48 protein-coding genes (1 of these 48 running past the window's edge) are annotated in these 57,671 nt (G+C 40.5%); 21 read left to right on the top strand and 27 right to left on the bottom strand.

The features are described from left to right. Window positions 1-284: 284 nt before the first annotated feature. A complete protein-coding gene (locus Q0486_RS11910) occupies window positions 285-1,658 on the bottom strand; it encodes a TrpB-like pyridoxal phosphate-dependent enzyme (RefSeq protein ID WP_154042828.1) in 1,374 nt (457 codons plus the stop codon). 235 nt (window positions 1,659-1,893) lie between these two features. Between Q0486_RS11910 and Q0486_RS11915 the strand changes: the two genes are divergently transcribed. After that, complete coding sequence (locus tag Q0486_RS11915; protein ID WP_299233572.1) at window positions 1,894-3,720, top strand: potassium transporter TrkG; 1,827 nt, start codon at window positions 1,894-1,896, stop codon at window positions 3,718-3,720. Between the two features lie 23 nt (window positions 3,721-3,743). Next, the gene (locus Q0486_RS11920) at window positions 3,744-4,433 is read left to right on the top strand and encodes a TrkA family potassium uptake protein (protein WP_299233575.1); all 690 of its coding nucleotides are present in this window, start codon (window positions 3,744-3,746) and stop codon (window positions 4,431-4,433) included. An 80-nt stretch (window positions 4,434-4,513) separates the two neighbouring features. On the opposite strand, the gene mltG is transcribed toward Q0486_RS11920, so the two are convergent. Continuing rightward, the gene (gene mltG / locus Q0486_RS11925) at window positions 4,514-5,539 is read right to left on the bottom strand and encodes an endolytic transglycosylase MltG (protein WP_299233578.1); all 1,026 of its coding nucleotides are present in this window, start codon (window positions 5,537-5,539) and stop codon (window positions 4,514-4,516) included. Window positions 5,540-5,674: 135 nt separating this feature from the next. Here mltG and Q0486_RS11930 point away from each other — a divergent pair, with 135 nt between their 5' ends. Beyond that, window positions 5,675-7,210: an alpha-L-arabinofuranosidase C-terminal domain-containing protein gene (locus Q0486_RS11930; RefSeq protein ID WP_299233580.1), complete on the top strand. Its 1,536-nt coding sequence runs from the start codon at window positions 5,675-5,677 to the stop codon at window positions 7,208-7,210. 64 nt (window positions 7,211-7,274) lie between these two features. Here the strand turns inward: Q0486_RS11930 and dnaJ are convergent, their stop codons facing one another. Then, window positions 7,275-8,456, bottom strand: coding sequence for a molecular chaperone DnaJ (gene dnaJ, locus Q0486_RS11935; RefSeq protein ID WP_154042823.1), 1,182 nt, complete (start codon window positions 8,454-8,456; stop codon window positions 7,275-7,277). Window positions 8,457-8,479: 23 nt separating this feature from the next. After that, window positions 8,480-9,091: a nucleotide exchange factor GrpE gene (locus Q0486_RS11940; protein WP_287679597.1), complete on the bottom strand. Its 612-nt coding sequence runs from the start codon at window positions 9,089-9,091 to the stop codon at window positions 8,480-8,482. 286 nt (window positions 9,092-9,377) lie between these two features. On the opposite strand from Q0486_RS11940, the gene Q0486_RS11945 reads away from it, so the two are divergent. After that, window positions 9,378-10,997: an ATP-binding cassette domain-containing protein gene (locus tag Q0486_RS11945; RefSeq protein WP_299233587.1), complete on the top strand. Its 1,620-nt coding sequence runs from the start codon at window positions 9,378-9,380 to the stop codon at window positions 10,995-10,997. Here the strand turns inward: Q0486_RS11945 and cdd are convergent, their stop codons facing one another. Beyond that, window positions 10,998-11,477, bottom strand: coding sequence for a cytidine deaminase (cdd, locus tag Q0486_RS11950; RefSeq protein ID WP_299233590.1), 480 nt, complete (start codon window positions 11,475-11,477; stop codon window positions 10,998-11,000). Window positions 11,478-12,295: 818 nt separating this feature from the next. Here cdd and Q0486_RS11955 point away from each other — a divergent pair. Beyond that, the gene (locus Q0486_RS11955) at window positions 12,296-12,898 is read left to right on the top strand and encodes a hypothetical protein (protein WP_299233593.1); all 603 of its coding nucleotides are present in this window, start codon (window positions 12,296-12,298) and stop codon (window positions 12,896-12,898) included. 100 nt (window positions 12,899-12,998) lie between these two features. Here the strand turns inward: Q0486_RS11955 and Q0486_RS11960 are convergent, their stop codons facing one another. Both Q0486_RS11960 and Q0486_RS11965 read right to left on the bottom strand, forming a co-directional pair. Then, complete coding sequence (locus Q0486_RS11960) at window positions 12,999-14,540, bottom strand: sulfatase (protein ID WP_299233596.1); 1,542 nt, start codon at window positions 14,538-14,540, stop codon at window positions 12,999-13,001. A 138-nt stretch (window positions 14,541-14,678) separates the two neighbouring features. After that, window positions 14,679-15,911 (bottom strand): glycoside hydrolase family 88 protein, encoded by a 1,233-nt coding sequence (locus Q0486_RS11965; RefSeq protein WP_299233599.1) that lies wholly within the window; start codon window positions 15,909-15,911, stop codon window positions 14,679-14,681. 220 nt (window positions 15,912-16,131) lie between these two features. Between Q0486_RS11965 and Q0486_RS11970 the strand changes: the two genes are divergently transcribed. Together Q0486_RS11970 and Q0486_RS11975 are read left to right on the top strand one after the other, a co-directional pair. Continuing rightward, the gene (locus tag Q0486_RS11970; RefSeq protein ID WP_299233602.1) at window positions 16,132-18,600 is read left to right on the top strand and encodes a polysaccharide lyase family 8 super-sandwich domain-containing protein; all 2,469 of its coding nucleotides are present in this window, start codon (window positions 16,132-16,134) and stop codon (window positions 18,598-18,600) included. Between the two features lie 21 nt (window positions 18,601-18,621). Beyond that, a complete protein-coding gene (locus tag Q0486_RS11975) occupies window positions 18,622-19,899 on the top strand; it encodes a Y-family DNA polymerase (RefSeq protein WP_299233604.1) in 1,278 nt (425 codons plus the stop codon). A gap of 6 nt (window positions 19,900-19,905) precedes the next feature. Here Q0486_RS11975 and umuD read toward each other — a convergent pair whose 3' ends face one another. Continuing rightward, window positions 19,906-20,361, bottom strand: a complete 456-nt coding sequence (gene umuD, locus Q0486_RS11980; RefSeq protein ID WP_299233607.1) for a translesion error-prone DNA polymerase V autoproteolytic subunit — start codon at window positions 20,359-20,361, stop codon at window positions 19,906-19,908. A gap of 56 nt (window positions 20,362-20,417) precedes the next feature. Between umuD and Q0486_RS11985 the strand changes: the two genes are divergently transcribed. Further along, a complete protein-coding gene (locus Q0486_RS11985; protein WP_299233609.1) occupies window positions 20,418-21,506 on the top strand; it encodes an HpaII family restriction endonuclease in 1,089 nt (362 codons plus the stop codon). 55 nt (window positions 21,507-21,561) lie between these two features. On the opposite strand, the gene Q0486_RS11990 is transcribed toward Q0486_RS11985, so the two are convergent. The 4 genes from Q0486_RS11990 to thiD all read right to left on the bottom strand — a co-directional run bounded on the left by Q0486_RS11990 (window position 21,562) and on the right by thiD (window position 25,526). Further along, window positions 21,562-21,948, bottom strand: coding sequence for a hypothetical protein (locus tag Q0486_RS11990; RefSeq protein WP_299233612.1), 387 nt, complete (start codon window positions 21,946-21,948; stop codon window positions 21,562-21,564). Between the two features lie 22 nt (window positions 21,949-21,970). After that, window positions 21,971-23,671, bottom strand: coding sequence for an alpha-amylase family glycosyl hydrolase (locus tag Q0486_RS11995; RefSeq protein WP_299233615.1), 1,701 nt, complete (start codon window positions 23,669-23,671; stop codon window positions 21,971-21,973). Window positions 23,672-23,746: 75 nt separating this feature from the next. After that, window positions 23,747-24,634 carry an ACP S-malonyltransferase gene (gene fabD, locus Q0486_RS12000; protein ID WP_299233618.1) on the bottom strand — a complete coding sequence of 296 codons (888 nt, stop codon included), beginning with the start codon at window positions 24,632-24,634 and terminating at the stop codon, window positions 23,747-23,749. Between the two features lie 58 nt (window positions 24,635-24,692). After that, complete coding sequence (gene thiD / locus Q0486_RS12005) at window positions 24,693-25,526, bottom strand: bifunctional hydroxymethylpyrimidine kinase/phosphomethylpyrimidine kinase (RefSeq protein WP_299233621.1); 834 nt, start codon at window positions 25,524-25,526, stop codon at window positions 24,693-24,695. Window positions 25,527-25,696: 170 nt separating this feature from the next. Between thiD and Q0486_RS12010 the strand changes: the two genes are divergently transcribed. Further along, complete coding sequence (locus tag Q0486_RS12010; protein ID WP_299233704.1) at window positions 25,697-26,758, top strand: mannose-1-phosphate guanylyltransferase; 1,062 nt, start codon at window positions 25,697-25,699, stop codon at window positions 26,756-26,758. A gap of 103 nt (window positions 26,759-26,861) precedes the next feature. On the opposite strand, the gene tpx is transcribed toward Q0486_RS12010, so the two are convergent. Continuing rightward, window positions 26,862-27,365 (bottom strand): thiol peroxidase, encoded by a 504-nt coding sequence (gene tpx / locus Q0486_RS12015; RefSeq protein ID WP_299233624.1) that lies wholly within the window; start codon window positions 27,363-27,365, stop codon window positions 26,862-26,864. Window positions 27,366-27,466: 101 nt separating this feature from the next. Between tpx and Q0486_RS12020 the strand changes: the two genes are divergently transcribed. Together Q0486_RS12020 and Q0486_RS12025 are read left to right on the top strand one after the other, a co-directional pair. After that, complete coding sequence (locus Q0486_RS12020) at window positions 27,467-28,321, top strand: ADP-ribosylglycohydrolase family protein (RefSeq protein ID WP_299233627.1); 855 nt, start codon at window positions 27,467-27,469, stop codon at window positions 28,319-28,321. An 89-nt stretch (window positions 28,322-28,410) separates the two neighbouring features. Next, window positions 28,411-28,977, top strand: a complete 567-nt coding sequence (locus tag Q0486_RS12025; RefSeq protein WP_299233629.1) for a hypothetical protein — start codon at window positions 28,411-28,413, stop codon at window positions 28,975-28,977. Here Q0486_RS12025 and Q0486_RS12030 read toward each other — a convergent pair. Then, on the bottom strand, window positions 28,965-29,720 hold the full coding sequence (locus tag Q0486_RS12030) for an arginase family protein (RefSeq protein ID WP_299233632.1): 756 nt from the start codon (window positions 29,718-29,720) through the stop codon (window positions 28,965-28,967). The genes Q0486_RS12025 and Q0486_RS12030 overlap by 13 nt on opposite strands. A 215-nt stretch (window positions 29,721-29,935) precedes the next feature. Between Q0486_RS12030 and araJ the strand changes: the two genes are divergently transcribed. The 4 genes from araJ (at window position 29,936) to Q0486_RS12050 (ending at window position 33,276) form a co-directional block, all read left to right on the top strand. Further along, a complete protein-coding gene (araJ, locus tag Q0486_RS12035) occupies window positions 29,936-31,087 on the top strand; it encodes an MFS transporter AraJ (RefSeq protein WP_299233635.1) in 1,152 nt (383 codons plus the stop codon). A 134-nt stretch (window positions 31,088-31,221) separates the two neighbouring features. Beyond that, window positions 31,222-31,554, top strand: coding sequence for a 6-carboxytetrahydropterin synthase (locus Q0486_RS12040; RefSeq protein ID WP_299233638.1), 333 nt, complete (start codon window positions 31,222-31,224; stop codon window positions 31,552-31,554). Continuing rightward, window positions 31,541-32,086, top strand: a complete 546-nt coding sequence (locus Q0486_RS12045) for a radical SAM protein (RefSeq protein WP_299233641.1) — start codon at window positions 31,541-31,543, stop codon at window positions 32,084-32,086. Before Q0486_RS12040 ends, Q0486_RS12045 begins: the two co-directional genes overlap by 14 nt. A gap of 302 nt (window positions 32,087-32,388) precedes the next feature. Next, window positions 32,389-33,276: a glucosaminidase domain-containing protein gene (locus Q0486_RS12050; RefSeq protein WP_299233643.1), complete on the top strand. Its 888-nt coding sequence runs from the start codon at window positions 32,389-32,391 to the stop codon at window positions 33,274-33,276. A 123-nt stretch (window positions 33,277-33,399) separates the two neighbouring features. On the opposite strand, the gene rlmH is transcribed toward Q0486_RS12050, so the two are convergent. Beyond that, window positions 33,400-33,873 (bottom strand): 23S rRNA (pseudouridine(1915)-N(3))-methyltransferase RlmH, encoded by a 474-nt coding sequence (rlmH, locus tag Q0486_RS12055; protein ID WP_154042590.1) that lies wholly within the window; start codon window positions 33,871-33,873, stop codon window positions 33,400-33,402. Window positions 33,874-34,034: 161 nt separating this feature from the next. Here rlmH and nadC point away from each other — a divergent pair, with 161 nt between their 5' ends. Next, window positions 34,035-34,889, top strand: coding sequence for a carboxylating nicotinate-nucleotide diphosphorylase (nadC, locus tag Q0486_RS12060; RefSeq protein ID WP_235328938.1), 855 nt, complete (start codon window positions 34,035-34,037; stop codon window positions 34,887-34,889). A 2-nt stretch (window positions 34,890-34,891) separates the two neighbouring features. Further along, window positions 34,892-35,500 (top strand): DUF4923 family protein, encoded by a 609-nt coding sequence (locus Q0486_RS12065; protein ID WP_299233651.1) that lies wholly within the window; start codon window positions 34,892-34,894, stop codon window positions 35,498-35,500. A gap of 85 nt (window positions 35,501-35,585) precedes the next feature. Here Q0486_RS12065 and lgt read toward each other — a convergent pair whose 3' ends face one another. From lgt to dnaN, 7 genes are read right to left on the bottom strand one after another with little or no spacing between them, the layout of a single operon-like run. Next, complete coding sequence (lgt, locus tag Q0486_RS12070) at window positions 35,586-36,410, bottom strand: prolipoprotein diacylglyceryl transferase (protein ID WP_299233653.1); 825 nt, start codon at window positions 36,408-36,410, stop codon at window positions 35,586-35,588. A gap of 13 nt (window positions 36,411-36,423) precedes the next feature. Then, window positions 36,424-38,124, bottom strand: coding sequence for a serine protease (locus tag Q0486_RS12075; protein ID WP_299233656.1), 1,701 nt, complete (start codon window positions 38,122-38,124; stop codon window positions 36,424-36,426). Window positions 38,125-38,141: 17 nt separating this feature from the next. Then, window positions 38,142-38,894: a 23S rRNA (guanosine(2251)-2'-O)-methyltransferase RlmB gene (rlmB, locus tag Q0486_RS12080; RefSeq protein WP_299233659.1), complete on the bottom strand. Its 753-nt coding sequence runs from the start codon at window positions 38,892-38,894 to the stop codon at window positions 38,142-38,144. 32 nt (window positions 38,895-38,926) lie between these two features. Continuing rightward, on the bottom strand, window positions 38,927-40,588 hold the full coding sequence (gene recN / locus Q0486_RS12085) for a DNA repair protein RecN (RefSeq protein WP_299233661.1): 1,662 nt from the start codon (window positions 40,586-40,588) through the stop codon (window positions 38,927-38,929). Between the two features lie 2 nt (window positions 40,589-40,590). Then, complete coding sequence (coaBC, locus tag Q0486_RS12090) at window positions 40,591-41,781, bottom strand: bifunctional phosphopantothenoylcysteine decarboxylase/phosphopantothenate--cysteine ligase CoaBC (protein ID WP_299233708.1); 1,191 nt, start codon at window positions 41,779-41,781, stop codon at window positions 40,591-40,593. Window positions 41,782-41,791: 10 nt separating this feature from the next. Then, window positions 41,792-42,568 (bottom strand): 3'-5' exonuclease, encoded by a 777-nt coding sequence (locus Q0486_RS12095; protein ID WP_154042597.1) that lies wholly within the window; start codon window positions 42,566-42,568, stop codon window positions 41,792-41,794. Between the two features lie 10 nt (window positions 42,569-42,578). Then, a complete protein-coding gene (gene dnaN, locus Q0486_RS12100) occupies window positions 42,579-43,703 on the bottom strand; it encodes a DNA polymerase III subunit beta (protein ID WP_299233665.1) in 1,125 nt (374 codons plus the stop codon). A gap of 221 nt (window positions 43,704-43,924) precedes the next feature. Here dnaN and Q0486_RS12105 point away from each other — a divergent pair, with 221 nt between their 5' ends. Next, window positions 43,925-44,311 carry a DUF3127 domain-containing protein gene (locus tag Q0486_RS12105; protein WP_235338117.1) on the top strand — a complete coding sequence of 129 codons (387 nt, stop codon included), beginning with the start codon at window positions 43,925-43,927 and terminating at the stop codon, window positions 44,309-44,311. An 87-nt stretch (window positions 44,312-44,398) separates the two neighbouring features. Here Q0486_RS12105 and rho read toward each other — a convergent pair whose 3' ends face one another. Continuing rightward, window positions 44,399-46,477 (bottom strand): transcription termination factor Rho, encoded by a 2,079-nt coding sequence (rho, locus tag Q0486_RS12110; RefSeq protein WP_299233673.1) that lies wholly within the window; start codon window positions 46,475-46,477, stop codon window positions 44,399-44,401. Window positions 46,478-46,803: 326 nt separating this feature from the next. On the opposite strand from rho, the gene Q0486_RS12115 reads away from it, so the two are divergent. Beyond that, window positions 46,804-47,181 (top strand): RidA family protein, encoded by a 378-nt coding sequence (locus Q0486_RS12115; protein WP_299233676.1) that lies wholly within the window; start codon window positions 46,804-46,806, stop codon window positions 47,179-47,181. An 84-nt stretch (window positions 47,182-47,265) separates the two neighbouring features. On the opposite strand, the gene Q0486_RS12120 is transcribed toward Q0486_RS12115, so the two are convergent. Next, the gene (locus tag Q0486_RS12120; protein ID WP_299233679.1) at window positions 47,266-49,839 is read right to left on the bottom strand and encodes an ATP-dependent Clp protease ATP-binding subunit; all 2,574 of its coding nucleotides are present in this window, start codon (window positions 49,837-49,839) and stop codon (window positions 47,266-47,268) included. 278 nt (window positions 49,840-50,117) lie between these two features. Here Q0486_RS12120 and gyrA point away from each other — a divergent pair, with 278 nt between their 5' ends. Both gyrA and Q0486_RS12130 read left to right on the top strand, forming a co-directional pair. Next, on the top strand, window positions 50,118-52,658 hold the full coding sequence (gene gyrA / locus Q0486_RS12125; RefSeq protein WP_299233682.1) for a DNA gyrase subunit A: 2,541 nt from the start codon (window positions 50,118-50,120) through the stop codon (window positions 52,656-52,658). A gap of 21 nt (window positions 52,659-52,679) precedes the next feature. After that, a complete protein-coding gene (locus Q0486_RS12130; protein ID WP_299233685.1) occupies window positions 52,680-53,897 on the top strand; it encodes a hypothetical protein in 1,218 nt (405 codons plus the stop codon). A 60-nt stretch (window positions 53,898-53,957) separates the two neighbouring features. Here Q0486_RS12130 and Q0486_RS12135 read toward each other — a convergent pair whose 3' ends face one another. The 3 genes in view from Q0486_RS12135 to Q0486_RS12145 are tightly spaced (at most 33 nt apart) and all read right to left on the bottom strand, a layout consistent with a single transcriptional unit that may run on beyond the window. After that, on the bottom strand, window positions 53,958-56,549 hold the full coding sequence (locus tag Q0486_RS12135; RefSeq protein WP_299233688.1) for a TonB-dependent receptor: 2,592 nt from the start codon (window positions 56,547-56,549) through the stop codon (window positions 53,958-53,960). A 33-nt stretch (window positions 56,550-56,582) separates the two neighbouring features. Next, window positions 56,583-57,569 (bottom strand): FecR family protein, encoded by a 987-nt coding sequence (locus Q0486_RS12140; RefSeq protein ID WP_299233698.1) that lies wholly within the window; start codon window positions 57,567-57,569, stop codon window positions 56,583-56,585. A gap of 2 nt (window positions 57,570-57,571) precedes the next feature. Continuing rightward, window positions 57,572-57,671, bottom strand: the end of a protein-coding gene (locus Q0486_RS12145) for an RNA polymerase sigma-70 factor (protein WP_299233700.1). It continues 464 nt past the right edge of the window; 100 of the gene's 564 nt are visible here — the last part of the coding sequence; its start codon lies beyond the right edge, outside the window; it ends in the stop codon at window positions 57,572-57,574.

Below are 57,671 nucleotides of genomic sequence, written 5' to 3' on the forward strand. Positions count from 1 at the left end.
CCTTTCAAGAATGAAAATCTTGCGTCCTAACCGATAGACGAACGGGCCATCCTATGTTCCGGAATATCCGGTTTTTTTATTGCCTCGGTGATGATTTCCGATTGCGGGTGCAAAGGTACGAATATTTTTTAAATATGCAAACTTTTCGACGTAAAAACAGTTCAAAAAAGATAAAGTCTGATATTACTTCATTTATAGAAATTGAAGATAACATCAGACTTTATTAATTAACATTCTTATTTTAAGGATGTTGTATTAATTATTATATGCTTTGTGTGTATTCCTTATTTCTGTCCAAGATTTTTTACTTCTTCCAGATTTTTTTCTATTTCCTCTTCACTAAGCTCGTAGTTTGTAAGGTTGCCGGACAAGTATTGGTCGTATGCACTCATGTCAATAAGTCCATGTCCTGACAGATTGAACAGAATTACTTTCTCCTCGCCTGTTTCAATACATTTCTTGGCTTCATTGATTGTAGCTGCTATTGCATGGCATGATTCCGGAGCAGGAATGATACCTTCGGCTTTTGCAAACATTATACCGGCATCGAATGTGTCAAGTTGTTTCACATCTACAGCTTCCATTAATCCGTCTTTCAGAAGTTGTGACACGATAACCCCTGCACCATGGTATCTCAAACCTCCTGCATGAATATTGGCAGGTGCGAAGTTATGTCCCAAAGTGTACATTGGCAGGAGAGGAGTGTATCCGGCTTCGTCTCCGAAATCGTATTCAAACTTACCTCTTGTCAGTTTAGGGCAGGATGCTGGTTCTGCTGCTATATATCTTGTCTTTTTGCCTTCCAGGATAGTGTGGCGCATAAATGGGAAACAGATACCGCCGAAATTTGAACCACCGCCAAAGCATCCGATAATTATATCAGGATATTCTCCTGCCATTTCCATCTGTTTTTCGGCTTCCAGTCCGATGACGGTCTGATGCAGTGTAACGTGGCTTAATACCGACCCAAGAGTGTATTTACAGTTAGGAGTTGTTCTTGCCAGCTCTATAGCCTCTGAGATGGCTGTTCCCAGTGATCCCTGATGATTTGGATATTTTGTAAGGATATCTTTTCCTGCACGTGTTGACATAGAAGGCGAAGGAGTGACCTGTGCGCCGAAAGTCTGCATTATGCTTCGTCTGTAAGGTTTCTGTTCGTAGCTGATTTTTACCTGATAAACCGCAGCTTCAAGTCCGAACACGCGGGCAGCATATGACAGGGCAGCTCCCCATTGTCCTGCTCCGGTTTCGGTAGTGATGTTTGTCACACCTTCCTTCTTGCAGTAATATGCCTGTGCCAGTGCCGAATTAAGTTTATGAGAACCAATCGGGCTTACGCTTTCATTTTTGAAATATATGTGTGCCGGTGTTCCCAAAGCTTTTTCCAGACCGTATGCTCTTACAAGTGGGGTGCTTCTGTAGTATTTATACATTTCTCTAACTTCTTCCGGAATTTCTATCCATGCGTCAGTCTGGTTCAGCTCCTGATGGCACAGTTCTTTTGCAAAGATAGGGTAAAGATCTTCTGCTTTCAACGGTTCTTTTGTAGCAGGATTGAGTGGCGGCATTGGCTTGTTCTTCATGTCCGCCTGAATATTATACCAGTGTGTAGGTATCTCGTTTTCCTTTAGGAAAAATCTTTTCTGTTTCTCGCTCATGGCTATTTATTTTAAAGTTCTGCTCAAAAATAGACAAAAAAGTTTATTTAACAAAGAAATACTCGATTATTTGATACTAAAAATTAAATATAGATAGAATAATGTAAGGAAAAATCTGTTTAATAATTGCGTTTTGTGCTAATTGAGTGGTAAACTCAACTTTTTGTATGCTATTGGCTGTTTCACCATTTTTTTTCCGTAAGTTTGCATATATCTTTTTAAAGTTAAAAAGAATATGGATAATTGGGAACGTTTAATATTATATAGAAAGAAGCTTGTATTGCCCCGCATTTATCAGGTGGTTGACTGGTTTTCATGGCTAGCATGTTTTGCTGCTGTTTTATTCATAGCTTCTATAGTATATCGTTACGGTTTTACGGTTACTGAAAATGTACATTCCGTACTTCACACTGTTTCAAACTCCGTTTGGATTGTTTTTCTGGTCAATACAGCATTAAGTCATCTGTTTTCAAACGATGAAGGCAATAAGTTCACAGTGTGGACCTGGTTACTTGATATAGGTCTTTATCTTACACTGTTGCCTGTTGTTTTTCATCTGCCGGAACCTGGTAATGCGGCATATTGGATATGGATATTCTTCAATAGCAGTTATTACAAGGGTGCTGTTCTTCTGCTTATGTCCTTTACGTTGCTGTCCGGTTTTTTTGTCCGGCTTTTGGGACGAAAAACAAATCCTTCACTTATTCTGGCATCAAGTTTTTTTATAATAATAATTGTCGGAGCCGGACTTCTGATGCTTCCAAGAGCTACGTATAATGGCATATCGTGGATAGATGCGTTGTTTATCTCCACCAGTGCAACGTGTGTAACCGGACTTGTATCTGTCGATATACCTTCCACATTTACCATGGAAGGTCAGATTATAATAATGCTGCTTATTCAAATAGGTGGTTTGGGAGTGATGACTATAACCAGCTTCTTCGCCATGTTCTTTATGGGGAATACGTCGCTTTACAACCAGTTGGCTGTAGGCGATATGATAAGTACCAATTCATTGAACTCATTATTATCTACATTATTATATATATTGGGATTTACTCTTGCCATTGAGGGAATAGGTATGTTTCTGATATGGATTGACATACACGGAACCATTGGAATGACATTTTATGAGGAGCTTTATTTTGCAGCTTTTCATTCCATATCAGCATTCTGTAACGCCGGTTTTTCTACACTTCCTGGTGGAATGGGTAATGACATGGTGATGCATAATCACAATTTCCTTTATATCGTATTGTCATTGCTTATTGTATTTGGCGGTATAGGTTTCCCTATATTGGTGAATATGAAAGACACGATATTCTATTATTTCCGATATTGTTTTTCCAGACTGTTTTTCCGTCGTCGCAGGTTCATCAAGAAAATTCATTTGTACAATCTGAATACTAAGATTGTTTTGTTTATGACAGGAGCACTTTTGTTGCTGGGAACAGTTGTCATTCTTCTTTTTGAATGGAATCATGCTTTTGCCGGTATGGATGCGGCGGACAAAGTGGTTCACGCCTTTTTCAATTCCGTATGTCCACGAACTGCGGGTTTTGCCAGTGTCGGACTTACCACACTTTCCACACAGACTCTTCTGCTTATGATTATTCTGATGATGATAGGTGGCGGAACACAGTCAACAGCCGGAGGTGTGAAGATAAATGTCTTTGCAGTGATACTGATAAACCTTTTTGCCGTGCTTAGAGGGGTGGAGAGAACATATATTCTACATCGCGAGATTTCATCCGATTCTGTAAAACGTTCAAATGCGGCTTTGATTCTTTATCTTCTTATTGTTTTCTTTGCAATATTCCTGATGACTGTCATAGAACCGAATGCGTCCGTCATGGCATTAGTCTTTGAATGTGTATCTGCTTTGAGTACGGTAGGCTCCAGCCTTGATCTTACACCGACTTTGAGCAATGCCGGCAAACTCCTTATAATAGTCCTTATGTTTGTTGGTCGTGTAGGAGCTTTTACATTGGTAAGCGGACTTATAAGACAGGAGAAAAAGAAAAACTACAAATATCCAAGTGACAATATTATAATAAACTGATAAAACAATAAAATACATTCGATATGAAATATCTTATTATAGGATTAGGCAATTATGGTGGAGTGTTGGCAGAAGAGCTTACGGCTCTAGGTCACGAAGTTGTCGGCGTTGACTCAGAGGAACTTCAGGCGGAACGTTATAAAGACAAAGTTGCCACAACTTATGTCCTCGATGTTACAGATGAGATGGCACTGTCTGTTCTGCCTCTTAACAGTGTGGATATAGTCATTGTGGCCATAGGTGAGAACTTCGGAGCTTCCGTAAGGATTGTATCATTATTGAAGAAACATAATGTAAAGCATATATATGCACGTGCCGTAGATGAAGTGCATAAGGCTGTTCTTGACGCATTTTCATTGGATAGAATATTGACTCCGGAAAAAGATGCTGCAAGGCTTCTGGTACAGCTTATGGAGCTTAATGCCGAGGTAGAACATTTCTCCGTTGATGAAAACAATTACGTATTTAAATTCTCAATACCTTCCAAACTCATAGGGTATAAAATCAATGAGTTAAGCATAGAGGAAGAATTCAAGATACGCATTATATCCGTGATTATGGGAAAACATACTTCAAATATTCTTGGAATATCAAAGGTTGAGAAAGTTTCAGAAATATCTTATCCTGAGGATTACGAGTTGAAACAGGATGACGGCCTGGTTTGTTATGGCCAGTATGCCGATTTTATCAAGTTCTGGAAATCTGTAAAATAAAGACAGTATAGCTTTATAAAAACATGAGGGATTAGTATTGATGAAATGTCAAGACTAATCCCTCTGTCTATATCAGATGTTTATTTTATGTTTCTTCTGTTCAATGCCTGCTGATACTTTCTTGCGTTTATGTTATGCTCGCTTAGAGTAGAGGCAAAATTGTGAGTTCCGGAGAAATCCTCTTTTGCACACATGTAAATGTAATTATGTTTTGAGTAATTCAAAACACTGTTTATTCCCGCTACTGATGCAATTCTGATTGGTCCGGGAGGTAGTCCGGCATATTTGTAGGTATTATATGGGCTGTCCGTTTCCAGATGTTTGAACAGTATCCTTCTAAGTCCGAAGTCCTGTAGGCTGAATTTTACCGTAGGGTCGGCCTGGAGAAGCATTCCCCGTTTCAGCCTGTTTATATATAATCCTGCCACAAGAGGTTTTTCTGCGTTGTTGGCTGTCTCTTCGTCCACTATTGATGCTAAGGTGCATACTTCTACTGGAGTCATATCCAAAGCTTTAGCCTTGGCTGTACGTTCTGTGTTCCAAAAAATCCTGTTTTCTCTTATCATTCTTTTTATGAAGCCTTCTGCTGTCATGTTCCAATATACCTCGTAGGTGTTAGGTATGAACAATGCAGGAATCGTGGCTTTGTCATACCCCAGACTCGCTAAATAATTACTGTCATTCAGCAGAGCGGTAATACTTGCCGAGTCTGCCATAATCTGTTCTGCCACCCTCGAAGATAGCTTGTCTATTGTCCTTACACTTGGAACTATAAGTTTTACTGGAGTCTGTCTTCCTGATTTTAGCATTCTGAATGTCCCCAGTACGGTCATTTCAGGTGTTATCTTGTAGGCACCCGTATATATGTTTTCCCCGTAATCTTTCAGTTTGGCAAGCATTTTCATTCCGGTCATGCTTTCGGGATAAAGATTGATCTCTATTTTATTAAATACAGAGTCTGAAGAATCGTCTTCATCTATGTATATGTATGTAGGATTTTTAATGTTGAAAGGTTTGCTAAACAGCAATAAGTATGTGCCAACTGCTATAGACAATAATATTACTGTAATGACAGAAATGGAGATAGTCAAGATTTTCTTATTCATATAAAAACTGGATTTTTGTACAAAGATATGAAAATAAGTGTACTTTTGGCAATTATTCTTTTCCTAAAATTATAATTATAGTATATTTGCTCCATACTCAAACTATATAATCTTATAATTATTTTATTTACAAACATGAAAAATACACTATTGGCATTGGTTTTTGTGGCAGGAATCCCTGCATTTGCACAGCAGAAAGCAAGTATCGAAATCTATCCTGAAAAAGGAAATCAGATTATCCCGAAAGAAATTTACGGACAGTTTGCAGAACATCTTGGAACATGTATTTATGGTGGTCTGTGGGTAGGCGAGAATTCCTCAATACCTAACGTTGACGGCTACAGATCAGATGTTCTTGAAGCGTTGAAGAAACTGAAAGTTCCTGTATTGAGATGGCCGGGAGGTTGTTTTGCCGACGAATATCACTGGATGGACGGAATCGGACCTAAGGAAAACCGTCCGCGTATGGTGAACAACAACTGGGGAGGTACAGTGGAAGACAACAGCTTCGGTACACATGAATTCCTTAATCTATGTGAGATGTTGGGTTGCGAACCTTATATCAGTGGTAATGTAGGAAGCGGAACCGTAGAGGAAATGGCTAAATGGGTGGAATACATGACAGCCGAACAGGGTAGCCCTATGGCAAAACTACGTAAGGAAAACGGACGTGAAAAGCCATGGAAGGTTAAATATTTCGGAGTAGGAAACGAAAGTTGGGGATGCGGTGGAAGTATGCGTCCGGAATACTACTCAGACCTGTATCGCCGTTATTCCACATACTGTAGAAACTATAATGGTAACAGACTTTTTAAGATTGCCAGCGGTGCCAGCGACTACGACTATAATTGGACTGAAGTGTTGATGAAAAACATAGGTCACAGAATGGACGGAGTATCTTTGCATTACTACACAGTGACAGGATGGACTGGAAGCAAGGGTTCAGCAACAGAGTTTACAAACGATGATTACTACTGGACAATGGGCAAATGTCTTGAAATAGAAGACGTATTGAAACGCCACATTGCCATAATGGATAAATACGATCCAAAGAAACAGATAGCTCTGATGGTAGACGAATGGGGTACATGGTGGGATGAAGAGCCGGGAACCATTCGTGGACACCTTTACCAGCAGAACACACTGCGTGATGCTTTCGTTGCTTCGCTCACACTCGATGTGTTCCATAAATATACAGACCGTGTGAAGATGACTAACATTGCTCAGATAGCAAACGTTCTTCAGTCAATGATTCTCACTAAAGAAGACAAGATGGTGCTTACTCCTACATATCATGTGTTCGAAATGTATAATGTTCATCAAGATGCTACATATCTTCCTTTAAATCTTGAATGTAATTACAAGGTAGTGAGAGATAACCGTGAAGTTCCGATGGTAAGTGCTACAGCTTCACGCAAGGATGGTGTGACACATATATCACTGTCTAATGTAAGCCTTGACGAAGAACAGGAAATAACCATTAAACTTGACGGCGAAACACCCAAATCAGTATCAGGAAGAATATTGACATCTGAAAATATTGATGACTACAATACCTTTGAAAAGCCAAACGTAGTTTGCCCGAAAGAATTCAAGGGAGCAAAGATCTCAAAGAATGTTTTGAATGTCAAACTCCCTGCAAAATCTATCGTAACTCTGGAGTTGAAATAATATTTGAATAATACATAAAAAATAGAGCGGCGCTTCAAAAAAGTACCGCTCTATTTTATATCAATCAGTCGAAAAGACTTCTGAATTTCTTGAAGATTTTTTCCTTCAGACTGGTGTTAGGCTTGAAACTTTCGGATTCCTGCCATTTTTCGAGTGCCTGGCGTTCTTCTTTTGTAAGAGTTTCAGGGATATATACACTTACGTTAACCAGCAAGTCACCTGTTCCGGTGCTGTAACCGTAGCTGTTGATATTAGGCAGACCTTTGCCTCTCAGACGCAGAACCTTTCCAGGTTGTGTTCCCGGTTCAATCTTGATTTTAGCCTTGCCGTCTATTGTAGGGATTTCTACTGTACCACCAAGCGCTGCCTGAGGAACGCTAAGAAGCAGATTATAAATAAGGTCGCTTTCGTCTCTTATCAGTTCAGGATGCTTTTCTTCTTCTATCAGAACAAGCAGGTCGCCTGCCACACCGTTATGCTTTCCGGCATTACCCTTACCGTTGATGGTAACCTGCATACCTTCTGCCACTCCGGCAGGTATTTTTACTGTAACTACTTCTTCGCCGTAAACTACGCCTTCGCCGTTACATTCCTTACACTTGTTCTTGATGATTTTTCCTTCACCGTTACACTGAGGACATACAGACTGAGTCTGCATCATTCCGAAGATACTCTGCTGAGTACGTGTCACGCTACCTGTTCCGTGACATGTAGGACAAGTTTCTGTTCCGCTGTTTCCTTCGGCACCTGTTCCGTGACAGTGTGAACAAGGAACATATTTCTTTACCTTGAATTTCTTTTCAGTTCCTTCAGCAATTTCCTTCAGCGTAAGTTTTGCCTTTACTCTAAGGTCTGCACCACGGAATTTGCGCTGTCTTGGCTGGCCTCCGCCACCTCCGAAACCGCCGAATCCTCCGAAACCGCTGTGTCCGCCAAAGATGTCGCCGAACATAGAGAATATATCATCCATAGACATTCCCTGTCCGCCGAAACCTCCGTATCCGCCACCTGCAGCACCGCCTACGCCTGCATGACCGAACTGGTCGTAGCGTGAACGCTTGTCAGGATTGCTCAATACTTCGTATGCTTCTGCAGCTTCCTTGAATTTCTCTTCAGCTTCCTTATCGCCCGGATTCTTGTCAGGGTGATACTGGATTGCTTTCTTACGGTATGCTTTCTTTATTTCGTCTGCTGTGGCTGTTTTCTCCACGCCAAGCACTTCGTAGTAATCTCTTTTAGTAGCCATATTTGCTATGTGGTTTTATTGTATTATTGTGCAACTACCACTTTGGCGTGGCGTATAACTTTGTCATTCAGTTTGTAACCAGTCTGTACACAGTCCAGAACCTTGCCTTTCTGTGCTTCCTCCTGAGCAGGAACAAGAGCTATTGCCTCGTGGAAATCAGTATCGAAAGCTTCTCCCACAGGATTCATCTTCTCAAGTCCTTCGTGTCCAAGGTTTTTCAGGAACTTCTGATGTATCAGATCAATACCTTCGTACATAGCCTTAACATCGTCTGCTTTCTGCATGTTCTGCAAAGCACGTTCCAGGTCGTCCAGGATAGGCAGGATAGCCGAGATAGCCTTCTCGCCACCGTTCTTGATGAGTTCGGCTTTTTCCTTCATTGTACGTTTGCGGTAATTGTCAAATTCAGCCGAAAGACGCAGATATTTGTCTTTATAGTCCTCAAGAGCCTGTTTGGTTTCTTCAAGTTCTTTTGCTGCTTTTTCCTCTTCTGAAAGTTCGGCTTCCTTCTCTTCGCCTGCATTTTCGGCAGAGTTTGTTTCTTCAGCCTGAGTTTCAGTTTCCTGCTGTTGGTTTTCAGCTTCCTCGTTCTTCAATATTTCTTCTTCCGGATTTTGATTCTGATTTTTATTCATGTCTTTATGTTGTTATTTTATTATTAATCTGTGATTTAAGTGCCGGACTTGCATACGGCTGTTGGCTGTACTACAAAAACCGTGCCTGTAATGCTCTGTATGCATAAACAGCCGCAAAATTACTAAAAAACTGACATACTGACACAAAAAAACTTATAAAAAGCCCTGTTCTGGGAGTGATATGCCTTTCACTGCATTGTAAATTAGCGGGATATTTAGTACCTTTGCACGCAAATTTCAGAATAACAGTATAATTTAGGTATATACATACAAACAAACTTATAAAATGATTACAGTTTCTAATGTAGCCGTTCAATTCGGTAAGAGAGTATTGTACAACGATGTGAACATGAAGTTCACCAATGGTAATATTTACGGTGTGATAGGTGCCAACGGTGCAGGTAAGTCAACATTTCTTAAGGTAATTTCCGGTGAACTTGACCCTACTAAAGGAAGCGTTACGCTTGGACCGGGCGAACGCCTTTCAGTTCTTAGCCAGGACCACTTCAAGTTCGACGAACACACTGTACTTGATACAGTCCTTATGGGACACACTGTGCTTTGGGACATAATGAAGCAGCGTGAAGCACTGTACGCCAAAGAAGATTTTACCGATGAAGACGGAATAAAGGCTGCAGAACTTGAAGAAAAATTTGCAGAGCTTGAAGGATGGAACGCAGAAAGCGATGCTGCGATTCTTCTTAGCGGACTTGGTATTAAGGAAGACAAGCACTATACGCTGATGGGTGACCTCAGCGGTAAGGAAAAAGTGCGTGTCATGCTTGCACAGGCATTGTTCGGTAATCCTGACAACCTGCTTCTGGACGAGCCTACCAACGACCTCGACATGGAAACTGTGACATGGCTGGAAGAATATCTTTCTAACTTCGAACATACAGTTCTTGTAGTTAGCCACGACCGTCACTTCCTCGATTCAGTATGTACCCACACTGTGGATATCGACTTCGGTAAGGTTAACCTCTTTGCCGGTAACTACAGTTTCTGGTACGAATCAAGCCAGCTTGCACTCCGTCAGCAGCAGAACCAGAAGGCTAAGGCTGAAGAAAAACGTAAGGAGCTCGAAGAGTTTATCCGCCGTTTCTCTGCCAACGTGGCAAAATCAAAACAGACTACAAGCCGTAAGAAGATGCTTGAGAAACTTAATGTGGATGAAATCAAGCCTTCATCACGTAAATATCCGGGTATCATCTTCACTATGGACCGCGAGCCGGGTAACCAGATTCTTGAAGTATCAGGACTTCGTGCCGAAACAGAAGACGGAGTTGTTCTCTTCAATGATGTAAACTTCAATGTAGAAAAGGGTGACAAGATAGTATTCCTGAGCCGTGACCCACGTGCGATGACTGCTTTCTTCGAAATCATCAACGAACGCCGCAAGCCACAGGCAGGACACTTCAACTGGGGTGTGACTATCACTACCGCATATCTGCCACTTGACAATACTGACTTCTTCAATTGCGATCTTAATCTTGTTGACTGGTTGAGCCAGTACGGACAGGGCAATGAAGTGGAAATGAAGGGATTCCTCGGACGTATGCTGTTCTCTGGAGAAGAAGTGCTGAAGAAAGTAAACGTACTTTCGGGAGGTGAAAAGATGCGATGCATGATTGCACGTATGCAGTTGAGAAATGCCAACTGTCTTATCCTTGACACTCCTACAAACCACCTCGACCTGGAGTCTATTCAGGCATTCAACAACAATCTGAAGCAGTACAAGGGTAACGTGCTGTTTGCATCGCACGACCACGAATTCATTCAGACTGTTGCCAACCGTATCATCGAACTTACACCTAACGGTATCATCGACAAGATGATGGAATACGATGAATATATCACATCAGACCATATCAAGGAAATGCGCGCACGTATGTACGGCGACAAATAATCATTCCATTGATTCAATACCAAACGACAGGGGGAGCAAATCTTTTGTTCCCCTTGTTTCGTATATACAGGCAGTGCCGTACATCAGCATACGGATAGGGCGGTGATAGCGCTGTTCAGCTTCCAGCATTACCTGTCGGCATGCTCCGCACGGAGTGACAGGCTGTTCTGTGAAACCTTCGCTGTTTGATGCCGCAATGGCTAGTGTTCTCACAGTCTTGTCAGGATATTCAGAGCCGGCATGAAACAGGGTAGTGCGTTCGGCGCAAAGTCCGGAAGGGTAGGCGGCATTCTCCTGGTTTGAGCCGGTCACTATCGTGCCGTCGTCAAGCAATGCTGCTGCTCCTACATTGAAATGCGAGTATGGGGCATAGCTTCTCTTTGTAGCTTCTTTTGCAGCTTCTATCAGTCGTTTGTCGGAGTCTGTAAGTTCTTCGAACTGGTATTTTCTTATTATGACTTGTTGTTTCAGTTCTTTCATAGTGTGAAGTTTTTAGGTATTGTTTAAATAGCGTTTATGTACGTTAAATCTGAAGCCTGTTGACTTCTTTATTAATTTCTTATAGTTGTTGTCATATATATTCTAATTTTACTTAGAAAATGACAAACCGGTAGGACTATCACCGGTGACTTTTTCTAGCAATTTAAGCATTCAAAGATAAGCATTTATTTGGAATGATATTTTCAGGTTTTAGATTTTTATATTCTCAAGAAACATAATACTTATACCTTGCTGTCAGTTTACTAAATCATTCATAAAAGCTTGTATCATTAGCTTCATTATGATAAAGATTCTTTGGTTTGTTTAAATACCATTTAAACACTGATTAAGCAGTATTTAAATGGTGTTTGAAAATGTTTTGCAAAAGACTTGCAAAGCCTTATAATTATAGCACTTTTCCCAATCTTGTTATTCAATCACTGAACAGTTTGCATTTCCTTTTTATATTTTAAATTCTTAATCATTCGGTTCTCTATTGAACAAAATGCGAGAAAAAATATATATATCAAATATAATATGTTGATATTCAGTGAATATATGTTCTACTATCCCGATATTTACCAGCGTTTTATAGACCGAATGCGGACAAATACTGTTACAGCAGATTATAATATATCCATAAGTTTGGATGTTTCGAATAAATTAGGCATCTTTACCTCCACACGAACGTGTCGAGTACTCCACACGAGCGTGCGCAGTTCTCCACACGGGCGTGTGGAGATCTCGACACGAACGTGTGAAGATAATCTTGTCGTGTCGTTTTTATGAAAAAGTGAAACTAAAAAAATGATTTTATTATGGCGATAGAATTTGATTTATATGAAAATCCTGGAAAAGATGAAGCGGATAGCCCGAAACTACATGCGAAGGTTATAACAAAGGACTTGATAACTACAAAGAATCTGCGTGAATCCATCAATAGGAAATGTACCGCTTCGCCTGCCGATGTGGCAGCTGTGCTTACTGCTTTAAGTGATGAACTGTTTGAGGCATTGAATAATGGGTATTCCGTACATTTTGACGGATTGGGGTATTTCAGTCTGAGTTTGCGCTGTGCGCCGGACGTAAATCCCAAGCATGTTACGGCATCGGATGTGAGTGTAAAGGGAATAAAGTTTGTACCAGATAAGGGACTTATGGAGAAATTCAAGGTGGCTGATTTACAAAGAACAACTGACAAATCGCGACACTCGGAGAAAATGACAGATGAGGAAGTGATGAAGAGACTGCAAGGCTATTTTGCCGAAAACAAATACATGCAGCGTAAGGATTTCGAGAAACTGACGGGATTCAATCTGTCAAAATCTTCAAGGTATATAAAACATTTGGTGGACAACGGTGTATTGAAGAATATAGCTTCAAAATTTCATCCGGTTTATGTGCTGGCTGAAAGAGTTTAGTTCATGTTTGTTCATCTTTGTAAGAAGTTTGTTCATTTTTTATATATAAAAATCCGGCTGCTATTGATAATGAATATAGCAGCCGGACGCAATGAGTTTTTTAATATTTAACCATGTCGGAAAGTATTTGTTCCTTATACCATGGGTCGTTTATTTCTTTCAGTTGTTTGCCCATAAGTGCCAGTAGTTCTTCTACTGCCTGTTTGTTTTCGTCCAACGGAAGATTATTCAACTGATAGGGGTCTTTCTCATCGTCGAAAAGTAATGTTTTTGTAAGATTATTTTTCTTGTCGATATAAAGTGCCAAAGTGTATTTATGAGTCTTTATACCTCTTGAGCGAGGAAAATAGCTTATTACTTTACCGTCTTTGTCTTTTTCTCCATCTACATTCTGGATGTATAGGGCTCCTTCAGGGCGTACCACAGTCTCTGTATTCTCTTCTTTAAAGAATGGAGCGTAGTTGTGTCCGTGTATTCCTTCGGGTATGAATTTTTCGAGGTTACTCATTGCCAGCATTGTAGGCATGATGTCCGGAGTGGAAATCATCAGATTGTCAACTCTTGGACGAAGATGTCCGGGGTATCTGATGATGAACGGAACGTTCATTGATTCTGCATAAGGTGAGTTTTTCGGATCGTCAGTGAACTGGCTGCACATGGTTTCGCCGTGGTCGGAAGTAAATACTACTATTGTATTCTTGTCGAGTCCCATTTCCTTAAGGCAGTCCAGTATCATACCGAAAGCACGGTCGACACCGGTAACCGATGCAAAGTAATATCTTACAGATTCGGATTTCTTACGTTTCTTGTCAGCGTTAGGACGGATAAGCAGACTGTCTATTGGCTGGTCTTTATAAAGATTGAAATCTTCTTCCATACAGTCTTCGAGTGAGTTGTAAGGGCTGTGAGGAGGGTTCATACCTACCATGATGAAGAACGGCTTGCTTGTGTCGCGCTGGTTTCTTTCGTTTTTCAGATAGGAAACGACTTCTTTGGCTTCGTGTATAGGCGACCATTCCTTTGGCTCGTGTTTCTTTCCGTCGTTGTCCCAATAATGTGGATTCTTGTGCACATCGTAAGTCCCGTATGAATACCAGTAATTGAACCCGTGACGTCTTTCTTTAGGTGTGTAGGCATCCCAGGCCGGTCTTCTGCTTTCTACGTATTGACCAGGATTCTCAGGGTCGTTTGGAGTGGGGAAGTCTGCATGCAGCTTTCCGAAGTATGCGCAGTCATATCCGTTTTTGCTATAAACGTCGCTTATGCATTCAAGGTCTGTACGCAGCGAGCTTATAGGACGGTTGGAATTACAGTTCAAAGATACTCCGCTTTCATTGGGATACATTCCTGTGAGTAGGCTTCCACGATGAGGACTACTCAAAGGACAGTTGCTCAAGGCATTTGAAAGTACAAGCGATTCTTTGGCGAATCTGTTCAGGTTGGGTGTGTGGACAGGGTCAGCCTTGAAGTTAACATTTTTGCTGAATTCCGGTTCGTTCCAGAATCCCATTGCCATGTTTCTGTACTGGTCAGGAAAAACATATACCACATTAGGCATTTCCGGTATTTTCTGCTCTTGCTTTTGTGAGCATCCGGCAGAAATGAGTGATAAGCCGGTTAGAGGCAGGATTAGATTTCTCATGATTTTTATAGTTTTGATTAATGGTTTCCAGAAAAAAAATATCTGTATCGCATGTGTGATGTCAAGATTTTTTCATCCCAAAGCAATACAGATATTTCTACGGGATTATCCCGATTTGATTTTATTGACTTTTGTTTATTATTTTCCTACAAAAGGTAATGGCTGGTTGTTTTCCAGATTACGTTTGCGAACAATTGCCTCCTGATAGTAATAGTCAGCATAATTCAGAGGAACATCGATTTCCTGTCCGTGAGGTATACTACCTACAGAGTGCATAAGGATGAAATTGCCGTTTTCTCCAACTTTTGCCTTATAGTTAGGCGAAGAAAGGTTTGTCAGAATCTTGTCGGCAAGTTCCTTGTAGTTCTTACCTTGGCAGTAACCGTCCATTTCGTACAATGCAGATGCTATACATGCTGCGGCTGAAGCATCTCTTGGTTCGTTAGGAATGTTAGGTGCATCGAAATCCCAGTATGGGATAAGGTCTTCAGGAAGGTTCTTGTCGTTAAGGAAGAAGTTAAGAGTTTTTTCTGCCTGGTCAAGATACTTCTTGTCGTGAGTATAGCGGTAGCAAGTAGTGTATCCGTAGATAGCCCATGCCTGTCCGCGAGCCCATGCTGATTCGTGTGCGTAACCCTGCGCTGTCTGGCGGCTGCGAACTGCTCCGTCTTTCAGTGCGTAATCAACTACGTGGTAGCAACTGTTATCAGGACGGAAGTGGTTTTTCATTGTCTGGTCAGCGTGAGAAACCGCAATCTTGTGGAATGTAGAGTCGCCTGAAAATTTAGTTGCTTCGAAAAGTAATTCAAGGTTCATCATATTGTCGATGATAACCGGGCATTCCCAGCCACGTTTACCCTGCCAGCCACGGTCAGCATCCCATGACTGAATTACTCCGGCTCCCGGACGGAAACGTGTAGAAAGCGATTTTGCAGCTTCAACGATTACGTCAATATATTCAGACTTGTCAGCAACTCTATATCCTGTGAGGTAACTGCATCCTATCATGAAACCCACATCGTGATGCCATTTGAGGTATTTTACAGAATCAAGGTCTTCAGTATATTTCTCAGCAAGTTTTTTCCATTTCTCGTCTTTAGTCAATTCATAGTCAAGCCACATACTTCCAGGGAAAAATCCGCTTGTCCAGTCCTCGATAGGTACATATTGTATACTGCCGTCTTTCTCAAGAGTACGAGGGTTGAGGATTTTACCGCTTTTTTCGATAATATCGGTTTGGATGGTATGCTGTGCTACCATGTTGCTGATTTCGGCATCAATGAAATTGTCAGTCTTTTCAGGCTTTGTACTGCATGATGCCAATACTGCTGCAGACAAAAGTGCCAGTCCTAGATTTTTTTTAATTTCCATGATATTAATAATTTGAATTATTGTGCAAATATATAGTAAAAAAATGGATAATCATCAGTCTTTTTATGTAAATTATCGTTTTATTGGTGCTTTAGAGCTAAAAAATCATGCAAATATAACTACTTATATAAATAATGTAATTTATATATCCATATTCAGACATTTTTTTATAATAGTTTTTATATCTTTGTTTCATCTAACAAAAAAATAAATCGAAATCATGAAAAATTATCTGTTACTATTTTCCCTTTTCTGTGGGTGTGCAGCTTATGCACAGCAAGCTGAAATAGATTTTGCGTATGCAAACTACAAAAAATATTATAAGGCTGAAGCGGCCGATTCTGACTCGGAGAAACTGGAGGCCATAAAAAAATTAAGAAGTTATTTCCATGAAAATCCTTATAGGCTTAAAGTGTCGGACAATGGGGAAAAGGCTAAGGAGTTTCTGTCGAAATTGACAGACGAGGGGACGTTCTCTGATATGGATGCTACAGAACGTGAATTTGATAAGAACGATACATACAATAAAGGATATGCAAATACTACGGACGATGCTGCCGGTATCTTTATCGGTAATGCCATAAACAGAATTTTCCAGATATGTAACGCATGTAATTTAGGATATTTGTCGGAAGAAGAAGCTTTGTCGGACAAGGTAATGAAGGCTATTAAGCATTATGGAATGCTTGAAATATCGCGTCGCAATGACCGCCCGCGTTTCCATGCTTCTTGTTTCGCCATACCTACGGCGGCAGTGAATGTTTATTTTGCAATGTTGGACCTGATGGATAAGGCCGAGAGCGGTGAAGCCCGTCAGACGGTGGTTGATGCCTGTGATATGCTTAAGGTATTGGGACTTCAGGCATGGACACAACCTTTGAGAAATGATGCTACGGATAATAATGTGGTATCGATAGAGAGATTCAGGAATCATGTCTGGTGGGTTGGAGGAAACGCGTTGGCATATCGCTCATTGTTGCCGGTTGCCGCAATGTACAGTTCTGTACCTATGATAGATTTGCTGGCTGAAGTTTGCAGACGAGGTATTAGTATGACCTCGCAGGTTACATATAATGATTCATTCTGGACTGAAGGGTTTACGGCAGATGGTGCCGGATGGGGACATGGTATGCAGTGTCTGGTATGGGGATATCCTATTGACGGAGCATCTAATGCCTTGAATATGCTTACAATGTTGCGTGGTACTCCATGGGCACAGCAGCTTGACAAGTCGAATACAGAAGCTCTGATGAACTTTTTCAGGGGAGGAAGCTGGTATTATTATAAGGGCTTCAGACTTCCGGGACTTGACAGAGGATCGTATATGTATAATCCTAATGAAAAGAGTATTCCATACGCGAAAATGCTTGATGGTGTTGTAAAGAACTGGCTGACATCTTTTACTCCCGAAGAACAGAAGGAACTTCTGGCTTTGCAGAAGGAAGTGAAGACCAACAGAATCTTCATGGAAGACTATCCTGACGGAATGTATCAGGGTATGAGATGGTTCTTCAATAACGATGACCTCATGAAGAAAACCGAGGATTATCATATCAATATAAATATGGCTTCGTTCAGGACGGATGGACTGGAAAGTGCCGCCTTTGCGGATAACTATAATTTCTATCCTACGGATGGGGCTACATTGTTCCAGCGTAGCGGGGATGAATATTTCAAAGTAATGGGAGGATGGGATGTGACAGCCATGCCTGGTGTAACTGCCAGAGAAGGTATGGACAAACTTACGCCTGTTACCAACTGGAGAGGATATTGCAGTAAACATAATTTTGCGGCTGGAGCTACAGATGGCGATGAAAATGGTGTGGCAGGAATAATCTTCGAGAAAATAAACGGTGCTAATAAGAAAGGAGTGAACGACAGGGGAGATGCTACCGAAAAGAAGAACAGGATATTGTATGGCTTTAAGGTGTATAAAGGATATTTTATTCTGGAAGATTATTTTGTGGCGTTGGGAGCCGGACTTACAAACATGAAACCTGAAATAGAGGGTGACTTGCGCACTACAATAGATCAGACAGCATGGGTAGATGATGTGTATACTGTGAAAAAAGGAAAGAAAACTCCTGTTGCCAATGGTGAAGTAGTGACATTTAAATCGGATAAGAAAAATCCGGTGTGGATTTCGCAGAAAGGTAAGTTCAGCTATACTATTCTGCCGGAATTTACTAAGGAAGCATACGTTACGTGCGAGACTAAACCTGCTGACTGGAAGAAATATAATCCGGGAAACAAAATATCATCAACTACCCCTTCGGAGGTGAATATTCTGAGAGTATGGACCGAACATGGGCACGAGCCTGTAGGTGATAAATACGGTTACGTGGTTTATGCAGGAAGCGATACACCAAAGGGAAAATTACCGTTTGAAGTAATGAGTAATGATACTCTGGTACAGGCCGTAAGATTACTTGACAAGACTGTTGTGCAGGCTGTCTTTTATCCGGGTAATAAAGGTTTGAAGTATAAGGATTTCTCAATGTCAGTATCTGCACCTGCTGCTGTAATGGTGAAAAAAGATGGTGGAAAGTATGAGATTTCCGTTACAGAAGCAACTATGAACTCTGAAATAAAACATATCTTTGTTACTATAAACGGTAAAGAATATAAGGTGGAACTTCCTGTAGGATTACGTTGCGGAAGTTGCGTCACCGCTACTTTTGAGATGTAAATTCAAATTCCATTTATTGGTATGATAGCCCTTGTGGATTGTAATAATTTTTATGTATCATGCGAGCGAGTGTTCCGTCCGGATTTGCGGAACACTCCTTGTGTGGTATTATCCAACAACGACGGTTGTGTGATTGCTCGCAGTAATGAAGCAAAGGCATTGGGCATTAAGATGGGGGCACCGTTCTTTCAGATAAAAGGATTGCTGGAAGAGAACGGTGTAGCTGTGTTCAGCAGTAATTATATTCTTTATGGGGATATGAGCCGTAGGGTAATGACATTGCTGTCTGCATACACTCCAAAGCTGGATATATATTCCATAGATGAGGCTTTTATGGATTTTTCCGGTATGGGTACGTCGGAACAGCTCCTTTCATACGCACGGGATATGGTAAGGTTTATTACTAAGGGAACAGGAATACCGATATCTCTTGGGATAGCACCGACTAGGACCTTGGCAAAGATGGCAAGCAAGTTTGCGAAGAAATATAAGGGTTATCATTCTGTCTGCATGATTGATACTGATGAAAAGAGGGAAAAGGCTTTGAAGCTTTTCGATATAGCCGATGTATGGGGAATAGGTAGGAGAATATCTGTCAGACTGAAAAGCATAGGAGTGGAAACTGCCTGGGATTTCGTGCAGAAATCGGAATCGTGGGTGAGAAAGGAACTTACAGTAACAGGCCTGCGCACGTGGAAAGAGTTGCATGGCGAGAGTTGTATCAGTGTAGAGGAGTTGCCCAACAAGAAGTCGATATGTACCAGCCGCAGTTTTGCTGATGAAGGATTGAACAGTCTTGATGTGCTGGAAGAGGCTGTAGCCAATTTTGCAGCTCATTGCTCACGCAAGCTGAAGGAAGACAGGTCTGTGTGCGGAGCCATGACTGTGTTTGCCTATACCAGCCGGTTCAGAAATGATTTGCCTAGCGATTATCTTCAGGCTAATGTGTATTTTCCTGTACCGACAAACGATGTGATGGAGCTTGTATCGGGAGCGGTGAGAATCCTGAGGGAGAAATGGCATTCGGGTAATGATGGGTATTTTTATAAAAAAGCGGGAGTTATAGTGTGGGATATATGTAGCGACTCAGCTGTGCAGGGAGATCTGTTCGACTCTGTAGACCGGGTGAAAAGATCGGCTCTTACAAAAGCTATAGACGAAATAAACCGTAAAAACGGTTTTAATGCCGTAAGGATGGCTGTTCAGGGTTCTGATATGAAGTGGAAAATGAAGAGCGAACATGTATCAAAGCGATTCACTACTAATATCAATGAAATAATAGATGTGCATTTGGATTGAAATCATTCATTCTCTTTTTCTTTTTGACCTTATAAGCTGCCGTTTGATATTATATGTCAGTACGCCCCAGATTATGAAATCGTTCTCCTCCGTAATCTTTATCGGCGGATAATCATCATTGCCGGGAACAAGCCAAAGGCAACAGCCGTCGGCATCCTTTTCGATTCTTTTCAGGGTGAATTCTCCGTCAATGAATGCCACTACTATATCTCCGTCCAATGGCTCGATGCTTTTGTCAATCACCAGCAGGTCGCCGTCCGATATGCCGAATCCTGTCATGGAATTTCCTACGGCACGGGCATAGAATGTTGTGGCAGGATGTGATATAAGCTCTTTGTTCAGATCGATTGAATCGGTCATATAATCCTGCGCCGGACTGGGAAAACCGGCACGTATACCTTCGCCTGCTATGGGTAAGTCGAGTTCCGTACTTAAGTCTGCTGAATAGAATATTAGTTTCATGGCTGCAAAGTTAAATAAATATCCGTATCTTTGCGGCAGATTAATAATGATAATTTATGGCATTTGAAGCAACAAAAAGAGAATGGGGCGAACTTTACGCTTTCTTTCGTATTCTGGCAGACGGATATGTGTATGCCGGAACTCCTGACGTGAAGCGCAATGAGGCGCATAAAATACCGGTGGCTATGGTACAGCGTGAAGAACACGATGGAACTCGCCAATATGTTATAGAGAACGACTATATCAACGTGAAAGGTGAGAATATCGACAAGAAGATTCCACGTGAAGATTTCGATACTGTGGCAGAGTTGATAAGGGAAGCTATAAAGAACACTTCTGGCAATGACGTTATGTCGCCGGATGGGGTAGAGGAGTTCCTTGACGAAGTGGCTATTTTCAATCTAGAGGCTCAGACTGAGGACCGTACGGACTTCTCTGTTGCATTCTATAGTGCAGATGCTCCGCTAACAGGCTTCTGTGTACGTTCAAGAATGGGAGGTAAGATGCTGCCTCTGCTGGACGGAGGACGTTCTGCCAACTTCAAGTTCGAACAGTCGGGGGTGAAGTTTGCTGTTCCGACAATAAACAAAATCAATGCGGAAGGCGAGGAAGATGACGTTACGAGCCGCATGCTGATGATAGAGCGTCTGGGTGGCGTACTTAAATATAATGACGTGGCCGACAAGATATTTAGAAGTAATCTCTCTATGATAGACCTTCATGCAGGACGTATGTTTGCTGAGATGACACGTATCATGTGGCTGGACGGCATAACAAAGGTGTCCGAACTTACTGAGGAAATAAAGAAGATGAATCCGCTCAAGATTAAGGATGAGCTTATAAACAAGCATGGCTATTATGAATATAAGGTGAAGGAGCTGCTATTGGCTCTTGCTATGGGTATGCGTCCTGCGAAGATGTATAACGGCACTGATTCCGCAATATCCGGTTTCCTGTTCGTTACTGCAGATGGTGATGTGCTATGTTATCAGAAGGCTTTCAGACAGGTGTTTGCGGATTTTCTCTATCAGAACACACGTTTGGAAAAGGGTTCAACAGAGAAAGACAAGTATGGGTATCTGGAGAGAGAAAACGGAGTATATTATTTCAAACTGAACTTGAAGATAGGACTTTTGAAACGATAATATAATAACGATAATATCATAATAAAAACGGCAGCTTCATCAGCTGCCGTTTTTATTATGATACCATATTGATGATAAATTCACGTTGTAAAGAGTAAGTTCCGCTGTTCTTTTGTAGATATTTCAATAGAAATATTCCATCCTGTTTAAGTCTTGATTTTAGTAACAGCTCGCTTTCAGGTGTCTCTTCAGAGAATAATAACAGACTTACCGCTATCAGTTCCAGTTTCTCCATACCGTTTTCGGAACCGGAATATTGGCTGATAAGTTCGTCTGTACTCATGTCTGTCAGCTCTTTGGGACTTACTCCAAGCATTTCATGAGTGGTATATTCATAAGTGTCAAACTCTTTCTTATCCAATTTCCTTTTCTTGATTATCGCATTGGCAATCAGAGATATTATTTCTTGAATCATCCTTATGATATAATCCTGCTTTATCATGTTCAGTTAATGATTGCGAAATTTATTTCAGTTTTATCTTCAATATCTTACCGCTATGTGCCGGTAGGTCTGTTCCGACAGGTTTTGTAGAGGTAAAGTTTATCTTTTCTTCTTTACCTGTCAGCAAATCCTTAACTTTGATGTTTTCCATTTGTGGCATTGACAGATATTGGAAAGCATGTTCCGGAATATTTATTGCCACTCGCATATTCATATCGCCAAAGTTGACAGCTATAAGTAATACTTCGTCTTCATATTTTCTTAAGAAGGCGTACTGTTTATGCTCGTCCATTTGCCATCCGTTCATATTGACGTACATGAGGTCAAAGAATGCACCGTGCGAGATACACTTTTCTTCGTTGCAGATATTCAGAAGTGTTTTATAGAAGTTTCTGATGCTTTTCTCCTTAGTATTCAGCAAATGGGTATTGAATCTTCCGTGGTTGGTCCAGCGGCGTATGCTGTCGATACTCCAATAATCGAATATTGTTGTACGTCCGTCTCTTCCGCTAAAACCTTCTGTGTCCATTCCGCTTTCTCCAAGTTCCTGACCGAAGTAAATCATGACAGGGTTAGTGCTCATACATGCCGATACAATCATCGCAGGGAATGCTTTGTGGGCATTACCGGCGAAGTATTCGGAAGCAATTCGCTGCTCGTCATGATTCTCAAGGAAATTGAGCATGTGTCTCTGAATGTCGTTTATGCTTTGCCAGCATCCTGTTATGGCTGTGGCAGAGGCATTGTTGGAAATTATAGCTCTCAGAGTGTCGTACAATCCAACCTTATCGTACAGATAGTCGAAATGCCCGTTGAAGATATAGTTCCTGTATTCTTGCGGATTGTAAACTTCGGCAATGAATATTATGTCAGGATGGTTCTCTTTAACCTTAGGAATTGCCCATCCCCAGAATTCGCATGGAACCATTTCTGCCATGTCACATCTGAAACCGTCTATGCCTTTAGATGCCCAGAAGAGCAGAATGTCGAGCATCTTGGTCCATGTATTCGGTATAGGAGAGAAGTGGCAACCTGTATTGTTGTAGTAATCTATTCCGTAATTCAGTTTTATGGTTTCATACCAGTCTGTTCTGTTTGGCCATGCATCAAACTTGTTGTTGCCTGTAGCCTTGGCAGGTTTTTCTGTATACCTTCCTGCTTTTGGATCGTACAGGTCGATGTCGCCTTTCAGTTCCTCGCTAGGGATATAATAGAAGTTATTGTTTGGACTGAATGATACTGTTGTATCGTCGTCCTCGCCCAGGTCTTTCACACCTTCAGGTTTTGCAAGCGATTTGTATTGCCTTGCCACATGATTGGGAACGAAGTCGATAATCATCTTCATACCTGCTTCGTGTGTTCTTGCTACCAAAGCCTCAAATTCCTCCATTCGCTTGTCAACATTAACAGCCAGGTCAGGATCGATGTCGTAATAATCTTTAATGGCGTATGGTGAGCCTGCTTTACCTTTTACTACTGCCGGATGATCTTTGCTTAATCCGTAGCGTGTGTAGTCTGTCTGTGTAGCATGCGCTATAACTCCTGTATACCAGATGTGTGTAGTCCCAAGCTTCTTTATTTCTGCCAAGGCCTGCTCTGTGAAATTATCCATTTTCCCGCATCCGTTTTCGTCTATGCTTCCGTTGGTCTTGCATGTGAGGACCTGATTGCCGAACAGACGTGTAAAGACTTGATATATAATGATTTTTTCCTCAGGATTCATAGGATTGAAGTTTATGGTTTAAAAAAAAGACACGTATTGTACCTTATGGTTAATACGTGTCTGATTCTGTTGATATTATTCAATGCCGTGGGCATTAGCTTCTTTGTTTATTTTCTTGATAAGTCCCTGAAGAACTGCTCCAGGACCACATTCTGTAAATTCGTCAGCTCCGTCTGCTATCATATTCTGAACAGTCTGTGTCCATCTTACAGAAGCTGTCAGCTGAGCAACAAGGTTTGCTTTGATTTGAGCAGGGTCTGTATATGGTTTTGCGTCTACATTCTGATATACAGGACATTTTGGAGTATGGAACTCTGTAGCATTGATTGCCGCTTCAAGTTCAACTTTTGCAGGATCCATAAGCGGAGAGTGGAATGCACCACCGACTTTTAGAGGAAGAGCACGTTTTGCTCCTGCTTCTTTCATAAGCTCACAAGCCTTATTGATACCTTCTATAGAACCTGAGATAACAATCTGTCCAGGGCAGTTATAGTTTGCTGCAACACAAACTTCACCTTCTGCAGAAACTTTAGCACAGATTTCCTCTACTTTCTCGTCTGGAAGAGCGATGATGGCAGCCATTGTTGAAGGTTGTGCCTCGCATGCTTTCTGCATAGCCATTGCACGTGCATAAACCAGTTTCAGACCATCCTCGAAAGAAAGAGCTCCGGCTGCTACCAGTGCTGAGAATTCTCCAAGTGAATGTCCTGCTGTCATTTCAGGTTTGAAATTTTCGCCCATGCAGAGTGCTGAGATTACAGAGTGAAGGAATACGGCAGGCTGAGTAACCTTTGTCTGACGCAAGTCTTCGTCTGTACCGTTGAACATTATATCTGTGATACGATAGCCTAAAATATCGTTAGCTTTTTCAAAAAGTTCTTTGGCTAATGCTGAATTTTCGTACAGGTCTTTACCCATTCCAACAAACTGGGCACCCTGTCCCGGGAATACAAATGCTTTCATGATTTTTCTATTTAATAATTATTGAAATTGCTGCAAAGGTAATGATTTTTTCAAATAATTACTCATTTTCAGTAAAAATGTGCATCGGAACAGGGGAATAGAAGTGGTTCAAAGGTCCGTGTCCCTTACCTATTGATACATCTTTACCGTTGAGAATACCGTTGTGAACATATTCTTTAGCCTTTTCTACAGCAGTATTAAGTGTTTCTCCCAATGCCAGGTAAGTGGCTATGGCAGATGATAATGTACATCCGGTGCCATGGGTGTTTTTACTTGAAATTTTTGATGCTCTATAAATATAAGGTGTTTTTTCTCCTTTAATGCACAATACATCGCACATGTCATCTCCATTCAGATGTCCGCCTTTTATCAGTACGGCATTGCATCCAAGCTCTAATATTTTCTCTCCTGCAGATGTCATTGACTTTACGTCATCAGGGCAGTTCCCTGTAAGTACCATTGCTTCGCTTAGATTGGGTGTTATTAATGTAGCAAGTGGTATGAGTTCGCTCTTAATTGCATCTATAGCTTCATCTTCAATAAGTTTGCTTCCGCTTGTTGATACCATGACAGGATCGAAAACAACATATCGTGGTCTGTATTCTTTTATGCTTGAGGCTATTGCGTTTACTATTTCTACATCGTTTATCATCCCTATTTTGACAGCAAGAGGTTTGATGTCTGTCATTACGGCGTCAATCTGTGCTTTTACGTACGATGCAGGTATCGGGTGAATACCTGTTACTCCACAAGTGTTCTGTACCGTTACCGCTGTTATGGCACTTGCCGCATATCCGCCTAGTGCAGATATTGCTTTTATGTCTGCTTGTATTCCGGCACCTCCGCTACAGTCAGAACCAGCTATTGTCAATACACAATTATATTTCTTCATTATCAGTGTTATATTAAATTTTAATACAAAAATAGTCATTATTTTTGTATAGGTCTCTTTTAGAGGTTAAATGTTATTATCTTATATTTATGAAATAATAATCAAAATGTTGCTTTTTATGAAAAAACAACTAATTTTGCAGTTGTTATAATTGAAGAATGTTTATGGAAATGAATATAAATAATCACATTGTGATAATGGCCGGGGGTATAGGTGGCAGATTCTGGCCTATGAGTAGTAAGGAACTGCCTAAGCAGTTCATTGATGTACTTGGATGCGGACGTACTCTGATTCAACTAACCGTAGACAGATTTAAGGGAATATGTCCGGCTGAAAATATATGGGTAGTAACATCTGCGAATTACGAGCAAATAATTAAGGAACAGTTGCCGGAAATACCTTCAGAACAAATATTATTGGAACCATGCCGACGTAATACCGCTCCATGCATTGCATACGTTAGCTGGAAGATAAAGTCAAGAAATCCAAAAGCAAATATAGTAGTTACACCTAGCGACCACATAGTAATGGATGTTAATGAGTTTAGAAGAGTGATAAACTCAGCGATGAAGTTTACGTCATCATCCGATGCTATTGTAACTTTGGGAATGAAGGCTACTCGCCCTGAAACAGGATATGGATATATTGAAGCCGATCTGACAATGGCTTGTCCTTCTAATAAAGAAATATATAGAGTAGACGCTTTCAAGGAAAAACCGGATCTGGAAACAGCTAAAAGATATATACAAAAGAAAAATTTCTTTTGGAATGCAGGAATATTTGTATGGAACGTAAATACAATAGTAAATGCTATGCGAGTTTATCAGCCGGCATTGAGTAAGATTTTTGAAAAAATGTTGCCATACTTCTTTACAGATAAAGAACAGGAAATGATAAATGAGTTGTTCCCTATGTGTGAAAACATTTCTGTGGATTATGCTGTAATGGAGAAGGCTGACGAAATTTATGTTTTCCCGGCTTCGTTCGGATGGAGTGATTTGGGTACATGGGGATCTTTGCATGAGAATTCGCAGAAGGATGCACAGGGTAATGTTTGTATAGGCGAAAATATAAAGATGTACGAATCAAGAAATTGTGTAGTACACACTACTCAGGAGAAAAAAGTGGTTATACAGGGACTGGACGGATATATTATTGCAGAGAAGAATGATACGTTGCTTGTATGTCGTCTGAGTGAAGAGCAAAGAATTAAAGAATTCTCGGAAGATTGAAATTATTTAATCGTTTTAAAAATAAGACCGGATAAGGAGGTTAACTCCTCAAATCCGGTCTTTTTGTTTGTGGTTATGAGTGATTGGTTATTGTGTTGTTGCTTTATCTGATAGCAGCCAATGCCGCATCGTAATTAGGTTCTTGTGTTATCTCAGGAACCAGTTCAGTATAAATAATCTCACCTGCAGGGTTAATTACCACTACCGAACGTGCAAGAAGTCCGCTCAATGGACCGTCGGTAATGAGTACTCCATATTTAGTGTCGAAATCAGAAGGATTTCTGAAATCTGATAATGGAATTACGTTTTCTATTCCTTCTGTAGTACAGAAACGTCCCTGGGCAAAAGGTAGATCCTTTGATATTGCCAAAACCACTGTATTTTCCATTTTAGCTGCCAATTGGTTGAACTTTCTTACAGAAGTGGCACATACACCTGTGTCCAGACTTGGGAAAATATTCAGAACCACAAATTTGCCTTTTGTGTCCGACAGTTTGAACTGACTTAAATCACCTTTTACCATTGTGAATTCCGGAGCAGTAACTCCAGTCTTTATGAATTCGCCAGCCAGATTTACGACTGAACCTTTAAATGCTGTTTTTGACATATTTGTTTGATTTTATTTGTTTATAATCATATAACGTATTATATTGTAATATTGTTCATAACAGAAGAAAAAAAATTATATTTAAAAACAGATTCTTAAAAATGTTGGGTGCAGTAATAGGAGATATTGCAGGTTCTGTATATGAATTCAGCAATACGAGGAATTATAATTTTGAAATGTTTCCGGCAGGAAGTAATTTCACAGACGATACAGTAATGACAATGGCAGTGGCCGAATGGGCTTTAAATAATGATATTTGTGCGGATGTTGAAGTTCAGACAAAACAGCTTGAAAATATTATGGTGGATGTGGCAAAAGAGATTCCATGTCCAATGGGAGGATATGGAGGAGGATTTCGTACCTGGCTTTTCCAACCCGAAAAACTTATCGATTATCGCACGGGTAAACCTGCATCCGGACGTTGTCCTTACAATTCATGGGGAAACGGTTCTGCCATGCGAACGTCTTCCATAGGGTGGTTATATGATGATATTGATACTACATTGAAAGTAGCTGAAACAGCAGCAGCCATAACTCATAATCATCCTGAAGGGATTAAAGGGGCACAAGCGGTTTCTGCTGCCATTTTTATGGCAAGGAACGGAGCGGCAAAAGAGGATATTAAAAAGTATATCAGTACGAAATTTCATTACAATCTAGATTTGTCCTGGGAATATCTTCATGAAACTTATGAGTGGAATTCAAGTTGTCAGGGTACTGTACCACAGGCCGTAATAGCTTTTCTTGTGAGTGATGATTTCGAGGGTGCCATACGTAGGGCTATATCTATTGGTGGTGACAGTGATACATTGGCTTGTATCACAGGCAGTATAGCAGAGGCTTATTATAAAGATATTCCGAAGTTTATGGTTTGCAAGGCTATGACTTTGCTTCCTGAGAGATTTAGAAAGGTGTTGGAAATGATGGGTAAGAGAGGAGATTACCCCATTTGGTAGTCATAAATTCCCGTTTGGTGGATTAAGTTTTACTATTGTTTGTCTGTTATATATTTTTGTGATTATAATAAAATTCAAAAGTATTCACTATGACAAGAAAGAAAACATTGGTAATAGTATTCGCTATCATGCTGTCTGCATCATGGGATGTTTCTGTTGCAGATACTGTTTATGATGAACCACAGAAAAAGGAGTTTGAGAAAAAAGAGGTTCCTAATCCGGAAAAGGCTGCAAAGAAAAGAACTGACGATATGGACAAGGTTCTTTGCCTGACAGAAAAACAGTATAAAAAGATTTATAAACTTTATCTTAAAGACGAAAAGGAAAAAGTAGAAAAAATGTTCAGCCGAACCGGAGGACAACCTTTGATGAATGGTTCAAGACCTCCAATGGGTATGGGACAACCTCCCATGGGTGGCGGATTTCCTCCTATGGCTGGTAATCATCCAGACTTCGGAGAAGGAGGACCGAAGATGCCACCTGAGCATATCAAAGAAAAAATGGCTGAAGAGATAAAAAAACATGAGGAAAAGATGCTTAAAAAAATACGTAAGATTCTTGATGACGAACAATATGAAAAGTGGATTGAAATAAAGCCGAAAGCTTTGGAAAAACCGCTTCAAAGTACTGGCAGACCTAAACCTCAGGATTTATAATCCTGCAGGTTTAGTTCAGCCAATTGTCTGTTTATTTCATTGTCTTTCCGTATATTTTCGTCGTGCATTCCGAGTATGGAATATTTACATTCGCCACAGATATCTATACCTATAATTTTTCCATGTTTCAGCAGTATTGACAGTAGGCGTTTCAGCTCTGTCATAGTAGCTTTCCCTTGATCCCAGTTGGTTACATCTTCCCTAGGATTAAGAACATCTTTGTCTATTGAAATATATATTGGTAGATTGAAATGCATGTTGTAGAAACGTTGCCATGCATCATGGTCTTCAAGTTGAGATTCCTTGAACTCTATCAGTTTGTCTGTATACCTGCTGTCTATCTTTCTCAGAAGTTCGTCTGACGTACCTATCAGAATAACTTTTTTCAGACGTTTATTTGTATCGATAGATGATTTAACCCAAGAACCGCATGTTAATAGTTCATCGAATAGGGAAGGTTGCATATCCGGATGATGGTCGAACACTACTAGAATGAAGTCTTCTTGAATCTTGTCTGTGAAGAACTTTGATATATAATGATAATTTCCTGAATCTATGAAATGAATTCCTTGCGGAGGCAGATCCATTATACGTTTTCGTATTTCTTCTGATGCCTCATTGTCACAAAAGCAGTTTGCTCCTGATATGTCGGTACAGTTTATCCATTTTATTTTCTCATTCTTGTAAAATGATTCTTCTGTATAGACATCAGAAAAATTTAAAATTACAATATCATGTTCCATATTCAATAGTATTTAATCTTTAGTTGCTCTGCAAGTAGATTAATTCTTGCTTCTCGCTCAAAGATACTGAAAAATCACCTATAGTGCTATTATTTAAGAATAATTGTATAAAAAACAATTATAAAATATTCTTATGTTGTAAAACATAAAATGTAAATTTGCACAAAAATTTTCAACACAAAAATATTAATAGATTAACAAATAGATATAGAATTATGAAAAAGAGTCTTATAGCACTGGCCTTCGGTACTTTGGCATTAGGTATGGCTGAGTTTGCCATGATGGGTATTTTGCCGTATGTAGCTTCTGATTTTGGAATAAGCATATCCGAGGCAGGTCATCTTATATCTGCATACGCACTTGGTGTATGTTTTGGTGCGCCTGTATTGGTTCTTGCGCGAAAGAAATCGCTTAAACATCTGCTTATGGTACTTGTTTCGCTCATAGTTGTGGGAAATCTTTGTGCATCTATGGCACCGAATTACTGGGTAATGATGATCGGTCGTTTCATCTCAGGTTTGCCTCATGGAGCTTATTTCGGTGTGGCTTCTATTGTGGCATCAAAGCTCGCAGATAAAGGAAAAAGTTCAGAGGCAGTTTCTATTATGATAGCAGGAATGACTGTTGCGAATTTGTTTGGTGTACCGTTGGGTACGTCATTGAGCCATCTTATTTCGTGGCGTTCCACATTCCTTTTTGTCGGTCTTTGGGGAATAATTGTTTTCTATTATATATGGCGTTGGGTTCCAGTGGTAGAAGGCTTGCAGGATATAGGTTTTAAGGGGCAGTTCCGGTTTCTTCGCACTCCGGCTCCGTGGCTTATTCTAGGTGCCACAGCTTTGGGAAATGGCGGTGTGTTCTGCTGGTACAGCTATATCAGTCCGCTTCTGACTAATGTTTCTGGTTTTTCGGAAAGTAGTATGACGGCACTTATGGTACTTGCCGGATTTGGTATGGTAGTGGGAAATCTCATTAGCGGACGAATGTCTGACCGTTATACTCCGGGACGGGTGTTGATGATTGCCCAGGGTGGTATATGTCTAATATTGCTGGCTATCTTCTTTTTATCATCAAATCCTTGGCTTTCTGTTTCTCTTATGTTTCTATGTACAGCCGGACTTTTTGCTGTATCTAGTCCAGAACAGTTGTTGATAATACGAGTGGCACCGGGAGGAGAGATGCTTGGAGGTGCATGCATCCAGATAGCATTCAATTTCGGTAATGCCGTGGGAGCATACGCAGGAGGCCTTGCGGTTACTAACGGCTTCCAGTATGCGGCTCTTGTAGGAATGCCGTTTGCTATGGTAGGTTTCATACTGGCTGTGATATTTTACAGGCGGTATCAGGTGAGGTATGAGGTAAAGTGATAATAAAAAATTACCAATGTACTAATCTGTTATAATAAAATTTCTTTGGATATTTTTTATCTTTGCGACGATATAACTGCCGAGGTGACATTAAGCAGGAGCAAATTTGTATTAATCTAATTAACGTATCAACTATGTACACAGTAATTAAAAGGATGGAAATTTCAGCCTCACACTCGCTACAGCTGTCTTACCAGAGCAAATGCGAGAAGCTTCATGGTCACAACTGGATTATAACCGTTTATTGCCGTTCGAAAGAGCTTGACGAAAACGGTATGGTGGTAGATTTTACTCACATAAAGCATGCCGTGGAAAAACAGCTTGACCATAATAACTTGAATGATGTACTGCCTTTTAATCCTACGGCAGAAAATATTGCATACTGGGTTTGCTGTCAGGTTCCTCATTGTTTCAGGGTAGAAGTAAAAGAATCGGAAGGTAATACGGCTATCTATGAGAAAGATTAACGAGATTTTCTACAGCTTGCAGGGTGAAGGGTTTCATACGGGAACTCCTGCTGTTTTTGTCCGTTTCTCGGGATGTAACTTGAAATGCGATTTTTGCGATACACAGCATGAAGAAGGTCGGATGATGTCGGATGATGAAATTATAGCGGAAGTATGCAAATATCCATGCCGGATGGTGATTCTTACTGGTGGAGAACCAGGACTTTGGATTGACAACAAGCTTACAGCTGCTTTACATGCGGCAGGGAAATATATTTCTATAGAAACTAATGGCACTTGTATTTTGCCGGAGGATATTGACTGGGTTACCTGTTCTCCCAAGGAGGGTGCCATACTTAAAGTATCACGTATTGATGAAGTGAAAGTGGTATATGTAGGTCAGGATGTGTATGAATATCTGAAACTGCCAGCAAGGCATTTCTTCCTGCAACCATGCTCAGGACAAAACACCAATGATGTAATATCTTACATCAAGGAACATCCACAGTGGCGACTTAGCCTTCAGACACATAAACTTATTGATATCCCATAATATAACCTGAGTTCAAAATATAAATGTATAGTTTCCTAATTATAAACGTCTATGGTGATTTACCGTAACACGTACGTGTTACACTCGTTACACGAACGTGTTGCGCGCGTTACACGTTGGTGTTCCGCCCGTAACACGAGCGTGTTACTCCAAATCAGGGCTGTTATTTCTTCCAATATATCAAATCTTTGGACAATAATTTTATTGTCAAGAGTCCGAATGAACGAAAAAACATCTTATTGGCTACAGTTTAAGTCATATTTTTTCAGTATGTTTGTAACTGCTTTTCAATATTAAAGACAATGAAAAAATATCTTGCATTAATTTTTATATTCATTACCGGACTTTCTGTTACGGTGTCAGCACAAAAGAGGAATCAGGCTTATGAGGACTATATAAGGAAGTATAGGGGAATAGCGGTTGATGAAATGAAAAAGTATCGTATTCCTGCCAGCATTACTTTGGCTCAGGGATTGCTTGAATCGGGGGCGGGAAGGAGTACTTTGGCCAGGAAATCGAATAATCATTTTGGTATAAAATGTGGTCGATCATGGGATGGACGTACTGTACGCCATGATGATGACCGACGCAACGAGTGTTTCCGTGCATATAGGCATGCCAAAGATTCGTATGAAGATCATTCAAAATTTCTGCGTACTGGAGCCAGGTATGCTTTCCTTTTCCGATTGAAAATAACAGATTACAAGGGTTGGGCACGAGGATTGAAGAAGGCCGGATATGCTACAGATCCTAAATATGCTGACAGACTGATTGATATTATTGAACTGTATGATCTTGACCAATACGATCGTAAAGGTGGTTTGGAATGGGTGGAAAAGGTACCTAATCCACATCAGCCTTATTTGGCAAACGAGATGCTGTATATTGTCGCACGTAAGGGAGATTCTTTCAAGTCACTGGGCTATGAGTTTGATATCAGTAGCCGCAAACTCCGAAAGTATAATGAACTGCCTAAGGACTACGTATTCCGTGGTGGAGAGGTTATTTATCTGGAAGAGAAACGTAAGAAGGCAACCAAGGACCATATAGTATATGTTGTAAAAGCGGGAGATTCTATGTATTCCATATCGCAGATGTTCGGAATAAAGTTGAAATACCTTTATAAGATGAATAAAATGGATGAAGATGCTCCAGCTCCAGAAGTTGGTGATATTCTTCGCTTGAGATAAAAATACTGATGATTCAACAGAGGGTATGAGTTAGATCTTCAATCAGTTTAAACGGTGTTTAAATAGTATTTAAGAGCTATTTAAACACCGTTTAAAATTAATGTAACATATAATTGATGTGAATTACTCGTGATGATAAGGGCCATTGTTAAGAATCGTCATAGCCCTGTATAGCTGCTCTACGAAGATTAGGCGTATCATTTGATGTGAGAATGTCATCTTCGACAGAGATATCTTTTCTTGTGCAGCCGCATATACTGACGGGGCAAATCCGTAAGGACCACCTATGATGAATACCAGACGCTTATTTACGGTGTGCATTTTTTTCTCAACCCAGTCGGCAAATTCTATGGAGCGGAATTCCTTCCCGTGTTCATCCAGCAGTACCACCACGTCGCCCGGCTGTATGGCTTTCAGAATCAGTTCTCCTTCCTTCTCCTTCTGCTGCTCCATGCTCAGGCTCTTGGTGTTCTTCAGTTCGGGGATTACCTCCATATCGAACGAAGTATAGTGTTTGGTTCTCTCCACATAGTCGTTTATTGCAGTGATGTAGTGTTTTTCCACTGTCTTGCCTACTACAAGTAATATAAATTTCATATTCGTTTTCTGTTTTTATAAATTACGGCTTTGCAAAGATACGAATAATCTATACCTTTTCATAAGATAGGATGCGTCTCAGCAAAAAAAACAAGTAAACTTGTTTTTCTGCATTCAACTTTCGCTATCTTTGCATTATAATTCAATAAATCTGTAACATTATGGACGAAAAAGTAGTAAAAGATTTGATAGACCGCCTGATAGACCTGTCTTTCGCTGAAGATATAGGCGACGGTGACCATACAACACTCTCATGTATCCCTGCTGATGCAATGGGTAAGTCAAAACTTCTTATCAAGGAAGAAGGTATTCTGGCAGGTATCGAAATAGCAAAGGAAGTGTTCAACCGTTTCGATCCAACTATGAAGGTTGAGGTTTTCATCAACGATGGAGCACACGTTAAGCCGGGTGATGTTGCTATGGTAGTGGAAGGAAAGATTCAGTCTTTGCTTCAGACAGAGCGTCTGATGCTGAACATCATGCAGCGTATGAGCGGTATTGCTACTATGACAAACAAGTATGTGAAACGTCTGGAAGGTACTAAGACTCGCGTGCTTGACACAAGAAAGACTACTCCGGGTATGCGTATTCTGGAAAAGATGGCTGTGAAGATTGGTGGTGGCGTGAACCATCGTATCGGCTTGTTCGATATGATTCTCTTGAAGGACAATCATGTGGATTTTGCCGGAGGTATCGACAAGGCTATCAACCGTGCTAAGGAATATTGCAAGGCTAAGGGCAAGGACTTGAAGATTGAAATAGAGGTTCGTAACTTCGATGAACTTCAGCAGGTACTCGACCTTGGTGGTGTAGACCGTATCATGCTCGACAACTTTACTCCTGAAAACACACGTAAGGCTGTAGAGATGGTTGCCGGCAGATATGAGACAGAATCTTCAGGAGGTATTACTTTCGACACTCTTCGCGATTATGCTGAATGTGGAGTTGATTTTATTTCTGTAGGTGCCCTGACACATTCTGTTAAGGGACTTGATATGAGTTTTAAAGCTTGCTGATTATGACTGGTAGATTTCTTCTGACAGGTTTGATACTTACTGTAAGTACAGCAGTATCTGCACAGGACTGGAAGTCTGTGCTCGGTGGGGTAGTGAACAAGGTGGAAGAAACTGTTTCCAAAGTGAATGAAAGTGTTTCTATTGTAGGAACTTGGAAATACACTGCTCCTGATTGTAAGTTTCAGAGTGATGACCTTCTGTCGAAAGCTGGTGGCGAAGTTGCAGCAAAAAAAGTTGAGGAACAGATGAGCAATTATTTGTCCAAACTTGGATTTAATGAAAATACTGTATATGTGTTCAATGCTGACAGTACTTATACATCTACTGTGGCAGGACGTACTGTTAACGGCACTTACAGTTACAATAAGGATACTAAAGAAGTGACATTGAAGACCAAGATTGGTCTGAAGATGACTGCTCAGGTATCAACTTCACTTCTGAACGGTGGCACGATGAGTCTGCTTTTCAAGGCGGACAAGCTTATGTCATTGGCGCAGACTGTGACTGGTGCAGTCGCAGGAAAATCATCGAATGCTACTATCAGTACTCTGAATACTGTATTGTCCCAGTATGACGGTCTTTTGCTTGGGTTCGAGATGAAGAAGCAGTAGCTTTCATTATATAGGAAAATATTAAAGGGGCGAAATCGATTTGTTTCGGTTTCACCCCTTTCGTATGTAAGATGATATATACTTTTTATTCTACAGCCGGTTTCTTCAATCCTCTAATTATGAAATATAGGCCAAGGATAATGAACGGAATGCTCAAAACCTGTCCCATATCTATCATCATGTGGTTCTCAAAATCTACCTGTCTTTCTTTTATGAATTCCACAAAGAAGCGGAATGTGAATATTGAGAATATGCATATTCCAAAGTAAAGTCCATCCCTGTAGGATTTCACCTTATTCTGTACGTACCACATTATTCCAAAGATGATGAAGTATGTTATTGCCTCATATAACTGTGCCGGATGCCTTGGTTGACTGTCTACATGCTCGAATATGAAAGCGAACGGAAGTGAAGTAGGCATACCTATAATTTCCGAGTTCATCAGATTGGCTATTCTGATGAAACCTGCTGCCAAAGGTGCTGCCATAGCTATTATATCAAGTATCTGCATGTAGGTAATCTTTGTTTTTTTGCAGAAAAGATATAGAGTCAGCATGAGTCCCATAGTTCCTCCGTGGCTTGCCAAGCCTGCATATCCGGTGAATTTCCAGCTGCCGTCCGGAAAGAATTTTACTGGTAGAACTATTTCCAGAAGATGGTCGGAATAATATGCAAAGTCGTAGAACAGGCAGTGTCCCAGACGGGCTCCGATGAATATGCCGAGGAATGAATAGACAAACAGCTTGTTGTAGTCATCCTCAGACATATTTCTCTTTTTGAAAATATTGTGCACCACGATGCTGGCTGACGCAATTGCTATAACCCAAAATACACTGTACCATCTGAGACTGAATCCACCCAATGTGAAGATTATCGGATCAGGATTCCAGTTTATATACATTAGATTCATGACTTACTGTCTGTTATTTCCCGTATTTCTTAATCAGGTCTTCTGCAACTGTATCTCCAAGTTCTTTGGCTTTGTTTAGGTTTTCCAGTCCCTTCTTTTTGTCTTTACCTTTTATCTGGCAATAACCAAGCATGCGGTATGCATCGGCATTCTTTGGATCAAGTGAAATCGCTTTTTCCAAAGCTGCAATGGCTTCGTCATTTTGGTTTAGGCGGATGTGTATGCTTCCTTTTTCAATCCAATATCCCGTATTATTAGGTTCAAGTTCTACCGCCTTGTTAATGTCGTTTATTGCTTGCTGGTACATGCGGCACTGCATTTCTGCCTGCTGGCGTATTACGTAAAACTCTGCTGAAACCTGACCCAACATCGCATCATAGAAAGCATTGTAGTCTATTACAGCTTCGCGATACATTTTTGCTTCGGACTTTATGCGCGCACGTTCGAAGAGATACGGAGCTGCATCTTTTCCATACGGTGTGTTGTAGTATGTAATGGCGCTGTCCATTAGGGCAATAATTTCTTTCTTGTCTGTACCTTCCACCATTTCTTTGGCTTTGGCAGCAGCATAGAATGCAGAAGCCGATGCTAATTGAGTCTTGCATACATTTTCGTAAGCCGTAGCAGCATTACTGTAATCTTGCATTGCGAAATAAATATCTCCCTGTACTTGATAGTACAGTCCTTCGCCTGAAACAGTAATAGCCTTATTGATTTCATCTAATGCTCTATTCAAAGTCCACTCAGCTTTCTCTGGCTTTTTAGCATCGCTGATACAGTAGTTGTATATCAGTTTTGCTATTCCGTAATGTGCTTCGGCCTTGTTTTCTGCTACGTCTGTAGTTCTCTTAAGATCATCTTCTACATTGTTTACGAATTCATCCGAGCTCTTGTCCATATAATATGTTGCGCGTCTGAGGTAGCCTTCCATATTATTCGGATACATATTGATGAAATCGTTGAGTATGGAAAGATATTCATCAGCATCTAGTTGTGACGACATCATGTAGAGAAACACCAGCGCCTGAGATTCATCTTCTGGAAGTCCTTTTTTTATCTTGATAGATTTCAGTGTAGTATCGCTGCCTGAGAGAGCGTTTATTGACAGACTTTTTGCAAAATTTATTCCAAGAGCATAACTTTTCTGGTCTTCGCTGTCAGAATTTCTTTGAATCATGCCTATCACTTTTCCGTTCTCATTCATGACAGGACAGCTGACGTCTTTTGCACCTGTACTCATGGAGAGGGTGTAGTAGAAAGAATTGTTACCTATGGAGTCGATATTCTGTATAGTTCCTGCAATTCCGTTTACAGAGTTCTGTGTGGAATATGGCATTACAAATACATTGTCATTGGCTTTTCCCGGATTTGCAGCGGCCAGGAGAGATTCCTGCTTTTTTGTGGTTTCAGTTTTGAAGCGCACCACGTCGTACATATCATTTGCTCCCAAAATAAGTGTTACCGGCAGTTCCTTACCGTCGGCTGTAACAACTACCGCTCTGTGAGCGCCTTTGAATAAACTGTAGTCGGAAACTCCTGTTCCTTCCGAATCAATGTAAAAACCGTTTCCTGTGTTTAGTATCTTGTTGTCTGCATTGTATGTGATGACAGAGAAAACAGCTTTTCTGGCCTTCTTTGCCCATTTGGGTAATTCTTGCGCCCATAAGCCGTTTATACTTAATGCGCAGAGTGTTATAAATATTGTTTTTCTCATGATATAGTCAGATATTATTATTCTTCAGTGGAGAAACCACGCTGTTTGATCGCTTCGTATATAAGGATTCCTGCTGCTACAGATACATTGAGTGATTCTATTGTACCGAAAAGAGGAATTTTAATCCATTCGTCGCAGAGAGCAAGATGTTCGTATGGTACTCCTGTATCTTCTGCTCCCATTATTATACAAGTGGGTTTTGTATAGTCGCCTTTAGTATAGTCATAATCACCTTTTTCTGTGGCTGCCACAATGCTGAAACCACTGTCTTTAAGGAATTTGATAGTGCTTGTGATATTGCTTTCACGACAAACAGGTATTGTATGGAGTGCTCCAGCAGAAGTCTTGATGGCATCTGCATTTACGCTTACACTGTTTTTCGAAGGTATGATGATGGCATCTACGCCGGCACATTCGCATGTACGCGCTATCGCACCGAAGTTACGAACATCAGTCAGTCCGTCAAGAAGTATTATCAGTGGGTTTTTACCCTGTTCAAACAGGAACGGTACGATATCTTCTGTTCTTTGATATGTGATTGGAGAGATGAAAGCCACTACCCCCTGATGATTCTTGCGTGTAATTTTGTTGATTCTTTCAACAGGAACACGCTGTACTGGTATCTGGGTGTCTTTCAATGCAGCAAAAAGTTCTTTCGACAAGTCGCTTTGGATATCTTTCTTCACCAGAACTTTGTCAATTTCTTTTCCTGCCTGTATTGCTTCAATTACGGCTCTTACACCGAATATCATTTCATTTTTTTCTATCATATCTATTTTCTAAATTTTTTATTTGTAATGAATTAAAGTCCAAGTAAAGACCTTGCATTGTTTCTTGCTGCCTCAGTCATAGTAGAACCGCTTAGCATATTAGCTATTTCGTCTATACGTTCTTCATCTGTAAGGCGTATTATGTGGCTGTTCGTTCCGGTTTCGTTGTCTTCTTTATAGACTTTGTAGTGTGCATTGCCTCTAGCTGCTATCTGTGGCAGGTGTGTGATGCTAAGAACCTGTCTGTTCTGTCGTCCCATATCCTGCATTATCAGAGCCATCTTTTCAGCAATTGATCCAGATACACCAGTATCTATTTCATCAAATATTATTGTAGGCAGTTTTACTGCCCCGGCTATCATGGCTTTCAGCGAAAGCATTACTCTGGCAATTTCACCGCCAGATGCTATGGAAGCCACATTCTGCAAAGTCCCGTTTTTGTTGGCAGAGAACAAGAAGTTTACGGCATCCAGTCCGTTTATATCAGGTTCCTTTTTTTTGCAGATCTCTACGGCAAACTTCACGTTGGGCATTCCAAGCGGTATAAGCAGAGATTTCATCTGTGACTGGATTTTGCCTGCACTTTCAGTACGTAAGGCCGTCAGTATATCTGCTTTACGGAGCACGCTGTCATACAGTTTCTGTTTTTTGCTTTCTAACTCAGAAATTCGTTCGTCTGATGATGTTATCATGTCGAGTTGCTGTCTGTAGTTTTCTGCTATCTCAATAAGTTCTGCATCTGTCTTGACATGGTGTTTTTGCATCATCGAGTATATCATGTTTAGACGCGAATTGACGAAATCAAGCCTTGAAGGATTGAACTCAATAGCTTCTTGGGCATCGTCCATATCGTGTGAGATATCCTTAATCTCTATGTAGCAGCTTTCAAGTCTTTCTTTCCACTCATTGGCTTTTGCAAATACTTTGCAAACTGTTTGCAAAGTATTTATGCTGTCTTTTATCAGTGTCAGACATCCTCCTTCGTCACCTCCTATATTTTGTGCCGATCGGTAAAGTCCTGCCTTAATGTCTTCAGCATGAGAAAGTGTTTCTGCTTCCTGCTCTAATTCTGCTACTTCACCTTCTTTCAGTTCTGCCTCATCAAGCTGTTGGAGTTGGAACCGGATGTAATCTTCTTCCTTTCTTGTTTCTTCAGCTTGTCTGATACATTCATCCAATTCACGGCTTACCTTTCTGTATTCATTGTATTCGTTCTGATAATCAGTCAGTTCTTTGGTGTCCTGTGCAAGAATATCTAGAATGTTCAGCTGAAAACCTTCCTTGTTTATTAATAGGTTCTGGTGCTGGCTGTGTACGTCAATCAGCTTCTCTCCAAGCACTTTCATCTGCGACAGCGATGCAGGAGTATCATTTATGAAAGCCCTGCTCTTACCGTTGATGTTTACTTCGCGGCGGATGATGCATTCCTCACTGTCGTATTCTATGTCGTTAGCCTTGAAGAATTCCTCCATGCCGTATGATGATATGCTGAACTTGGCTTCTACGATACATTTAGTAGCTCCGTTACGTATAGCCTTTACATCTGCTCTTTGTCCTAGCAGAAGTCCGATAGCACCGAGGATGATTGATTTTCCGGCTCCTGTCTCACCAGTGATTACGGAAAAACCTGGTTCGAATGCAATGTCCAGTTTATCTATAAGTGCGTAGTTCTGGATGAATATAGATTGTAGCATATTTATAATATTTCTGCCAAATGGTTAATTATGTCAGTTGCCACTTCTTTTTTGTTCTTGAGCGGAAACTCTATGACATTCTCTTTATCGATAATAGTTATCTTGTTGGTATCGTATCTGAAACCCGCTCCATTATCGTTCAGTGAGTTGAGAACGATGAAATCAAGATTCTTCCTTTCCAGCTTGTCTTTGGCATGTTCCACCTCGTCATTAGTTTCAAGAGCGAATCCCACCATCACTTGATGGCCTTTCTTGAGTTTTCCCAGTGCAGCGGCTATGTCCTTTGTAGGTTTCAGTTTAATAATCAGATCGTCTTTTTCGCGCTTGATTTTTTGTTCAGCTTTTACTTCAGGAGTGAAGTCAGCTACTGCCGCACACAAGATAGCTGCATCGCTTGAATCGAACTCGCTTGTAGCTGCCTGATACATTTCTTCAGCACTTTCCACACTGACTGTTTTGATATTAGGATGCTTTGCAATAATACTCACAGGTCCGCTAATAAGGGTAACTTCGGCGCCTCTCTCTGCACAGCATTCAGCCAGAGCGTAACCCATTTTCCCGGAAGAATAATTACCAATAAATCTTACAGGGTCAATCTTTTCATAAGTAGGACCAGCGGTAATCATTACCTTCTTTCCAGCGAGATCTGACTTTTTTGCGAAGAAATCCTCCAGTACAGCAACGATGTTTTCCGGCTCTTCCATTCTTCCTTTACCTACAAGGTGACTTGCCAGTTCGCCTTCGCCCGGCTCGATGATAATATTTCCGTATGACCTCAGCGTGTCAAGATTTTTTTGTGTTGAAGGGTGTGCAAACATGTCAAGGTCCATTGCCGGTGCCACGAATACCGGTGCTTTCATTGACAGATATGTAGTGATAAGCATATTGTCGGCAATGCCGTTTGCCATTTTCCCTATAGTAGATGCAGTGGCTGGAGCTATTAACATTGCATCAGCCCACAGTCCTAAATCTACGTGACTGTGCCACGTTCCATCTCTGCGAGCGAAGAACTCGCTGATAACCGGTTTGCTGGTTATTGTGGATAGTGTGAGTGGTGTGATGAACTCTTTCCCTGCTGGAGTTATAACGATTTGTACTTCGGCACCCTTCTTTATTAAGGCTCTGGCAAGTACTGCCGCCTTGTATGCGGCAATACTTCCTGTGATACCAAGTACTATTTTTTTACCTTTCATCATAAATGTCTCATTTTAACATTCCGGTTTCTCTCAATCTGATTTTTGTAAGTACGTTCTTTGTGTTCAACGCGAAATCACCGTTCATAATCCAACCGTAATATCCAATGTCTTTCTTCATTACTTCGGCTACCGGCATTCCTTTATACTTACCGAAATTGAATACTTCCACTCCGTTGTCATCATAAACTATTCTTCCTGCAAAGTCCACGTTCTTTGAATAACTTGAATATTCCGACAGAAAGTTAATGTCATTCTGAAGAGTGTCCTGATACATATCCAACTGTGCCTTAAGAACTTCGTATGTTGCTCTGGTGTCAGCTTCTGCTGTATGAGCATCTTCCAGATTTTTCCCACAATAGAATTTGTATGCAGCTGACAGAGTTCGCTGTTCCAACTTGTGGTAAATAACCTGTACATCTACGAACTTTCTTTTAGTCAGGTCGAGATCTATGCCAGCTCTTAGGAATTCTTCTACAAGAACAGGGACATCAAATCTGTTTGAATTAAATCCGGCAATATCAGCACCCTCAAAGTCTTTTGCTATGTTAGTAGCAACTTCCTTGAAAGTAGGGCAATCTGCCACATCTTCATCGGTTATACCGTGGATGGCTGTTGATGCTTCCGGAATATGCATCTCCGGATTTATTCTCATTGTTTTGCTTTCTTCGTTTCCGTTAGGATAAACTTTCAGATAGCAGATTTCCACTATCCTGTCGCTTGTTATATTTGTACCTGTAGTTTCCAGATCGAAGAAAACTATAGGGTTTTTAAGATTTAGTTTCATTATAAAAATATTAATCGTTAAGCATCATTGGCATGAGTAGCATTAGCAGGTCTTCGTTTTCTTCCTGTTCTTCAGGAACGATAAGTCCGGCTCTTGAAGGGTCTGCCAATTCTATAATTACATTCTGAGATGAAATATTATTCAGAATGTCGATTAGAAAAGACGACTTGAAACCTATGCTCATGTCTTTTCCGTCATACTGACAAGTGAGAGTCTCTTCAGCAGAAGTGGAAAAGTCTATATCCTGAGCTGAAATAGTCATGCTGTTTTCTTTCAGACTGAGTTTAATCAAACTGCTTGCCTGAGAAGAAAATACAGACACTCTCTTCAGAGCGCTGATGAAGATAGCACGGTCAACTACAGCCTTATGAGGATTGTTTTGTGGAATAACAGAGTTATAGTTAGGATAACGTCCTTCAATTAGGCGGCAAGTCATCTGGTAGTTTTCCATTGTGAACATTGCGTTCTTATCGTCGAAACAAATCTGTACGTCACCTTGTTCCTTAGGAAGCAAGTTCTTAAGTATGTTCGAAGGCTTTTTGGGAAGGATGAAAGCTGCCTTTTCATTTCCAGTTGAAGCGAATGACTTGTTGCGTACCAGTTTATGGCCGTCTGAAGAGACAAGTGTAACATCTTGCTGGCTGATATCAAAATAAATACCATTCATGACAGGGCGTAGTTCATCATCTGCCGTAGCGAAGATACATCTGTTGATTCCTGTAAGCATAACGTCGGCAGCCATTGTCAGGTTAACTACCTCACTTCCCATTTGTTTTGGTAGAGGATATTCGTCACCATTCTGTGCCATCATGCTGTATTTACCATTTGGATATTTCACTGTAATTTCCATTGTCTCTGTATTGATATTGAAATTCAATGGCTGTTCAGGATTTTCTTTCAGGGCCTCGAGGATAGTTTTAGATGAAATGGCAAAACGTCCTTCACCTTCGTATTCGCTTACTTCGATGCTAGTAGACAGAGTAGTTTCGCTGTCTGAAGCTGTCATAGTAATTGTCCCATCGTTAAGCTCTATCAGGATACAGTCCAGAATAGGAAGAGAATTTTTTGAATTGATAACACGGCTGATAGCCTGTAAATGGCTGAATAATGTTGTGCTTGAAACTAAAAATCTCATGATTGATGTTATATTAAATTGTTTTTAATTATTATTTCAGTTCAAATGTGTTTACTCTTAAAGAGTTAAATAATCGAATGCCAAAGTTACAAAAAAAGATTGTTCGACTAAAGTAATTGATTGATAAAATACCCTTATGTAGATAAAAAATGTTGTGAAAAATTAGTTCACTTCTTAGGAAAAGATTAATTTCGTGACCTAAAATCAAATAGAAAATAATTATGGAAATAACAGGAAGAATTATAGCAGTTCTTGAGCCGCGCGGTGGTGTGTCGAAATCAGGAAATAACTGGAAGGTTCAGGAATATGTTTTGGAAACTAATGAGCAGTATCCTCGTAAGATGTGTTTTGATGTGTTTGGTGAAGATAAAATCCAGCAGTTCAACATACAGGCAGGTGAAGAACTTACAGTTTCGTTCGATATAGATGCCCGCGAATGGCAGGGTAGATGGTTTAACAGTATTAGAGCATGGAAGGTGGAAAGACCTTCGCAGAATGCAGGTATGCAGCCTCAACCGGCTGATTATTCTTTCCCTCCTGTGTCATCGGCTCCTGTACCTCCTGCTGACTTCTCGGCTACTGACGATAAGGACGATTTGCCTTTCTGATTAATAAGGAATTAAAAAAACAGCCATATCGCTTTGGTTTTTGAAACACTGCGATATGGCTGTTTTTTATGTTTTATTTTTTTTCGATTATGAATTCATGCTTAGCAGGAATTCTTCGTTGTCTTTAGTCTTTTCAAGTCTGTCTTTTACAAAATCCATTGCTTCAACAGGATTCATATCTGATAAATATTTGCGCAGAATCCACATTCTGTCAAGAGTAGTCTTGTCAAGCAGCAGGTCGTCGCGTCGTGTACTTGATGCCACAATGTTAACTGCAGGGAATATACGCTTGTTGCTCAAGTTTCTGTCAAGCTGCAATTCCATGTTACCTGTACCCTTGAATTCTTCGAATATTACTTCATCCATCTTGGAACCTGTATCGATAAGAGCTGTCGCAATAATAGTAAGCGAACCGCCGCCTTCGATATTACGTGCAGCTCCGAAGAATCGTTTTGGCTTGTGGAGCGCGTTTGCGTCGACACCACCCGATAACACTTTACCAGATGCAGGCGAAACAGTGTTGTATGCACGTGCAAGGCGTGTGATAGAGTCGAGGAATATTACTACATCGTGACCACTTTCCACCATACGTTTAGCCTTTTCCAGTACTATACCCGCAATTTTCACGTGGCGTTCTGCCGGTTCGTCGAAAGTAGAAGCAATCACTTCGGCTTTAACACTGCGTGCCATGTCTGTAACTTCTTCTGGACGTTCGTCGATGAGAAGCATTATCATGTATACTTCAGGATGATTTTCGGCAATAGCGTTTGCAATATCCTTCATGAGGATAGTCTTACCGGTCTTAGGCTGTGCCACGATAAGTGCACGCTGACCTTTACCGATAGGAGAGAACATGTCGACTACGCGTGCTGACAGATTGTCATTATAGCCTTTGCATAGCTTGAATTTCTCATCCGGAAACAATGGTGTCAGATGATCGAATGGTATACGGTCGCGTACCAATGCAGGGTCGGCACCGTTTATCTTGTTTACTTTTACAAGTGGGAAATATTTTTCACCTTCTTTTGCAGGACGGATTGTGCCTTCTACCACGTCGCCGGTCTTAAGGCTGTATGTCTTTATTTGCGACTGAGATACGTATATGTCGTCTGGTGAAGAAAGGTAATTATAGTCTGATGAGCGTAGGAATCCATAACCGTCAGGCATGATTTCAAGTACTCCTGAACCTGAGATTATGTCTTCGAAATCGTATATTTTTTCAACCGGTTTGGCTGGTTGCTGAGGTTCCGGTTCCTGTATCTGTTGAGCTGTTTCTTCTATATTCTGCTGAGATTCAGGAGCAGGTAATTTAATCTGTTGTACGGCAGGCAGCGAGTTCTGTTGTACGGCAGGCTCTGTTTGTTGCTTGTTTTGTTGCTGTTTGTTCTGCTGCTGTTTGTTGTTTTGAGCCTTGTTTTGCTGCTGTTTCTTATTGTTCTTTTTCTGCTTTTGCTGGAACTTATTGTCGTTCTGAGGCATAACAGGTGGTTCCACTTTTGTGGCTTCGAATTTTCCGAGCAATTCAGAAGGAATTTCAAATTTCTCAGAAGGAAGATCTTCTATAGGAATAAAGTCATCCCCACTATTCAGATCCAAAGGAGGGAGCTCCATGTCGTCATCCATAAATACAGGTACAGGAATCTCTCTCTTTTCTTCAGTGTCAATATTTGAGTTTACGCTATTTTCTGTTTCTGTATTGTTATCTGTCTTTGTATTGTTTGTATTATCGCTTTTATCCTGTTTTGCTTTATTCTTTGTGCCAGGTTTTCTTCCTCTTTTAGCTTTAGGTTTTTCTTCGTTAACAGTAGCAGGCGATGTTTCTGCTTCGATAGAGATTTCTTTTTTTTCTTCAGTCTTTTCTTTAGATATGTCTCTTGTCTGTACTGAAGGCGTGTTGGCTTCAAGTTTCAATGCTTTGTCTTTTGTTGCTGTATAAACTTTGTCGCCGTCTTTTTTGACGCTGATTCTTGTCCTTTTCTTTGTTTTTGCGTCACTCGTTTTGTCTGTACTTGCTTTTAGAGATGCACTTTTTATAGCTTGTTCATCAAGAATTTTATAGACGAGCTCTTCTTTCTTGAGTGCATTAGTTTTCTTCAGACCCAACTCTTTGGCTATTTCTTGCAATTCAGACAGGTCTTTTTCATTTAATTGTATGATATTATACATATAAGTGTGTGTATAAAATGTTATATTATAGTAATATTATATCCAAAATAAAGCTTATAGTGCTTTTGCTCAATATACACTTCAAGTGTGTATACATCAAAAAAACTATAATGCCTATGTAACTTACTAAAAGATTGTTTGATTTTTTATTAGGGAATTGTAGCGTGTTAAAGCATTTCATTGATGCTGTGCTATCTGAGTACAAAAGTACATATTTTTATTTTGTTTGCAAAGTTTTTGTCTGTTTTTTGCGTTTATACAATGATAAAATCAGGATTTTGTGTTAATTTAGCGTGCGAAAAATATTATTAATATCAGAAACATTTATGAAGAAAGTTATTTTTACAGAAAAGGCGCCTGCTGCTATAGGTCCGTACAGCCAGGCTATAGAAGCTAACGGTATGGTTTTCATGTCAGGTCAGATTCCTGTCAATCCCGCTACAGGTGCATTCGTAGAGGGTGGTATTGTTGAACAGACTACACAGGTGTTCGAAAATATCAAGAATGTGTTGGCTGAGGCTGGTTTGACTACTGCTAATGTGGTTAAGACAACTGTTTTCCTTGCAGATATGTCAATGTTTGCAGAAATGAACGAAGTTTATGCAAAATATTTTGAAGGAGCATATCCTGCTCGTTCTGCAGTGGCAGTCAAGGCTTTGCCTAAAGGCGCTTTGGTAGAAATCGAATGTATTGCCGTAAGATGATTTTATCGTTTGAGGCATAAATGAAAACTCTCTGTCATTTCGTATGTTTTGAATGACAGAGAGTTTTTTGTTTGTAGGCAGTGTTTATTCGCCGGTTTTTATTACTATTTCTTTTTCTTCCTGATCAGTATCTACGGATATACGGCATCCTTCGCTTAATTCCGTTTCTACCAGATATTCGGCCAGTTTATCTTCTATATTGTTCTGAATGGCTCTCTTGATAGGGCGGGCACCATACTGAGTGTCTTCACCCTTTCTGGCTATCAGGTTTTTGGCTCTTTCTGTTATCGAAATATTGTAACCAAGATTGCTGATTCTGCCTAACAGTCCGTTGAGTTCTATTTCCGTTATTTTGACCAAATCATCATGGTTAAGCTGTTTGAATGGAATTATGTCGTCCAGACGGTTGATAAACTCAGGGGCAAAAGTCTTTTCGAGCGCTTTTCTGATTATGTCGTTAGAATGTTCTTCGTCATCTTTACGTGAGATAGCATTGAAGCCTATTCCTTTGCCGAATTCTTTCAGCTGTCGGCTTCCCACGTTCGATGTCATTATTATTACAGTATTCTTGAAATCTACTGTTCGGCCTGTGCTGTCGGTCAGTCTTCCTTCGTCCATTATCTGTAGAAGGAAGTTGAACACGTCGTGATGGGCTTTTTCTATTTCATCCAGTAGTACGATTGAATAAGGCTTGCGTCTTACTTTTTCTGTAAGTTGTCCACCCTCATCATATCCGATATATCCCGGAGGTGCTCCAACCATTCTCGATACTGCATATTTTTCCATATATTCGCTCATGTCAATACGGATGAGCGAGTCTTTAGAACCGAAAAGCTCTTCGCCTAAAATTTTTGCAAGATGGGTTTTACCTACTCCAGTAGGACCTGTAAACAAGAATGTGCCAATAGGCTTATTCGGGTCTTTCAGTCCCACACGACTGCGTTTAATAGCCTTCACGAGTTTCTCTACAGCATCGTTCTGTCCGATAACTTTTGAAGTAAGGGCCTCTTGCATTTGTTTTAGCTTGTTAGCCTCTGTACTACCCACTTTTTTTAATGGAACACCAGACATCAACGATACTATTTCTTCGATGTTCTCTTTGCTTACAGTTTCACGGTTCTGTCTGGATCTCTCGTATACTTCCTTTTTTATTATTTCCAATTGGTTCTGAAGCATCTTTTCTTTGTCCCTTAGGCCTGCTGCCAATTCATAGTTCTGAAGTTTGATGGCTTCATTCTTATGTTCGTTGGTCTCTTTTATCAGTCTTTCCTGCTCTTCAATTTCTTTAGGAACAGAAACGTTCATCAGATGAATTCTAGAACCAGCTTCGTCTATGGCATCAATAGCCTTATCTGGGAAAAATCTGTCTGTAATGTATCTGTCTGTCAATTCTACACATGTCTTAATCGCCTCGTCTGTGTATCTCACGTTGTGGTAATCCTCATACTGTTCTTTTATATTCATGAGAATTTGCAGAGTTTCTTCCTTAGTAGTAGGCTCTACGTTGACTTTCTGGAATCTTCTTTCCAGAGCACCGTCTTTTTCGATTGATTTTCTGTATTCGTCCAGTGTTGTGGCTCCGATACATTGCAGTTCACCCCTTGCCAACGATGGTTTTAATATATTTGCTGCGTCCATTGAACCGGCTGCCGAGCCGGCGCCGATTATTGTGTGTATCTCATCAATGAAAAGAATAACATTTTTATTACTTTTTGCTTCATTGATGATCTTTGTTATTCTTTCTTCGAATTCGCCACGGTATTTTGTTCCTGCCACAACAGATGTCAGGTCAAGCATTATTATAATCTTGTCAAACAGTATTCTTGGTACTTTCTTTTCTGCTATTCTTGTGGCAAGCCCCTCTACAATAGCTGATTTTCCTACACCTGGCTCACCTATCAGAACAGGGTTGTTCTTCTTTCTACGGCACAGAATTTGAGTTACACGTTCTATTTCTTTTTCGCGTCCTACAACCTTATCTAACTTGCCGTTTAATGCAGCCTGAGTCAGGTCTATGCCGAATTTGTTCAGGAAGGGAAGCTTGTTGTCGCCATTGTCGGTCTTTTCTTTTTGTGTCTGAGAAATATTTTCGCTGTTCCCTCTTGAAAAATTACCAAAGTTGCCTGAGCCTTTGTTCCAGTCACGACGTTCTATTCCGTCATCTTCCTCTTCGCTTTCGTCGAAACTAAGCCCTGAAGAAGGGACAGAATCTGAATCTCCGGAAATTCTGCCTATTATTTTTTCGTAAGTAATATTGTTTTGCATCAATATTTGTGCTGCGTTATTTTTTTCTTCTTTCATGATTCCCAATAAAATGTGTTCTGAACCTATCTCGTCTTTATTATGTAGTTTTGATTCCAGCAGGCATAATCTTAAAATTCTTGTTGATTTATCATCGAAATATAAATCCTTTAGTTCCACTTTCGTAAGTTCTATTTCATTCAGATCATTCCTGATAGCTTCTTCAAGCTCTGCTCTGATTTTTTTTAAATCTGCATAAAGACTTTTTATTATTGTATTTGCATGGCAGTCATCGTGCCTGATGATTCCTAATAGGATGTGTTCAGGCATAATGCATGGGGCGTCTGTTCTGGCAGCCTCTTCCTTGCTGTAAATAATGACGTTTGTAGCTTCTTTCGTATATGAAATTTTATTCATCTCTTTATGTTTGCTCTCTTCTGTGTGATAAATAAAAAATGTATAGTTTTAGTGTTCTGCCGCATAATATTTGGCAAATATATCATTTTATAATTCAACCAACAAATTCTATGCCATTATTTAAGTACTGAAATATTGTCTTGTTTTATCCTCATTTGAGTAAAAAAGTTTAATCTTGTACACATTTTCACGTAAAAAGTTTCGTATATCGTCTAAAAGTAGTACTTTAGCATGGTTTTTCGTAAACCGAAAGAGATGTATAATTAATATTTGTTTAAATGCAAGAACAAGACAGAATTATAAAAATTAACATCGAAGAGGAAATGAAGTCGTCGTACATCGATTACTCTATGTCGGTAATCGTGGCGCGCGCCCTCCCTGATGTAAGAGATGGTTTCAAACCTGTACATCGCCGTATTCTCTACGGAATGATGAAAGCGGGTAATATCTCTTCCAGACCTTATAGAAAATCGGCAAAAACAGTAGGTGATGTTTTGGGTAATTACCACCCTCATGGTGACTCTTCAGTGTACGGAGCATTGGTTCGTATGGCACAGGATTGGGCCATGAGATATCCACTGGTTGATGGACAAGGAAACTTTGGTTCTATAGACGGTGACAGTCCTGCGGCAATGCGTTATACAGAGGCCAGATTGAAGAAAATTGGCGAAGATATGATGCAGGACATTGAAAAGGAAACGGTAGATTATCAGAATACATACGATGATTCGGATGTAGAACCTACAGTGCTGCCAACACGTGTCCCTAACTTGCTGGTGAATGGAGCATCTGGTATTGCTGTTGGTATGGCTACCAATATGGCTCCACATAATTTGGCTGAAGTTATTGATGGTTGTATCGCATATATTGATAATAATGATATTGATGTAGATGGTCTGATGCAATATGTCAAGGCTCCTGATTTCCCTACAGGCGGTTATATATATGGTGTAAGTGGAGTAAGAGACGCTTATCAGACAGGTCGTGGACGTGTAGTGATGCGTGCGAAGACTGAAATCGAAACTCACACCAATCATGACAAGATTATCGTAAACGAAATCCCTTATAACGTAAACAAGAAAGAACTTATCGAGCATATCGCATCACTTGTAAACGAGAAGAAGATTGAGGGTATATCATACGTGAACGATGAGTCTGACCGTGATGGTATGCGTATAGTTATAGACGTGAAACGTGATGCCAATGCAAGTGTAGTTTTGAACAAACTGTTTAAGATGACTGCTCTTCAGTCTTCTTTCGGTGTGAACAATATTGCTCTTGTCAAGGGACGTCCTCGTCTTCTTAATCTTAAAGACCTGATAAGACTGTTCGTTGAACACAGACACGAGGTGGTTATCCGCCGTACACAATACGATTTGCGTAAGGCGCAGGAACGTGCACATATTCTTGAAGGACTTATCATCGCTTCGGACAATATTGATGAGGTTATCAGAATAATACGTGCGGCAAAAACTCCTAACGAGGCTGTAACTAACTTGATGACTCGTTTTGAACTCAGCGAAATTCAGGCTCGCGCTATCGTAGAAATGCGTCTTCGTCAGTTGACCGGACTTTTGCAGGAACAGCTTCATGCCGAATATGAAGAGATAATGAAGCAGATTGCTTATTATCAGGAAATCCTTTCAAACGATGAACTTTGTATGAAAGTCATCAAGGACGAATTGATAGAAGTTAAGGAAAAGTACGGTGACAAGCGTCGTTCAGAAATAGTTTATGCTTCGGAAGAATTCAATCCGGAAGATTTCTATGCTGACGAACAGATGGTAATCACTATATCTCATCTGGGATATATCAAACGTACTCCATTGGCTGACTTCCATGCTCAGAACAGAGGCGGTGTAGGCTCTAAGGGTAGTGAAACACGTGACGAGGACTTCATCGAACATATCTATCCGGCTACAATGCACAATACTATGCTGTTCTTTACACAGAAAGGTAAGTGCTACTGGCTTAAGGTTTATGAAATTCCTGAAGGAAACAAGACATCAAAGGGACGTGCCATCCAGAATCTTTTGAATATAGATGCTGATGATGCAGTAACAGCTTATTTGCGTGTCAAGAACCTTAATGACAAGGAATTCATCAACAGCCATTACGTATTGTTCTGCACTAAGCAGGGTGTAATCAAGAAAACACTTCTTGAACAGTACTCACGTCCACGTCAGAACGGTGTAAATGCTATTACTATCCGTGAAGACGACAGAGTGATAGAAGTACGTATGACTAACGGCAATAATGAAATTGTTATAGCCAACCGCAACGGACGTGCTATACGTTTCCACGAGAGTGCTGTACGCGAAATGGGACGTACTGCTACCGGTGTACGTGGTATTACTCTTGATGAGGACGGAAAGGATGAAGTTATAGGAATGATTTGCATTAAGGACCCTGAAAAGGAAACTATCATGGTGGTTTCTGAAAACGGTTATGGTAAACGTTCTGACATTGAGGATTACCGCAAGACAAACCGTGGTGGTAAGGGTGTCAAGACATTGAACATTACCGAGAAAACCGGCTCACTTGTTGCAATCAAATCTGTGACTGATGAAAATGACCTGATGATTATAAACAAATCGGGTATAACAATCCGTGTGAAGGTTTCAGATTTCCGTATTATGGGACGTGCTACTCAGGGCGTAAAACTTATAGACCTTGAAAAACGTAATGACAGTATCGGTTCTGTATGTAAGGTTACATCTCAGGCTGAGGAAGAGGCTGTCGAGGGTAGTGCTTCACAGGAAGGTGAAATGGATAATAATACAAATGAACCCCAAGAAGATAATAATCAAAACAATTGACTTACTAAAATTTAAAACATTATGAAAAAAGTATTACTAACTGCTGCTGTGTTGTTTACTACATGCGCAGTATCAGCACAGACTAGTGTTGTTAAAGAAGCAAAGTCGGCTAAGAGTGATCCTGTAAAGGCTGCTCAGATCATTGAACCAGCATTGAGTGATCCAACAACTGCTAACGATCCTGAAACATGGAAGCTTGCCGGAGATTTTCAGAAATCAATTTATGATGATGAAAATATGAAACTTTACCTTCCAGGAGGAAAAGCTGATACTACAAAGTTGTATAACAGCTTGGCTAAAATGTTCGAATATTACATGAAATGTGATGAGGTAGAGCAGGCTAAGGTTGCAAGCGGTGAACTGAAGAAACCAAAACTGAGAAAGAAATTGGCTAAGACATTGGTTGCTGTACGTCCTAACTTGACAAATGCAGGTTCTGATGCATATAATACAGGTAAGTATGATGCAGCTTTGAAGTTCTTCGGACTTTATTGCGATGCTGTAACTGCACCTATATTCTCAGAAACTGAAGAAGTTAAGAACGATACACTTGTTCCTCTTATTGCAAACTATGCTACATTGGCAGCAAATTCATTGAAAAACAATGAAGCTGTTATCAAGTATGCAGAAATGGGTAAGAACCACAAGGAAGAAGGTTATAGAGCTTTGATGTGTCTTGCAGAAGTTTACAAGTCAGATGAGGCTAAAGATTCTGTAAAATGGCTTGCTACTATTAAGGAAGGTGTAGAAAAATTCCCTACTCAGGAATATTTCGTTGGTAACCTTATGGATAACTATATTCAGAAAGGTCAGGTAAAAGAAGCTTTGGCTGAAATTGACGGTATCATCGCTAATAACCCTTCTGCATATTTCATGTATGTAAAAGGTGTTCTTCAGTATGAAAACAAAGATTACGAAGGAGCATTGGTTACATTGCAGAAGATTGTTGACAAGAACGACGGTTTCGTAGCTGAAGCATATTCTAAAATGGGTGACTGCTACTTCTTCCCAGGTCAGGATGTAGAAGAAGCTAACTCTAAGTTGGCTATGGACGATCCTAAATATGCTGAAGGCGAAGCTAAGATTAAAGATCTTTATGCAAAGGCATTGCCTTACTATGAAAAGGCAAAAGAATTGGCTCCTGATAACAAGGCTTTGTGGGGTCAGTATATGTTGAGAATCTACTGGAAGCTTAACAGAGCTGAGTATGAATCTCTTGAAAAAGAACTTGGATATTAATCTTATAGTTTGATAAAAATAAAAAATCCTGATCTGTATTTCAGATCAGGATTTTTTATTTTAGAACTTGAAACTGATACTTCCGTATGGCAGACAGTTTTTTGACAGATGAACCGAATAGAAGTCTACTATATCTTCTTCGGGAGGATTTCCAAGCAGATTGTAAAGACCGCATCTTACAAGCAGTAACTTGTCACCGAAATCTTTCTTGAATGTATATCCTACGTCAATTCTGTAGTTGAATTCTCCACGTTTTTGTCTGAATCCAATCTCTTTGTCGCTTTCAAACCAGTTGTCGGATGTCTTGATTCTTCCCGATTTTGTTATACAACCTACCGACAGGCTTGACGACTTGCTTATCTTGTATGACAAGGCTCCGGCTCCATAATGTGGCATATCATACAAAGAAGGAAGTTTGCCCAGACTCTTGTATTCATCGAACCATTCCCGGCTTCGTGAATAAGTATATGACAGTTGCATAGTCCATTTTCTGTACATATAGTAGAGGAACATTTTAATTCCGTAACTGTCTCCCTTACCCACCATTATATAGTTGTTCCAGTTATCGTTTTCTACTATTGCATCCGGTTTCAGGGCTACGATATTCCGTCTTGTTTTATAATATGCCGATGTCTCTAATTTTCCTCTGTCGCTGTCGAAATTCTTTTTCCAGCCAATCTCATAATGTTCCGATGAACGCGGCTTGAATCCTTCAATGCTCGGCATTCTGAAATCTGTCGGTAGAGAAATACCATTGAAACTGATGTAATGATAGAACTGCTCCATTTTAGAGAAATTCAGGTATATCAGGTCATTCTTGCCAGGTGTGAAGTTCAATGCAAAGCGAGGCTGTATGCTGTAATAATCTCGGAAGTTTACAGGATTGTATGCAATGAAATGTACTCCTACACGTGTTGTAAGATTATTCGTCACTCTGATATAATTGTCGTAGTACAGAGAATACTGGTTAATTGCCTCATTCTGCTTCTTGATGTTCTTGCCGAAAGCTGTCATCTCATACATCTCGTGCGAATACTTGAATCCCCAACGGGTAGAGTAAATGTTTTCCGGACTGTAAGTAAATTCAGTATTGAAATTTATTGTCTTTATTCCGTTACTTATTTCATTGTTTCCTGTATTATTTTCAGTTTCATGAGGTGAAGTCTCATTATTCCAATCGTCATTCCAATTGTCCTCCCAACCGCTGTCAGGGTCCATATCATCTTCAAAGTCGTCACCCAAACCAAAACCCAGTACATCGGCGTTTGCACGGCTCATGTGTGAGGAATAGTAAGCGGAGGTAGTATTACCAAGTTTTCCCCACATTCCGTTATAAGTGGCCTTGTATATCTGGTTGTTCCATTTCACTACAGGTATGGCTTCTTCTGTGTATAGTGGAAATCTGAACTCATCGAATGTATTATATGCAAAGAACTTTAAGGAACTGTTTCCCGACATATAGTATGACAGTTTTGCCGTATAGTCGAACGAGTAGTGGTTCAGTCTGTTTTCCTCCGATAAAAGTTCGTCGAAGAAATCCATCCAGCTTCTTCTTACACTCACCAGATACGACAGCTTGTTTTTTATTATTGGCCCTTCCAGTGTAAGTGATGCGGCAGGCATGTCGATAGAGAAAGTACGTGTATGCCTGTTCTTGTTTCCGTCTTTAAGATTGAATTCCGTAACCGATGAAAGTCCGCCTTCCAGACGGGTAGGGAAGAAGCCCTTGTGGAAGACAATATTCTTTATCACGTCGCCATTGAACTGTGGAAGCAGAGCGTTAATATGCCCCGGATGAAACACGGGAACCCCGTCAAGAAGTATTATGTTCTCGTCATAACTGCCGCCATCTACCATAAAGTTGTTTCCCGTAGGAGTGCCTGTTACCCCGGGCAGAATCCATATTTGAGAAAACAGGTCGTTGCCGCTGAATGACAGCATCCCTGATGGAGTTATCTCTGCCAGCTCAGCATCATTTCTGATAGACCTGACAGTAACTTCGTCAACCTCGAACAGAGCCGGTTTGAGATTCATGTCCAGTCTTTTTCTGCTATACAGATGCAGAGGTGTAGAGAATTTCTCATATCCCATATAGCTTATTTCAATGGTATATTCCCCTTCTGTAAGGTTCAGACGGTAGTTGCCGTTCTCGTCGCTTGTCGAGTAAAGCTTCTTGCCCTCCGGATCTGACGCCATAATGATTGCTCCGTACAGTTTTTCGGATGTTGATTCGTCGGCTATCGTTCCGCTTACAGAAAATTCCCTTTTGGCATCAATGCGTATCGCGATTTTCCTCCCGGGCATTTCCGTTATGCTGTATCTGTAGTCTTTAAGAATAATCTCCAACAGTTGGGCTACAGACATTGTGGCAGACTGTCTCACTGTGCAGTTCTTTTCCATGTCTATAGCCTGGTTGAACGAAATCGATATTCCCTTTTGTTTCTCGATATAGCTGAACCATTGAAGCACAGAAGCCGATGAGGCTCTAACGAAGAGAACCTCATCGGTCAGTTTATTTTTGTTTGATGAAAAAAAGTTTTCCTTGATATCTCCTGCCGCTGTGTCAGCCGCTGTTCCCGTCACAGACGTTTCCCTGTTTGGAAAAGCATCTCCGGCATGAGCCATTGCCGACAGCAGTAGCAGGACTTTCATTGATTGATGTATCATCCGGCTATAAATGCTAGGTTAATATAATCGGTAATGCTTTCCGGCCTCCAGAATTTCGTATTTGCAGCTGCACAGGAAAGCCAGTTCTACTATTATTGACTCCGTATCGGCAGTGTCAATTCTGCTGGTTATCTTGTTATTCCGGAGTTCCTTGCTTACCTCAATTTTCACTCCCGTGGTCTGTTCTATCTTTTCCACCACTTCCATTATTCCAGCATTCTCGAACGACAGGACTTTAGGCTTCTCTTCGAACACCTCATACGGATTCTCTATCTTACCTGTCTTTAGAGTCTTGTTGTCAAGTTCGGCCTTCTGGTTGGCTTTGATTATAACCTTGCTGTTTTCCGATTCTACGCTTACCACACCGGTCTTTACATATACGCTTGAGCTTTCAGCTTTAGTAGCATCAACCAGAAACGATGTTCCCAGCACTTCCACCATAAGGTTTTCTGACTGTACTCTGAAAGCCCTTCCGTGCATCTTCCTTACATTGAAGAAAGCCTTTCCATTTAGAGCTACCTCTCTTGCCGAGTTCATACCTCCCGTTCTGTAGCTCACGTTTGCATTAGGATATAGAGTCACCGACGAACTGTCCGGCAGATAAATCATCATCTTTTCTGCAGTGTTGTTGGCAAACAGCTGTTCTTTGTTGTTATCCCTGTTGCTCATAAAGAATGAGATTGATATTACCACTATTACAAGGACCGAAGCTGCTGCATAGAAAACCGACATGCCCAATGACTTCTTCTTGTTCTTGTTTATTGAGATACTCATTGCCGGTTTCTTTGCCGATGTCTTGTCTATATGCTCTTCTATTCTGGTCCATGCTTTTGTAGTTCCGAATTCGGGAGCCTTCTTTGGCGATATAAGTTTTACCAGCCTGTTGTATTCGTCGGCATGCGTAGCTATCCATTCCTGAATATCATTCTTTTCCGAGTCCGACATTACCTCGCCTGTGATATATTTAGCCAGTAATTCGTTGATATATTCTTCTGTATGTTTCATCTCTAAATGTTGTTTGAAATGATTGATATGATTAATGTGATAATAACCGCGATAGTGAACGAACATGTGGCTGCAAATTCTCTGAGCAGTTTGATGGCTTTA

The sequence above is a fragment of the uncultured Bacteroides sp. genome (assembly GCF_937912035.1).
Classification (GTDB): domain Bacteria; phylum Bacteroidota; class Bacteroidia; order Bacteroidales; family Bacteroidaceae; genus Phocaeicola.

What these genes read in the sequence shown, in the direction of transcription:
- nadC (WP_235328938.1), top strand. Translation starts at nt 34,035, where the DNA reads ATGGACGAAAAAGTAGTAAAAGATTTGATAGACCGCCTGATAGACCTG.
- Q0486_RS11910 (WP_154042828.1), bottom strand. Translation starts at nt 1,658, where the DNA reads ATGAGCGAGAAACAGAAAAGATTTTTCCTAAAGGAAAACGAGATACCT.
- gyrA (WP_299233682.1), top strand. Translation starts at nt 50,118, where the DNA reads ATGCAAGAACAAGACAGAATTATAAAAATTAACATCGAAGAGGAAATG.
- Q0486_RS12115 (WP_299233676.1), top strand. Translation starts at nt 46,804, where the DNA reads ATGAAGAAAGTTATTTTTACAGAAAAGGCGCCTGCTGCTATAGGTCCG.
- Q0486_RS11955 (WP_299233593.1), top strand. Translation starts at nt 12,296, where the DNA reads ATGGCGATAGAATTTGATTTATATGAAAATCCTGGAAAAGATGAAGCG.
- araJ (WP_299233635.1), top strand. Translation starts at nt 29,936, where the DNA reads ATGAAAAAGAGTCTTATAGCACTGGCCTTCGGTACTTTGGCATTAGGT.
- Q0486_RS12010 (WP_299233704.1), top strand. Translation starts at nt 25,697, where the DNA reads ATGAATATAAATAATCACATTGTGATAATGGCCGGGGGTATAGGTGGC.
- Q0486_RS11930 (WP_299233580.1), top strand. Translation starts at nt 5,675, where the DNA reads ATGAAAAATACACTATTGGCATTGGTTTTTGTGGCAGGAATCCCTGCA.
- Q0486_RS11960 (WP_299233596.1), bottom strand. Translation starts at nt 14,540, where the DNA reads ATGAGAAATCTAATCCTGCCTCTAACCGGCTTATCACTCATTTCTGCC.
- Q0486_RS11965 (WP_299233599.1), bottom strand. Translation starts at nt 15,911, where the DNA reads ATGGAAATTAAAAAAAATCTAGGACTGGCACTTTTGTCTGCAGCAGTA.
- dnaN (WP_299233665.1), bottom strand. Translation starts at nt 43,703, where the DNA reads ATGAGATTTTTAGTTTCAAGCACAACATTATTCAGCCATTTACAGGCT.
- lgt (WP_299233653.1), bottom strand. Translation starts at nt 36,410, where the DNA reads ATGAATCTAATGTATATAAACTGGAATCCTGATCCGATAATCTTCACA.
- Q0486_RS12065 (WP_299233651.1), top strand. Translation starts at nt 34,892, where the DNA reads ATGACTGGTAGATTTCTTCTGACAGGTTTGATACTTACTGTAAGTACA.
- recN (WP_299233661.1), bottom strand. Translation starts at nt 40,588, where the DNA reads ATGCTACAATCTATATTCATCCAGAACTACGCACTTATAGATAAACTG.
- Q0486_RS12095 (WP_154042597.1), bottom strand. Translation starts at nt 42,568, where the DNA reads ATGAAACTAAATCTTAAAAACCCTATAGTTTTCTTCGATCTGGAAACT.
- Q0486_RS11920 (WP_299233575.1), top strand. Translation starts at nt 3,744, where the DNA reads ATGAAATATCTTATTATAGGATTAGGCAATTATGGTGGAGTGTTGGCA.
- Q0486_RS12025 (WP_299233629.1), top strand. Translation starts at nt 28,411, where the DNA reads ATGACAAGAAAGAAAACATTGGTAATAGTATTCGCTATCATGCTGTCT.
- Q0486_RS12105 (WP_235338117.1), top strand. Translation starts at nt 43,925, where the DNA reads ATGGAAATAACAGGAAGAATTATAGCAGTTCTTGAGCCGCGCGGTGGT.
- Q0486_RS11995 (WP_299233615.1), bottom strand. Translation starts at nt 23,671, where the DNA reads ATGAATCCTGAGGAAAAAATCATTATATATCAAGTCTTTACACGTCTG.
- Q0486_RS12040 (WP_299233638.1), top strand. Translation starts at nt 31,222, where the DNA reads ATGTACACAGTAATTAAAAGGATGGAAATTTCAGCCTCACACTCGCTA.
- Q0486_RS11915 (WP_299233572.1), top strand. Translation starts at nt 1,894, where the DNA reads ATGGATAATTGGGAACGTTTAATATTATATAGAAAGAAGCTTGTATTG.
- dnaJ (WP_154042823.1), bottom strand. Translation starts at nt 8,456, where the DNA reads ATGGCTACTAAAAGAGATTACTACGAAGTGCTTGGCGTGGAGAAAACA.
- cdd (WP_299233590.1), bottom strand. Translation starts at nt 11,477, where the DNA reads ATGAAAGAACTGAAACAACAAGTCATAATAAGAAAATACCAGTTCGAA.
- coaBC (WP_299233708.1), bottom strand. Translation starts at nt 41,781, where the DNA reads ATGAAAGGTAAAAAAATAGTACTTGGTATCACAGGAAGTATTGCCGCA.
- Q0486_RS11940 (WP_287679597.1), bottom strand. Translation starts at nt 9,091, where the DNA reads ATGAATAAAAATCAGAATCAAAATCCGGAAGAAGAAATATTGAAGAAC.
- Q0486_RS12140 (WP_299233698.1), bottom strand. Translation starts at nt 57,569, where the DNA reads ATGAAACATACAGAAGAATATATCAACGAATTACTGGCTAAATATATC.
- Q0486_RS11945 (WP_299233587.1), top strand. Translation starts at nt 9,378, where the DNA reads ATGATTACAGTTTCTAATGTAGCCGTTCAATTCGGTAAGAGAGTATTG.
- Q0486_RS12045 (WP_299233641.1), top strand. Translation starts at nt 31,541, where the DNA reads ATGAGAAAGATTAACGAGATTTTCTACAGCTTGCAGGGTGAAGGGTTT.
- Q0486_RS12050 (WP_299233643.1), top strand. Translation starts at nt 32,389, where the DNA reads ATGAAAAAATATCTTGCATTAATTTTTATATTCATTACCGGACTTTCT.
- Q0486_RS11970 (WP_299233602.1), top strand. Translation starts at nt 16,132, where the DNA reads ATGAAAAATTATCTGTTACTATTTTCCCTTTTCTGTGGGTGTGCAGCT.
- mltG (WP_299233578.1), bottom strand. Translation starts at nt 5,539, where the DNA reads ATGAATAAGAAAATCTTGACTATCTCCATTTCTGTCATTACAGTAATA.
- Q0486_RS12130 (WP_299233685.1), top strand. Translation starts at nt 52,680, where the DNA reads ATGAAAAAAGTATTACTAACTGCTGCTGTGTTGTTTACTACATGCGCA.
- Q0486_RS11975 (WP_299233604.1), top strand. Translation starts at nt 18,622, where the DNA reads ATGATAGCCCTTGTGGATTGTAATAATTTTTATGTATCATGCGAGCGA.
- Q0486_RS12135 (WP_299233688.1), bottom strand. Translation starts at nt 56,549, where the DNA reads ATGAAAGTCCTGCTACTGCTGTCGGCAATGGCTCATGCCGGAGATGCT.
- rho (WP_299233673.1), bottom strand. Translation starts at nt 46,477, where the DNA reads ATGTATAATATCATACAATTAAATGAAAAAGACCTGTCTGAATTGCAA.
- Q0486_RS11985 (WP_299233609.1), top strand. Translation starts at nt 20,418, where the DNA reads ATGGCATTTGAAGCAACAAAAAGAGAATGGGGCGAACTTTACGCTTTC.
- rlmH (WP_154042590.1), bottom strand. Translation starts at nt 33,873, where the DNA reads ATGAAATTTATATTACTTGTAGTAGGCAAGACAGTGGAAAAACACTAC.
- Q0486_RS12030 (WP_299233632.1), bottom strand. Translation starts at nt 29,720, where the DNA reads ATGGAACATGATATTGTAATTTTAAATTTTTCTGATGTCTATACAGAA.
- Q0486_RS11990 (WP_299233612.1), bottom strand. Translation starts at nt 21,948, where the DNA reads ATGATAAAGCAGGATTATATCATAAGGATGATTCAAGAAATAATATCT.
- umuD (WP_299233607.1), bottom strand. Translation starts at nt 20,361, where the DNA reads ATGAAACTAATATTCTATTCAGCAGACTTAAGTACGGAACTCGACTTA.
- Q0486_RS12020 (WP_299233627.1), top strand. Translation starts at nt 27,467, where the DNA reads ATGTTGGGTGCAGTAATAGGAGATATTGCAGGTTCTGTATATGAATTC.
- Q0486_RS12075 (WP_299233656.1), bottom strand. Translation starts at nt 38,124, where the DNA reads ATGAGAAAAACAATATTTATAACACTCTGCGCATTAAGTATAAACGGC.
- tpx (WP_299233624.1), bottom strand. Translation starts at nt 27,365, where the DNA reads ATGTCAAAAACAGCATTTAAAGGTTCAGTCGTAAATCTGGCTGGCGAA.
- thiD (WP_299233621.1), bottom strand. Translation starts at nt 25,526, where the DNA reads ATGAAGAAATATAATTGTGTATTGACAATAGCTGGTTCTGACTGTAGC.
- rlmB (WP_299233659.1), bottom strand. Translation starts at nt 38,894, where the DNA reads ATGATAGAAAAAAATGAAATGATATTCGGTGTAAGAGCCGTAATTGAA.
- Q0486_RS12120 (WP_299233679.1), bottom strand. Translation starts at nt 49,839, where the DNA reads ATGAATAAAATTTCATATACGAAAGAAGCTACAAACGTCATTATTTAC.
- fabD (WP_299233618.1), bottom strand. Translation starts at nt 24,634, where the DNA reads ATGAAAGCATTTGTATTCCCGGGACAGGGTGCCCAGTTTGTTGGAATG.